The 57,671-nt window shown below is 61.8% G+C and carries 42 protein-coding genes and 1 tRNA gene (1 of these 43 running past the window's edge); 19 read left to right on the top strand and 24 right to left on the bottom strand.

The window, feature by feature from the left end:
- Nucleotides 1-190: 190 nt before the first annotated feature.
- From LJ738_RS15315 to LJ738_RS15325, 3 genes are all read right to left on the bottom strand, one after another.
- On the bottom strand, nt 191-994 hold the full coding sequence (locus LJ738_RS15315; protein WP_227787267.1) for an FkbM family methyltransferase: 804 nt from the start codon (nt 992-994) through the stop codon (nt 191-193).
- A gap of 183 nt (nt 995-1,177) precedes the next feature.
- Nucleotides 1,178-2,161, bottom strand: coding sequence for a 23S rRNA (adenine(1618)-N(6))-methyltransferase RlmF (gene rlmF, locus LJ738_RS15320; protein WP_227787268.1), 984 nt, complete (start codon nt 2,159-2,161; stop codon nt 1,178-1,180).
- A 65-nt stretch (nt 2,162-2,226) separates the two neighbouring features.
- Complete coding sequence (locus LJ738_RS15325; protein ID WP_227787269.1) at nt 2,227-3,057, bottom strand: hypothetical protein; 831 nt, start codon at nt 3,055-3,057, stop codon at nt 2,227-2,229.
- Nucleotides 3,058-3,166: 109 nt separating this feature from the next.
- On the opposite strand from LJ738_RS15325, the gene LJ738_RS15330 reads away from it, so the two are divergent.
- On the top strand, nt 3,167-4,447 hold the full coding sequence (locus tag LJ738_RS15330; RefSeq protein ID WP_227787270.1) for a S41 family peptidase: 1,281 nt from the start codon (nt 3,167-3,169) through the stop codon (nt 4,445-4,447).
- Between the two features lie 16 nt (nt 4,448-4,463).
- On the opposite strand, the gene rluF is transcribed toward LJ738_RS15330, so the two are convergent.
- Nucleotides 4,464-5,471: a 23S rRNA pseudouridine(2604) synthase RluF gene (gene rluF, locus LJ738_RS15335; RefSeq protein WP_227787271.1), complete on the bottom strand. Its 1,008-nt coding sequence runs from the start codon at nt 5,469-5,471 to the stop codon at nt 4,464-4,466.
- Nucleotides 5,472-5,625: 154 nt separating this feature from the next.
- Between rluF and LJ738_RS15340 the strand changes: the two genes are divergently transcribed.
- Nucleotides 5,626-6,489 carry an SDR family oxidoreductase gene (locus LJ738_RS15340; RefSeq protein WP_227787272.1) on the top strand — a complete coding sequence of 288 codons (864 nt, stop codon included), beginning with the start codon at nt 5,626-5,628 and terminating at the stop codon, nt 6,487-6,489.
- 106 nt (nt 6,490-6,595) lie between these two features.
- On the top strand, nt 6,596-7,258 hold the full coding sequence (locus LJ738_RS15345) for a hypothetical protein (protein ID WP_227787273.1): 663 nt from the start codon (nt 6,596-6,598) through the stop codon (nt 7,256-7,258).
- A 78-nt stretch (nt 7,259-7,336) separates the two neighbouring features.
- Here LJ738_RS15345 and LJ738_RS15350 read toward each other — a convergent pair whose 3' ends face one another.
- On the bottom strand, nt 7,337-9,808 hold the full coding sequence (locus tag LJ738_RS15350; RefSeq protein WP_227787274.1) for an MG2 domain-containing protein: 2,472 nt from the start codon (nt 9,806-9,808) through the stop codon (nt 7,337-7,339).
- Nucleotides 9,809-9,951: 143 nt separating this feature from the next.
- On the opposite strand from LJ738_RS15350, the gene LJ738_RS15355 reads away from it, so the two are divergent.
- A complete protein-coding gene (locus LJ738_RS15355) occupies nt 9,952-11,199 on the top strand; it encodes a carboxypeptidase-like regulatory domain-containing protein (RefSeq protein ID WP_227787275.1) in 1,248 nt (415 codons plus the stop codon).
- A gap of 27 nt (nt 11,200-11,226) precedes the next feature.
- On the opposite strand, the gene LJ738_RS15360 is transcribed toward LJ738_RS15355, so the two are convergent.
- Complete coding sequence (locus tag LJ738_RS15360; RefSeq protein ID WP_227787276.1) at nt 11,227-12,414, bottom strand: phosphatase PAP2 family protein; 1,188 nt, start codon at nt 12,412-12,414, stop codon at nt 11,227-11,229.
- A 273-nt stretch (nt 12,415-12,687) separates the two neighbouring features.
- On the opposite strand from LJ738_RS15360, the gene LJ738_RS15365 reads away from it, so the two are divergent.
- A complete protein-coding gene (locus LJ738_RS15365) occupies nt 12,688-14,154 on the top strand; it encodes an aldehyde dehydrogenase family protein (protein ID WP_227787277.1) in 1,467 nt (488 codons plus the stop codon).
- A gap of 20 nt (nt 14,155-14,174) precedes the next feature.
- On the opposite strand, the gene LJ738_RS15370 is transcribed toward LJ738_RS15365, so the two are convergent.
- The 3 genes from LJ738_RS15370 to LJ738_RS15380 form a co-directional block, all read right to left on the bottom strand.
- The gene (locus tag LJ738_RS15370) at nt 14,175-14,483 is read right to left on the bottom strand and encodes a hypothetical protein (RefSeq protein ID WP_227787278.1); all 309 of its coding nucleotides are present in this window, start codon (nt 14,481-14,483) and stop codon (nt 14,175-14,177) included.
- Nucleotides 14,484-14,873: 390 nt separating this feature from the next.
- Nucleotides 14,874-16,484 (bottom strand): hypothetical protein, encoded by a 1,611-nt coding sequence (locus LJ738_RS15375; protein WP_227787279.1) that lies wholly within the window; start codon nt 16,482-16,484, stop codon nt 14,874-14,876.
- Nucleotides 16,471-18,504, bottom strand: coding sequence for an FAD-dependent oxidoreductase (locus tag LJ738_RS15380; protein ID WP_227787280.1), 2,034 nt, complete (start codon nt 18,502-18,504; stop codon nt 16,471-16,473). Before LJ738_RS15380 ends, LJ738_RS15375 begins: the two co-directional genes overlap by 14 nt.
- 217 nt (nt 18,505-18,721) lie before the next feature.
- Here LJ738_RS15380 and LJ738_RS15385 point away from each other — a divergent pair, with 217 nt between their 5' ends.
- A complete protein-coding gene (locus tag LJ738_RS15385; RefSeq protein ID WP_227787281.1) occupies nt 18,722-19,324 on the top strand; it encodes an acyl-CoA thioesterase in 603 nt (200 codons plus the stop codon).
- An 8-nt stretch (nt 19,325-19,332) separates the two neighbouring features.
- Here LJ738_RS15385 and LJ738_RS15390 read toward each other — a convergent pair whose 3' ends face one another.
- The 3 genes from LJ738_RS15390 to LJ738_RS15400 form a co-directional block, all read right to left on the bottom strand.
- On the bottom strand, nt 19,333-20,706 hold the full coding sequence (locus LJ738_RS15390) for a hypothetical protein (protein ID WP_227787282.1): 1,374 nt from the start codon (nt 20,704-20,706) through the stop codon (nt 19,333-19,335).
- A 269-nt stretch (nt 20,707-20,975) separates the two neighbouring features.
- The gene (locus LJ738_RS15395) at nt 20,976-22,091 is read right to left on the bottom strand and encodes an inorganic phosphate transporter (RefSeq protein ID WP_227787283.1); all 1,116 of its coding nucleotides are present in this window, start codon (nt 22,089-22,091) and stop codon (nt 20,976-20,978) included.
- A 161-nt stretch (nt 22,092-22,252) separates the two neighbouring features.
- A complete protein-coding gene (locus LJ738_RS15400) occupies nt 22,253-24,115 on the bottom strand; it encodes a M1 family metallopeptidase (protein ID WP_227787284.1) in 1,863 nt (620 codons plus the stop codon).
- 301 nt (nt 24,116-24,416) lie between these two features.
- On the opposite strand from LJ738_RS15400, the gene LJ738_RS15405 reads away from it, so the two are divergent.
- On the top strand, nt 24,417-26,807 hold the full coding sequence (locus LJ738_RS15405) for a mechanosensitive ion channel domain-containing protein (protein WP_227787285.1): 2,391 nt from the start codon (nt 24,417-24,419) through the stop codon (nt 26,805-26,807).
- A 95-nt stretch (nt 26,808-26,902) separates the two neighbouring features.
- Here LJ738_RS15405 and LJ738_RS15410 read toward each other — a convergent pair whose 3' ends face one another.
- Nucleotides 26,903-28,828 carry a T9SS type B sorting domain-containing protein gene (locus LJ738_RS15410; RefSeq protein ID WP_227787286.1) on the bottom strand — a complete coding sequence of 642 codons (1,926 nt, stop codon included), beginning with the start codon at nt 28,826-28,828 and terminating at the stop codon, nt 26,903-26,905.
- Nucleotides 28,829-29,245: 417 nt separating this feature from the next.
- Here LJ738_RS15410 and LJ738_RS15415 point away from each other — a divergent pair, with 417 nt between their 5' ends.
- From LJ738_RS15415 to LJ738_RS15425, 3 genes are all read left to right on the top strand, one after another.
- The gene (locus tag LJ738_RS15415) at nt 29,246-29,701 is read left to right on the top strand and encodes a BLUF domain-containing protein (protein ID WP_227787287.1); all 456 of its coding nucleotides are present in this window, start codon (nt 29,246-29,248) and stop codon (nt 29,699-29,701) included.
- Between the two features lie 83 nt (nt 29,702-29,784).
- A complete protein-coding gene (locus LJ738_RS15420) occupies nt 29,785-31,650 on the top strand; it encodes a PAS domain-containing sensor histidine kinase (RefSeq protein WP_227787288.1) in 1,866 nt (621 codons plus the stop codon).
- A 323-nt stretch (nt 31,651-31,973) separates the two neighbouring features.
- The gene (locus LJ738_RS15425) at nt 31,974-32,564 is read left to right on the top strand and encodes a type 1 glutamine amidotransferase domain-containing protein (RefSeq protein WP_227787289.1); all 591 of its coding nucleotides are present in this window, start codon (nt 31,974-31,976) and stop codon (nt 32,562-32,564) included.
- Nucleotides 32,565-32,647: 83 nt separating this feature from the next.
- On the opposite strand, the gene LJ738_RS15430 is transcribed toward LJ738_RS15425, so the two are convergent.
- The 4 genes from LJ738_RS15430 to LJ738_RS15445 all read right to left on the bottom strand — a co-directional run bounded on the left by LJ738_RS15430 (nt 32,648) and on the right by LJ738_RS15445 (nt 36,404).
- Nucleotides 32,648-33,793: a ScyD/ScyE family protein gene (locus LJ738_RS15430; protein WP_227787290.1), complete on the bottom strand. Its 1,146-nt coding sequence runs from the start codon at nt 33,791-33,793 to the stop codon at nt 32,648-32,650.
- Between the two features lie 449 nt (nt 33,794-34,242).
- The gene (locus LJ738_RS15435; protein ID WP_227787291.1) at nt 34,243-34,752 is read right to left on the bottom strand and encodes a DUF6992 family protein; all 510 of its coding nucleotides are present in this window, start codon (nt 34,750-34,752) and stop codon (nt 34,243-34,245) included.
- Nucleotides 34,753-34,786: 34 nt separating this feature from the next.
- Nucleotides 34,787-35,500 carry an outer membrane beta-barrel protein gene (locus tag LJ738_RS15440; RefSeq protein WP_227787292.1) on the bottom strand — a complete coding sequence of 238 codons (714 nt, stop codon included), beginning with the start codon at nt 35,498-35,500 and terminating at the stop codon, nt 34,787-34,789.
- 223 nt (nt 35,501-35,723) lie between these two features.
- Nucleotides 35,724-36,404: a porin family protein gene (locus tag LJ738_RS15445; RefSeq protein ID WP_227787293.1), complete on the bottom strand. Its 681-nt coding sequence runs from the start codon at nt 36,402-36,404 to the stop codon at nt 35,724-35,726.
- Between the two features lie 193 nt (nt 36,405-36,597).
- On the opposite strand from LJ738_RS15445, the gene LJ738_RS15450 reads away from it, so the two are divergent.
- Both LJ738_RS15450 and LJ738_RS15455 read left to right on the top strand, forming a co-directional pair.
- Nucleotides 36,598-36,672 (top strand) — tRNA-Val (locus LJ738_RS15450).
- Between the two features lie 527 nt (nt 36,673-37,199).
- On the top strand, nt 37,200-37,592 hold the full coding sequence (locus LJ738_RS15455) for a hypothetical protein (protein WP_227787294.1): 393 nt from the start codon (nt 37,200-37,202) through the stop codon (nt 37,590-37,592).
- Nucleotides 37,593-38,097: 505 nt separating this feature from the next.
- On the opposite strand, the gene LJ738_RS15460 is transcribed toward LJ738_RS15455, so the two are convergent.
- Nucleotides 38,098-39,429 (bottom strand): S41 family peptidase, encoded by a 1,332-nt coding sequence (locus LJ738_RS15460; RefSeq protein ID WP_227787295.1) that lies wholly within the window; start codon nt 39,427-39,429, stop codon nt 38,098-38,100.
- 587 nt (nt 39,430-40,016) lie between these two features.
- On the opposite strand from LJ738_RS15460, the gene LJ738_RS15465 reads away from it, so the two are divergent.
- The 3 genes from LJ738_RS15465 (at nt 40,017) to LJ738_RS15475 (ending at nt 42,472) form a co-directional block, all read left to right on the top strand.
- Complete coding sequence (locus LJ738_RS15465; protein WP_227787296.1) at nt 40,017-40,484, top strand: hypothetical protein; 468 nt, start codon at nt 40,017-40,019, stop codon at nt 40,482-40,484.
- 81 nt (nt 40,485-40,565) lie between these two features.
- Nucleotides 40,566-41,450, top strand: a complete 885-nt coding sequence (locus LJ738_RS15470) for a TonB-dependent receptor (RefSeq protein WP_227787297.1) — start codon at nt 40,566-40,568, stop codon at nt 41,448-41,450.
- 116 nt (nt 41,451-41,566) lie between these two features.
- Entirely contained in the window at nt 41,567-42,472 is a 906-nt protein-coding gene (locus LJ738_RS15475; protein ID WP_227787298.1) for a histone deacetylase family protein, read from the top strand.
- A gap of 229 nt (nt 42,473-42,701) precedes the next feature.
- Here the strand turns inward: LJ738_RS15475 and LJ738_RS15480 are convergent, their stop codons facing one another.
- From LJ738_RS15480 to LJ738_RS15490, 3 genes are all read right to left on the bottom strand, one after another.
- Nucleotides 42,702-43,406 carry a methyltransferase domain-containing protein gene (locus LJ738_RS15480; protein WP_227787299.1) on the bottom strand — a complete coding sequence of 235 codons (705 nt, stop codon included), beginning with the start codon at nt 43,404-43,406 and terminating at the stop codon, nt 42,702-42,704.
- Nucleotides 43,407-43,418: 12 nt separating this feature from the next.
- A complete protein-coding gene (locus LJ738_RS15485; RefSeq protein WP_227787300.1) occupies nt 43,419-44,585 on the bottom strand; it encodes a type III polyketide synthase in 1,167 nt (388 codons plus the stop codon).
- 434 nt (nt 44,586-45,019) lie between these two features.
- Complete coding sequence (locus LJ738_RS15490; RefSeq protein WP_227787301.1) at nt 45,020-46,138, bottom strand: NAD(P)/FAD-dependent oxidoreductase; 1,119 nt, start codon at nt 46,136-46,138, stop codon at nt 45,020-45,022.
- A gap of 173 nt (nt 46,139-46,311) precedes the next feature.
- On the opposite strand from LJ738_RS15490, the gene LJ738_RS15495 reads away from it, so the two are divergent.
- Nucleotides 46,312-46,698 carry a T9SS type A sorting domain-containing protein gene (locus LJ738_RS15495; protein ID WP_227787302.1) on the top strand — a complete coding sequence of 129 codons (387 nt, stop codon included), beginning with the start codon at nt 46,312-46,314 and terminating at the stop codon, nt 46,696-46,698.
- Between the two features lie 277 nt (nt 46,699-46,975).
- Here LJ738_RS15495 and LJ738_RS15500 read toward each other — a convergent pair whose 3' ends face one another.
- The 3 genes from LJ738_RS15500 to LJ738_RS15510 form a co-directional block, all read right to left on the bottom strand.
- Entirely contained in the window at nt 46,976-48,082 is a 1,107-nt protein-coding gene (locus LJ738_RS15500) for a flavin-containing monooxygenase (protein WP_227787303.1), read from the bottom strand.
- A gap of 8 nt (nt 48,083-48,090) precedes the next feature.
- Nucleotides 48,091-50,967, bottom strand: coding sequence for a PAS domain S-box protein (locus tag LJ738_RS15505; RefSeq protein ID WP_227787304.1), 2,877 nt, complete (start codon nt 50,965-50,967; stop codon nt 48,091-48,093).
- A gap of 77 nt (nt 50,968-51,044) precedes the next feature.
- Nucleotides 51,045-52,403 carry a sigma-54-dependent transcriptional regulator gene (locus LJ738_RS15510; protein ID WP_227787305.1) on the bottom strand — a complete coding sequence of 453 codons (1,359 nt, stop codon included), beginning with the start codon at nt 52,401-52,403 and terminating at the stop codon, nt 51,045-51,047.
- 368 nt (nt 52,404-52,771) lie between these two features.
- On the opposite strand from LJ738_RS15510, the gene LJ738_RS15515 reads away from it, so the two are divergent.
- From LJ738_RS15515 to LJ738_RS15525, 3 genes are all read left to right on the top strand, one after another.
- The gene (locus tag LJ738_RS15515; RefSeq protein WP_227787306.1) at nt 52,772-55,009 is read left to right on the top strand and encodes a T9SS type A sorting domain-containing protein; all 2,238 of its coding nucleotides are present in this window, start codon (nt 52,772-52,774) and stop codon (nt 55,007-55,009) included.
- 315 nt (nt 55,010-55,324) lie between these two features.
- Nucleotides 55,325-56,209, top strand: coding sequence for a DNA/RNA non-specific endonuclease (locus LJ738_RS15520; RefSeq protein ID WP_227787307.1), 885 nt, complete (start codon nt 55,325-55,327; stop codon nt 56,207-56,209).
- A gap of 556 nt (nt 56,210-56,765) precedes the next feature.
- Nucleotides 56,766-57,671, top strand: partial view of an amino acid--tRNA ligase-related protein gene (locus tag LJ738_RS15525; RefSeq protein ID WP_227787308.1) — the 5' portion only. Its footprint extends 138 nt past the window's final position; 906 of the gene's 1,044 nt are visible here — the first part of the coding sequence; the start codon lies at nt 56,766-56,768; the stop codon falls past the right edge of the window.

Below are 57,671 nucleotides of genomic sequence, written 5' to 3' on the forward strand. Positions count from 1 at the left end.
CCTGGCCTTTGCTGGACTCATGCTCACCAAAGCGGCGACCCTTAATTTACTTGCAGGTGCATAACACCGTCTAGTGGTTGATGATGGAACCGCTAGAAAAAAAAGCGCGCTACTATGAAAATAGTTGCTTCTCACATCACGTGAGTATTCTAATGAACTCAATCATAAAAAGTCGGAGGATTTCCTGAAATCAAGGTGTTAGTTTCTTTCCATAAACCCAATCGTCAATGTGTGGTATTCCAATTTGCTGAGACCAAGTTTCATAGCCGTACTGGTTGAGGTAATCATTCACCAGTTGTTTGGTTCTGAAAAACTCATTTCCTTCCTCTGCATATCGAAAGTCATGACAGGCAATTGCCACGTTATGAATCGTTAATCTTGAATCTGCAAAGGCAGTTTTCAAAAAACGCTCGGCACCTTCAATATTCACCTTAAGCAGGTCTATTTCCTTGATTGCATGGGATGCGCAAAACTCCTTGAATGGGATGCCGTCTACTTCGTATACAGTGCCTTTGCTGATATTATTGAGTGAAGAAGATAAGTAGCTCGTCGGTGCATCGTCAATGCGTACTTTTTCTGTTATATTATTGATGGCCATATTATATGGCTCAACATTTGTGAATTTATTGAGTTTAACTACTTGATATAAAGTGTCATATACTTGCGGATTCGCCTCTATTGCATACACTTTTCCTAATTGACCAACTAGAGTTGTGTAAACGCAGGTCTCTTCGCCAAGTCCAGCTCCAATGTCAACTACGGTATCTCCCGGCTTGGGGGTGTAGTAGCGGCAACTAACTCGGCGTACTTCTTGTGCTAAAACAGCTTCGGTAAGGTACCAATTGAAAGCTTCGGAAGCAATATGCATTCCACCTACATTATAGATGTAAAAGCGGCCATCTTTTATGATTTTTAGTGATTTTAAATTCTGCCCGTTGCGTATGTACCTAATTTTGCATAGTAGGAAAAGGGCATACTTATTCTGGATTTTCATAGTCCTTAAGCGAGATAAAATTTTCAGCGCCCTAAAGCCTTACCTGAATATAGAGTAGAGCTTAATTAAGTAACAGGGCACTATTTCTGGTAAGTAAGCTTTTTATTCATGATAAAAGAAATTTTATCACTAAAAATTAATTCCTTTAAAAGTGTCCTTATAAAAGGCCATTTAATTATCTTCTTAACCTTCATTTGCATCCTTAGCCCACCGTTCCGCTTGCCACGCGGCTTGCTGCGCCGGTGTAAGGAAAGTCCAGGCCACGAGGCGGCTTTTTTTCTGGCCCTGGGCCATGTCGATGGTGCGTACGGCGGTGGCGCCGGCCGTTTTCAGGGCCCGGTACACCCCCGGTAGCGTTTCTTTTTTGGAGACCAACGACGTGTACCAGTAGCAGGAGCGGGGCCGCCGGCCGCTCTCCTGCACCATGCGCCGAATGAACGAAGCCTCGCCGCCCTCGCACCACAGCTCGTTGTTTTGCCCGCCAAAGTTCAGGGCCGGCCGGGGGCCGCGCGCGGTGCCGAGGTTGCTGGTTTTGCGCTGGCTGCCGGCCGTGGCCGCCGCGGCCGAGGCATGAAACGGCGGGTTGCACATGGTGAGGTCAAACACCTCGCCGGCTTGGATGAGGCCGTCGAAAATGCGGGTGCGGGCGGGTTGCAGCCGGCACTCGATGGCGCCAGCCAGGCCGGGGTTGGCCGCCTCAATCTGCTGGGCAGCGCGCACGGCCACACCGTCCACATCGGAACCCACGAAGTGCCAGCCGTATTCGCGCCGGCCGATGATGGGGTAGATGCAGTTGGCGCCCACGCCCACGTCGAGCACCGTGATGTCTTCGCCGGGCGGCAGGGTGCCGCCGTTGCTTTCGGCCAACAAATCGGCCAGGTAATGCACATAATCGGCCCGGCCGGGGATGGGGGGGCACAAATAGCCCTTGGGAATGTCCCAGTGCTCGATGCCGTAGAACTGCCGCAGCAGGGCCCGGTTCAGGGCTTTCACAGCGGCGGGGTTGGCAAAATCAATCGACAGGTTGCCGTATTGGTTGGGCTGCACGAAGGGAGCCAGCTCAGGGCTGCGCTGGCTCAGCTGCGGGAAATCGTAGGGACCGCGGTGCGGGTTGCGCGGGTGCAGCTGGTCTTTTTCAGGAGCAGGAGCGGGGAGCGGTGTCTTCATAGGGCGGGGCGTTGGGACCGCAAAGGTACCGGCCTGGGCCGCCGCATGGGCCGGAGCGGCGTTTCTCAAACAGTTTTATATAAATACCAGCCGGCGCCCAGCGGCTTGAGCACGATAAGGTGGTCGGGGCTCATGGCCGGGAGCAGGGTGGCTTGCGGCTGGTAGAGCAGGCCCACGGTGCTGCTCACTTTGCCGCCGATGACGAACTCCAGACAGCTCTCGCAGCCGGTTTGGCCGCGCGTTACCTGGGCCAGGTACAGCTTGCGGAGCAGGGCGTGCACGGCTGGGTCGGCGTTGACAGTTTGCTCGGTGGTAGCAGCCGGACCGCTGGGTGCGAAGTACTTGCCGGCCTGCACGAGGCGCAGAACTTTCTGGAAATCGGCCCGGTTGCGGGCAAAATGCGCGGCGATGTCGGCGTCGGCGCTGGTCCACAGCCGGAGGTTGCCCAGGGTGAAGGCGTGGCTAGCGTCGGGGTGCTTCTGGTCGTACTCGGCTACGGCGGCCGGGGGCATGGCCGCGAGTAGCTCCACCATGGGCGGCCCGAGGTGCGTCATGGCCAGGTTGCGAATGGCCAGCAGCTTCCAGGCGCCGGCTTCTTTGCCGAAATGCAGGTAAAAGTCTTTGCGGTCTAGTGAGTCACGTAGCTCCACGGCCACCACCGCGGTAGTGGAGCCCTGCTGCACCAGCTGGCACACGCGCTGCAGCCGCGCCGGAATTTGCTGGCCCAGGGTTTCGCGCTTGGCTTGGCCGGCGGCTTCGCAGCAGAGGTAGGCCTTCATGTCGGGCCAGCCGGCCGGGGCCACAAACTGCTCGGCAATCTGCAGGGGCTCGAGCGGCTGGAAGGCTAGCACCGTCCGGGGCAGCCACAAACACAGGACCAGGAAAAAGTGCTTCATAAGTAAACCTAACCCCAAAACGGGGAGGTTTGATTCCGGTTCAATATCAGTTCGGGTGGCAGGGCCGGGGTGGCTGCGTACTAAGGCAGGGCCTTGTTTCTTTGCCGCAATGAAACCACGTATCTTGCTTTTACTGCTCGTTGGGCTGAGCCTGTTATTAAGTCCGGGCCAACTGGCGGCGCAGAAGGCGGCCCTCACACGCCAGCAGTACCAGCAGGACTTCGACTTTTTATGGAACACTGTCCGCACCGATTACTGCTACTTCACTAAGAAGCAAACGGACTGGGCGCAAGTGCGTGCCCTTTACCGCCCGCAGCTGGACACGCTCAGCAGCCGGAATTCCTTTGTCCGGCTGCTCGAAAACGCCCTGGCCGAGCTTTACGACAACCACGCCGGCCTGGGCACCAACAGGCTCGACTCGCGCCGCCTTGTGCCTTCTGGCACCGACATCTGGGCGGAGTTTGTGAACGGCCAAGCCGTGGTGCAGGCCGTGCGCCCTGGGTTCGGGGCCGCGCGCAGCGGCGTGCGCCCGGGCATGGTGCTCACGGCCGTCAACGGTCAGGGCATCGATGCTGCCCTCCAGCCCTTCCTGCCCCGCACGCTGCGGCGACCCGATGCGGCGGCTCGCAACTTTGCCTTGCTCCAGCTGCTGGCCGGCGACCACCGCACCCCGCGCACCTGGAGCCTGCTGGCCAACGGCCGACCCTTTACCGCCCGTCCCGACAGTGCCGGAATGCTGCTAGAGCATATCGAATACCCCGCCCGGCTCGAAACCCGTCGCCTCGGTACCATCGGCTACATCAAAGTCAATAATTGCCTGTTTGATAATGGCCTCATTGCGCCCTTCGACAGCGCCCTGACGGCTCTCATGGGCACCCAGGGCTTGGTGCTCGACCTGCGCGAAACTCCCAGCGGGGGCAACTCTACGGTGGCACGAGCTATTATGGGGCGCTTCATTGCCAAGGAGGGTCCGTACCAGCGGCACGAGCTGACGGGGGAAGAGGTGCAAACCGGTATCCGTCGCAGCTGGCTGGAACTCGTGGCTCCGCGCGGGCCTCGCTACACCGCTCCGATGGTGGTGCTGGTAGGCCGCTGGACGGGTAGCATGGGCGAGGGGCTGGCCATCGGCTTCGATGGCTTGGGCCGGGCCACGGTCGTCGGCACCGAAATGGCCCAGCTCAACGGCGCCATCTACTCCTACAGCTTGCCCAATTCGGGTATAGGCTTTAACATTCCCGCTGAGCGGCTCTTTCATGTGAAGGGCCAGCCCCGCGAAGACTTCCGGCCGCCCGTCTACGTCTACTTGAAATCGGCCGCGAAAAGCCAGGCAGCAGCGCAGGACCCGGTATTGGAACGGGCACTTGAGATGCTAGCGAAGCGCAAGAAATAAGCAGGCCCAACAAGGCTTAGCGCCGGGGTGCGGGCCCTTTGCTGCGCCCGCCAGCGCCGGTTTTGCCTTTGGATGCGGGCCGGCTGCCGGTGGCGCTGGGGCCCTTGCTCTTGGGCCGCGCTGCTCCGCTGGGGCTGGCTTTGGCGGGGCGCTTGCCGGGGCCGGCGGCTTGGGCTTTGTCGGGGCGTGGGCCCCACCAGCCGTTGGCGGAGGGGTTCTTTTGCGTGGGCGGGCCAGACTTGGGGCGCCGGTCTACGGCCGGGGTCTTGGGGGCGCGCTTCACGCCCGAGGCGTCTTCGGTGCCGCTCGACTTTTCCACCATTTTCATGATGCCGGCCAGTTCGGGCGGGGTGAGCTCGCGCCAGTCGCCCACGGGCAGGCCTTTCAGGGTCACGTTCATGATGCGCACGCGCTCGAGCTTGGTTACTTCGTAGCCGAAGTGCTCCACCATGCGGCGAATCTGGCGATTCAGCCCTTGCACCAGCGTGATGCGGAAGATGTAGGGCGTCTCTTTCTGGATGAGGCAGGGCTTGGTGACGGTGCCCAGCATGGGAATGCCCTGGGCCATTTCCTCGAGCATGCGGTCGGAAAGGATGCGGTCCACCGTCACCACGTATTCCTTTTCGTGCTTGTTGCCAGCGCGTAGGATTTTGTTCACGATGTCGCCGTCGCTGGTCAGAAATATCAGCCCCGATGAGTCCTTGTCGAGCCGGCCGATGGGGAACACGCGGGCCGCGTGGTTCACGTAGTCCACGATGTTGCCGCGCACGCCGGGCTCCGAGGTGCTGGTGATGCCCACCGGCTTGTTGAAGGCCAGGTACACGGCGTCTTCGGCCTGCTTGGGCTCCAGCTTGTGGCCGTTCACGGTCACGCGGTCGCGGGCACGCACCTGGTCGCCCACTCCGGCGGGCTTGCCGTTGATGAGCACCAGGCCCTGCTCGATGAACCGGTCGGCTTCGCGGCGCGAGCACAAGCCGCTTTCGCTGATGAATTTATTGAGGCGGGTGGAGGAGGCAAGGGGCATCGGCGGACTGGGATAAGGCTAGCATAACGGGCTTTGGGCCGCAAGTTAGAAACTCCACCGCGGGCACTGCCCCGGCTAGGCTCGACGATAACCCCGCCCAACCCCGCCCGTTAGCCCAAGACATCCTTTTTCATCCTTATTGCTAACCCCCGCTATGGCTAACCAACCCACCACCTTGCCCCCGCAGCACCAAAACCAGCAACCCGGCGTCGAGGCCGAAATGACGCCCATGCCCATCTACATTCGCCCCAGCTACCGGGGCAGCGACAAGCTCTTGGGCAAAGTAGCCCTTATCACGGGCGGCGACTCCGGCATTGGCCGGGCCGTGGCCGTGCACTACGCCCGCGAGGGGGCCGACGTGGCCATCACCTACCTGCCCCAGGAGGAGCAGGACGCCTACGACACCCGCCAGCTGGTGGAAGCCGAAGGCCGCCGCTGCCTCACCCTGCCCGGCGACCTGCGCGACCCCAGCTACTGCCAGGACATCGTGGAGCGCACCGTGCAGGAATTGGGCCGGCTCAATATTGTGGTGAACAACGCCGCCGAGCAGTTCCCCAGCACCGACCTGGCGGAGATTACCGACCAGCAGTGGCGCGACACGTTCGACGTGAACTTCTTCTCGTTTGTGCGCGTGAGCCGGGCCGCGCTCAAGCACCTGAAAGCGGACGACTCCATCATCTGCACGTCCAGCATCAACGCCTACCGCGGCAACCAGCAGCTGCTCGACTACTCGGCTACCAAAGGCGCCATCACGGTGTTTGTGCGCTCGCTGGCCCAGCAGCTGGCCGAGAAGAAAATCCGGGTCAACTCCGTAGCGCCCGGCCCCATCTGGACGCCGCTCATCCCGGCCAGCTTCCCGCCCGAGAAAGTGGGTACCTTCGGCAAAGACACCACCATGAAGCGCCCCGGCCAGCCCAGCGAAGTGGCCCCGGCCTACGTGTTTCTGGCCAGCGAAGACGCCTCGTACTTCACGGGCCAAACCCTGCATCCCAACGGGGGCGAAACCGTGAACACCTAAAAATGTCCCACAGTGCCTTTATAACCTCGACTTAAACCCAGCCGTATCAGCGGGTAGACACTGCAACATAGCAGTGTCTACCCGCTTACTTTTTTTGCAATTCATCATGAATACCAAATTCCTCGGCCTGCTGCTCTTAGCTGCTACCCTCGGCACCGCCGCTTGCCGCCAAGAGAAAAAAGTGGAAACCACCACGACCGCACCCGTCACCGATGCCAATAGCGCAGGCATGACGGCCGACACCATGGCCGCGCACGACGATGCCCGCCGCATGGCCGCCCGGGTAGCCGAAGACCTCAAGCTCACCGATACCGTGGTAGTGACCCGCATTGAAAAGACCTACTATACCCGCGGCCGCCGCCTCGGCGAACTGCAAACCCGCTACGCCAACGACACCCTGGGCCGCTACACCGCCGTGCGCCAGGTAAATGACCAGGCCGACGAGGAGGTGCGCACCGCGCTGAACAATCCCGCGTACTACAACACCTACTCTTCCAACCGCGCCACCTATGGCGAAGGCCCGTATTCGTTGGTGCCAGCCCAAGTGGCTCCCATCCGCACGGGCGTGCGCACCGGCAATGTCGGGCAGGGCTCGGGCATTAAAAAACTGGAACGTGAAAACGACGGCGACCGCAAGACCAAGTACGGCAACGGCGCCAAAGTGAAAGTGGATGACGACGGCTCCCGCAAAATCAAAATGGCCGACGGTACGAAGGTGAAAGTGGACGAAAACGGCCACCGGACCGTGAAGAAGGGCCTGTTCAAGTAAGCCCGCTTTTAGCATTGAAAAAGCCCGCTCCTAGCTAGGAACGGGCTTTTTTTGTGGGTTTGCGGGGGCTTCGGTGGACTATTTCACGACAAGCGCTGCCGTCCCGCGCATGGGTGCGCCGTTGGCATTCAGCCCTTCGGCCGTGGCCTGGAAGGCTCCGGTGGCATCGGAGGTGAAGAAGTTGAGCTGAGCCTGGCCCGTGGCATCGGTGCGGACTTCGGGGGCCCAGTACAGGGTGGTGTAGCGCGGGTCGGGCGCGGTGGTGGCGGTAGCGGCCTCGTAGCGCGGGGCATAAAATTCGCGGGCCCGGTAATAGCCGGGCACCTGCACGGATAGCACCCCGGTGCGCGCGGCTGCAAACGTGGCCATGGGGTCGGCTCGATTTATTGAGCTGGCCTGGCGCGAGTGCAGCGCGATAACGCCCCCGTAGGCTTTGGTGCCAAACAAGCCAGCCGCACTTTGATTCAGCACGTCGATGGTTTGGATTTCCTGCACGGGGTAGGAGGCAAAAACATCGGCCGGTACGATGGCGCCGTCAATCAGGAACAGCGGCTCAACAAGCCGGTAGTTGTCGCCAATGGTCGCGGCTGCGCGAATGTTGACCGTATTGCCCGATACGGCAACGCCCGCCACCCGGCCCTGCAGGTATTGCAGCACGGTGCGGCTATCGCCCACTTTCAAATCGCCCACTTGCAGGACCACCGCATTGCGGGTAGTGTAAGTGCGCGTGGCGTCGTCGGCCGGCACGTTGGCCTTCTTGCCCCGCACGTTCACGTTGCCGAGTACAATGGACTTTCCGGGGTTGAGCTGGTAGCGTTGTTCCAGGGTGCGTTGCTGCTGGCTGCTGCGCACGTACTCGGCTAAGGCCGCCGGAGTGTGGTGCAAGGCATTAGGCAGCAGTACCTCAAACGGCGGCGGGGCCAATAAGCGGATGGTGAGCTCGTGCTCGCCCTTGGCGGGCAGCGCGCGCAGCATCACGTGCGTGGTATCGAGTCCGTCGAGGCCGTGAAACCGGAAGTGGCCGGTGGCATCGGTCAGCATCTGGGCTTCACGCGTGGGGCTGGCCTGCATATAGGCCACTTGGTGCGCGGCCGCGGGCTGATTGGGCCCCGTGAGCACCTGCCCGCTCACGCTCAGGCCTTGTTCCAGCGCAAACTCCCGCCCGGGAAGCTGGCCGGCCAGCAGCTCTTTCCACACAAAGCGCCGCCAGCCCTGCGTGAGCAGCAGGTCGTTGAGGGCCTGACGGTATTCCGACGTCTGGGAATCGCGGAAGTAGTAGCCGGGGTCTTCTACCACGCCGCCCAGGTCGGAGGTCAGCAGCAGGTGCGAGGCGATGGTGGGGCCCTGGCCAATGGTCGGGGTTTGGGTGGTCACGGCTACCGAAAACTGGCCCGCCACCGGCTGGCCGGCGGCGTCGGTGGCCGTTAGGCGCAGGCGCACGGCTTCGTGCGGGGCGTACGTGGGCTTGTCGGGCGCGAGCGTCAGGCGAACGCCGGGCGGGTTGGGCACAAACACCAGCCGCTCGCACTGGGCCGTTCCTTGCTCATCGAAGAGGGTAATGTGGGCCAGGCCGGGCAAAAACTTGCCTTTCGGCAACCGCGCCGTGATGGCCACCGCGCCGCTTAGGGGCATCTGGGCCGCGTACGCCACCTTGCCGCGCACCTGTGCCAGCAGCAGTGCGGGGCCGGCGGCAGTGGTGCCGGGCGCCAGCTTCCGCTGCATCACGACCACAAACTCTTCGGCCGTTTCGCTCACGCGCAGGCTGTAGCCCGAGGGCTGGCTGGCCGGCAGCGGGTATTCGGCTTTCGAGTCGGTGGACGATGACACGATGGCCCGGTACTGCTGCCCCGGCGCCGGTAGGAGTCGGAAAGAGCCCATGCCCAGGTGACGGGTGCTAAAAGTGGCCACGGGCCGGTTCTGGGCATCTACCACGGTGCCCTGCAAGGCTACGCCGTGGCCGCTCCCGTCCACGGCCTTAAATCCCACCTCGCTTTCGATTCCCTCCACCAGGTTGCCGCCCTCCGGGAAAAACTGCACATCGCGGGTAATTGCTTTGGCCGTAGCGGCAGCCGCTGCGGCGCGACTGCTGGCCCCGCCAAGGACCACCAGCGGACGGGTGAAGAAGAAGGCCGCTCCGGCGTTGCGCATCCAGCTGGTATAAGCGCGCAGCTGGTAAGTGCCCATGGGCAGGGAGTCGGGCAAGGCTAGGTCGCCGTGGGCCAGCCCTCCCTGCAGGCGCAAGGTGCGCTGGGCCACCAAGCCCTGCTGCTCCGATAGCAAGTCCACGTAAAGCACTTTGCTGAGCGTATCCGGGCGGTGGGTATCGGCTTCTACCACGTAGGCCTTAAACCAGACGGTTTCGCCCCGGGCGTAGAAAGGCCGGTCGAGGTGCAGGTAGGCTTTCTCCGGCAGCGAGGTGCCGTAGAAATTAACCAGGCTTTTGACAATGCGCTGAAAGGCGCCGTCCTCGGCCGGGAACTGGAACGCCGACCCGGCCAGGAGCAGCAGGCACGCGCAAAGCCCGCCCAGCCGACGGTGAGTACTTGACATAGGTAGAGACGAGAAGGATGAATAAAGGTAGAAGCCGCCAGAACCCTTCTTCCGGCTGCCAAGCTGGGAGCAATACCCGACGGCCGTCAAGTTAGGAAAAAGGTGTATACTAGCAGCTAAATACTCCTATTTCTACTAAACCCGTGCGCCTCTTTACAGCTCAACTTTTCCTGCTGCTGGCCGTGGTGCTGGGGCAGCTCCCGGCCCAGGCCCAGGTAAAGCTCGACGGGCAGGTGCGCGACGCCCGCACGCAGAAGCCGTTGGCGTACGCGAGCGTGTTTCTGGCCAATACCACCTACGGCACCACCACCGATTCGACGGGCCATTTCCAGCTGGCGGGCCTGCCGGGCGGGCGGTACGAGTTTATGGTGTCGTACGTGGGCTACCTGCTGTACACCAAAACGGTGGACCTGCAGCAGGCGGCCACGGTCGTGGCCAGCCTGGAGCCGGCCCCCGCGCAACTCGGCGAGGTGGTGGTGCGGCCCACCAAAAACCGGCCCGGCGATTTTCAGAAGTTCATGAGGCAGTTTTTGGGCAACAGCACCCTGTCCCGGCAATGCCGCATCGAAAACCCGCAGGACGTGGTGGTGGTCTTCGATGAGAAGCGCCAGGAGCTATTTGCCGTGGCGCCCCACAACCTGCAGGTGATAAACCAGGCGTTGGGCTACCGCATTACTTACCACAACTTTGACTTCAAAGTCTACTACCGGGCCAACCGGTGCGAGTTCGTCTCGGCGCCCCGGTTCGAGGAGCTGAAGAGCACCGATGCCAAGCAGCAAAGGCGCTGGGAAGAAAACCGCCGCTTGGCTTACGCCGGCTCGTTTCCGCACTTTCTGCGCAGCGTGCTCGACCAGCGCGTGGAGGAGGAAGGCTTCCTGGTGCGGGCCATGGTGAGCGAGCCCAACTCGGCCCAGGCGCAGGCGCGGGTGGCCGCAGCCGGCGACTCGCTGGCGCAAGTGCTCACGCCCGAGCCGGGGGTGCTCACCCGCATCTACAAGCAGCCGCTGAGCGCCGCGCAAATTCGCTCCGTGGATGCCAAATCCGGCCGCGTGAAGCTGAAATACCCGTACGATGGCCTGCAGGTCACGTATCAAAACGAGCGGCCCGATGCCGTGTATGCCGCGCACATGGCAATCTTGCGCCGCAACCAGATGATGGAGTCTGCCGAAAAACGCTGGGCCGCCAAGAGCCAAACCGCGCTGGGCCGGCAGGTGGCGTATGAGTCCACCCTGGAAGTATCGGCACTGCAGCTCCTGGGCCCGGAAGCGTGGATTTTGCCGACTGGTCACCTCACCAATCCGCTTAGCATCAAGGTGGACGGTTATTGGGGCTTTGAAAAAGAAGGCGAAGCCTTGCCGCTGGACTATACGCCGCCGCCCTTGCTCAAGTAGCCAGCGCCCCGCCTGCACTATTCCGAGCTACCAGCGCAGCGACCACGAGGCGCCCGTGAAGGGGCCGTAGTTGTAGGGCGAAAAGTTGCCCTGCCGGTACCAGGGCTTGCGCCGCGGCATGGTCTGGAAGCCAGTGCCGTGAGCAGCCGGGTCCTGCAGCGGCTCCACGCGGGTGCGACCGTTGCGCACGGCAATTTTGGCAAACGCGTAGCCCAGGGCAATACCGATGGGGTAGTCGCTGGCCCAATGCACGCCGTTGTTGAGCATGGAGTAGCCCAACAGGCCCATCAGTGAGTAGCCCAGGGGGCGAATGAAGTGGTACTCGGGGTAGTTGTCGGCGATGACCGTGACCGTGGCCATGGCCGTGGCCAGGTGGCCGGTGGGGAAGGCGTCGTAGTTGGGCACGAAGTGCTGGTAGCGGTCGTACGACGGAAACAGGTGCCACTCGCCGCGGTCTTTGGTGGCCACGTAGGGGCTCTGGCGGCCGGTGAGGCGCTTGAGCGTCTGGATGACCAGGCCGGTGCTGAATATGGCCTCGCCGAGCTCGCTGGACGTGCGCAGGGCGCGGTTGTCTTTCTTAATGCCGCCGTAAATCCAGAAGCTGCTGGCCACAGTGAGGTGCGTCCAGCCATCGCCGAGAAAGTAGAACGAGCTGTTCAGGTTATCGGGCACGTTGAACTCGAACGGCAGGTTGGCGGTGCCGATGTGGAAGGGGATGTACACCAGCGTCTTCTGGGTGCTGGCCTCCTTCAGCCCCACATAGCGGCCGAACTGCTGCGCGGCATCCGTGATGGCCTGGTCGGCCGTCCACAGCACCAGGGAGCTCACGGCCAGGCCCATGAACGTGCGGGTATTGTCTTTGCGGAAGGCATAGCCCGGAAACTGGCCCAGGTCACGCGGGATGTGCAGCAGCCAGCTAAAGGGGCGGGGCTTCTCGTAGTGCCACGTCACGCCGGGCGCCACGGTGTAGTCGGAGATGCGGCCCTGCGCGTTCCGGGCGTGCGGCCCCAGCGTATCGGCTGCGGCCAGCGGCACGGCGGTTGTGGCCGGCACGCCGGGGCGGTGGGCCTTGGCCAGGGTGGTATCCGCAGGAGCGGGGGCCGAGGTGGTGCTGGTGCAGGTGGTGTCCGGGCCGCCGATGGTCAGGCGGGTTGAGCTGGCAAAACTGGGGGAGATAGAAAGCAGACTGAAAAAAAGCGCAACAAACAGCCGCATGGCGCAGCGAGGATAATAACAGTTCACGGAAAAAGTAACGGTAAATACAGCAGGCTGCCCCGGGATAAAACGTGGGGCGAGGGGTAGCAAAAGGGTTAAGATGGCGAGCCGGTGCTCGCAGGGCAAGACACAAAGGTAACACCGGCACGGCGCTGGCCGAATGCCCCGCCACTGCCACGCGCGCAGACGGCCCACGACCCGGAATATTGCAAGCCCGGCGTATCTTTAAGCGAGCCAGTACCGCGGTGGTTGGCCAGCTGCTCTTTTCTGCCCATGCAACCTGCTGTTTCAGTGCCCCACTCCGTTCCCGCTGCGGCGGCTTCGCCGGAGCCGGCGAACGCGTTTCAAGCCCAGTTTGATGCCCTGCGGCAGCAGGCGCCCGCGCTGCGCCGCCAAGACGTGGCCGCCCGCCGGGCCCGCCTGCAGAAGCTCAGCAACTGGCTGCACGCCAACCGCACGGCCATTCAGGACGCCCTGTACGCTGATTTCCGCAAGCCGGCAGCCGAAACCGACATGACCGAAATCTGGACGTCGCTGGTAGAGCTGAAGCACACCGTGAAGCACCTGAAGCGGTGGATGGCGCCGCGCCGGGTGGGCGTATCACTAGCGCTGCTGGGCACCCGCTCGTGGGTGCAGGTGGAGCCCAAGGGCGTGGTGCTCATTATCTCGCCCTGGAACTACCCGTTTTACCTGGCCGTGGGGCCTTTGATATCCGCCATTGCGGCCGGCAACGCGGTAGTCATCAAACCCGCCGAGCAAACGCCCGCCACCTCGGCGCTGCTGCAGCGTCTGTGCGAAGACCTGTTTCAGCCCAACGAGGTGCTGCTGCTGCAGGGCGACAAGGAAGTGGCCACCGAACTGCTCAAACTGCCCTGGGACCACATTTTCTTCACCGGCAGCCCCGAGGTAGGCAAAATTGTGATGCGCGCCGCCGCCTGCCACCTCAGCGGCCTCACCCTGGAGCTAGGTGGCAAGAACCCCGCCGTGGTGGATGAGACAGCTAACCTGCGCGACGCGGCGGAGAAAATCGTGTGGGGCAAGTTCCTCAACAACGGCCAGACCTGCGTAGCGCCCGATTACCTGCTGGTGCAGGAAAGCGTGCAGCCGGCCCTGCTCACGGAGCTGGCCGCCGCCATTCAGCGCGCTTACAACCCGAACGGCGCCGGGATTCAGCAATCGGATTCGCTGGCCCGGGTCGTGAACCAGCACCATTTCGCCCGCCTGGCCGGCCTGCTCGAAGACGCCCAGACCCGCGGCGCCACGGTGGTGGCCGGCGGCACCGTCGATGCCTCGCAGAACTACATCGAGCCCACTATTCTGACCAACGTGCCGGCCGGCGCCCGCATTCTGGAAGAGGAGATTTTCGGCCCGCTCTTGCCCGTACTCACGTTTAAAAATCTGAGCGAAACCGCCAAGTACATCAACGCCCGGCTCAAGCCCCTGGCTCAATACGTTTTCTCAGGCAACGCCGAAAACCGCCGCTACTTGCTGGAAAACATCTCCGCCGGCGGCGCGGGCGTCAACGAAACCGTGCTCCACTTCGCGCACCCCGAGCTGCCCACCGGCGGCGTGGGCAACAGCGGCCTGGGCAAGGCCCACGGCCACTCGGGCTTCCTGGCATTCAGCAACGAAAAAGGGGTGATGCGCCAGCGCGTGGGCTTCACGGGCATCAAGGCCATGTACCCACCCTACACCCCGCGGGTTCGCCAGCTAATATCCTTGTTGGTGAAACATTTGTAACGCGGACTTGCGGCGTGGCGCTACTTCTGGCGCTGCTGCATCTCGGCCGCCATCTTGCGCTGATTGACTTGCAGCTGCTTAAATTTTGCGGGACCCAGCACCACGCGTAGCTCTTTCTGCGACTCGATGTTGATGCGTTTCAGCTCGGCCATGAGCTGGGGCGACTGAGCCGGGAACTTCTCCTTGGCCGCATTGGCCTGGGCCACGGTACCGTTGAGAATGGTGCGGACCCGCAGCGTCTGGTCGGGGGTGAGCTTGAGCTCGGTGGTCATCACGTCGGCCAGGTCGCGGGCGGCGGTAGGCGGTGTGGGCGAGTCGGGTGTGCGCACCGTTTCAACCACCGGGGCTTTCTCCCGGTGACGAAATATGGAGCAACTGCCCAATGCTAATCCGGAGGCTAGCAAAAGCGCAGAAAAAGAGGCAAAGCGCATAAGGTGTGGGAATAGCAATATTCCTACGAGTACGCAAAAACACGTAATTGGGTGCGCATAGGCGCAAAAACCACGGCTGTTAAGCGTGCTTCCGTCCTTGCGCACCGCTCGTAGGGAAGTTGGGCTGAGCAGCGCAGCAGCTGTGCTCCACCTCGTTGGGCCAGCTAAAGAACCTTCGGGCAGTAAAGGCAACCAGCGCCCGCGCTAGAACACCTCCAGCGCCTCTAGTGCTTCGAAGGCCGGCTCAACTTGTTTAACTCTGTAGAAACGTTTGGCCAACCTGTGCGCTCAGCGACGAAAAACCGTGAGGATGGGCAGGCCCGCTACGCGGATTTCGTGGATGGGCGTGCCATACGAGGCATCGTAAGCTTCCGGGTGCCAGCGGTACATGCCGAAGAAGTAATCTGCTCGGGCATTAGACACAAAACGGAGTCGGGCTTGGTCATTGCTAGGGAGCAGTAGTGCGTTGTTGCTGATAAAAAGTTTTGAATTAAGTGTATCGCTAATGGTAACGTTACTTCGATTATCATGAGCCAACACCCAAGCTAGCCCGTCGCGAGCCGATATACCCCAATAGTCCCGTTCAAATAAGCTTTCCACAACTGAACCAGGCAGGAAGCTGAAATAAGCACATTGATATGGGTGGTCGGCCACTTGGCGCGCAATTGTGTGGGCTGTGGCCGCCGCCAGCAAGGCAGCTGCGCCTATTCCCAATTGCCGCCGGGCCGAAGCAAGCGGCGCGGTCTGCCAGGCATGGACTCCGGCCGATAGGCCTCGGACGGCTAGTAGCACAAATGCGGGATAAATGAAGTAAACATGCCTCCAGCCGTCGTAAACTGCCGAATTATTGAGCGCAATAAAAGCAAGCGGACCCAAGCACCAAGCACCAAAAAGCAGGTCGCTTCTGCCCGCCACATCCTTTATAAACTCCTGTTGGCGTCGTAAGAACTCTCGGAGCGTACTAACTGCGCCCCCCAAGAATAATAGCGTATAGGAAACAGGTGTAGTTACTATCAACCATACAGAGAGATAATGCCAAGGCAGTCGTTGGCACGATACCATCTTTCCCAGATAAAAAACTTGCATCGTTTGGCGGTAGTGACTATAACTGTTGAAGCACTCCCAAAGTCGCTGTACAGGTGCATCCCACAAATAAGGCCAGAAAAGTACCACCAATGGGCCTGTTGCGGCCACATAAAGGGCAAGCGTACGGGCCATCGCCAGCCGCCGACTAGGCTGCGCCCACATTTCAAGTACGCCAAAACATATCGTAAGGACTGGAAGCATTAGGCCCATAATTCGCACGTCGGTAGCCAGGGCCGTAATCAACGCATGCGTAGCTGCCCGTCCCGCCGTAGGCCGACGCAACAGGCGCGTGAGCGTGAGACCACCTACTGCGAAAAGACTCATGAACACCAAATCCTTATAGTTGTAGAACGCCTCAGCGAAAATGCGGGGCGAAAGCACCATTACTACAGCGCTAAGCATTCCCCAGCGCCAGCTACCAAACCGGTCGGTTCCCAGACGATACACTGCCCAAACCCCAAGGACGAACGTGCCAAAGCACAACAGGTGACGCAGCCAGTAAGCCCCCTGCAGGTTATGGCGGAAAAAGGCTGTTTCTATCACAGCCATGGGCAATTGAAAAGCTACTCCGTGGTCGGCATCCCGGTAGGTACGTAATTCGGCTAGGCCTGTTAGATGGCGAGTTTCGAGTAGTTGCGGAGCTATACGTTGTGCCACGTATCGTAAGCTGAGGTAGCCGGCCTCTCTTTCAAGTGGCTCGTCGCAGCCCATGCCGTAGTCGCGGTGCAAAAGCAGCCCCAGCAGCAGCAAGCCGCCAAAAAACAGCGTGGTGCTTATCCGGCGCGGCGTTATCCAGTTCTTATGTAGTTGCATGTTGGCCCAATGTCGGGGCCAAAGGTAGGGTGCGGCCGGGGCGGGCATCGCTGGTTTTCATGCCTTGGGCCGTGAAGTGGGCCAGGGCCATGATGGTGAGCATGGGGTTGACGCCGCTGCACGCCGGAAAAGCCGAGCCATCGGCCACGAAGAGGTTTTGCACCTCCACGGTTTCGCCGTTGAGCTTGAGCGGGTGGGTGGCCGGGTCGCCGCCCATGCGGCAGGTGCTCATCTGGTGGGCGCTGTAGAGGCCAAACTGGTTGGGCTTCCAGCTCAGGTGCGGCAGCTTGTCGAGCACTTCGGGGTTTTGCAGGGTGCCGTTCTGGGCGTGCAGGGTGGGCAGGGTGCCGTGGGGCAGGTACACGGTGGTGGCCCCCGCCGCGATGTGGATTTGGGCGGCGGCGCGCACGCCCTCCAGCATGTTAGCGCGGTCAAAGTCCGACAGGGTGTAGTCAATCAGGGGGGCGCCGTGCTTGTCGATGCTCACGCGGCCGCCATCGCGGTCGCGGGTCAGCACAATGAACGAGCCCAGGTGGTTGGCGTCGCGCATCAGCTCGTGGTGCTGCCGCCCCGAGAGCCAGGGCAGCACCATGCTCAACAGGCCGGGGTGGGTGGGGGGCGTTTCGAGCTTGGCGCCGAAGTTGGTGCCGTGCAGCATGGTGTAGGTGTCGTTTACCACGCTCATGCTGGGGCCGTGCCAGGAGTTCATGGGGTGGGGGTAGCGGGCGCCCACCACCACAGTGGGGTGCAGGTGCAGGTGGCGGCCCAGGTGCGGGTGCTTCAGGCCGGAGCGCAGCAGCAGCGCGGGCGTCTGGATGGCGCCGCCGGCCACCACCACGCGCCGGGCCCGCACCGTGATGCGCACCGTGCGGCCATCGGCCGTGGTGTGCACGGCCTCGGCGCCGGTGGCGCGGCCGTGGGCGATGGTCACGCGCTCTACTTTGGTGTCGGCCAGGATGCGGGCGCCGTGCTCAAAAGCGGTGAGCAAATAGGTATTGAGGGTGCCTTGCTTGATGCCGTGGGCATCGCCGAGGGTGGTGTAGCCCAGGGCGCGGAAGTGCGTGTCGGAATCCGTAAGGCCTTTTTCGTTGCGCGGAATCAGCTTCACTTCCTGGCCCAATTTGGTGGAGCCATCCCAAAGGGCCTGGTTCTGGCCGTTGTGCCGGGTGTAGTTGGTGTTCACGCTGATGGCGCGGGCCACGGCGTTGAGGCTTTCCTTGAACTCCAGGGTCGTGAACTGGGGCGCGTCGTGCTCGCGGGCCCATTCCTGCAGCACGTAGTCGGGGGTACGGAACGAGCCTGCCCAGTTCACGGTGGTGCCGCCGCCCAGGCAGGAGCCTGCCAGGATGCCAATGCTGCCGTCTTGGGTCGAGAGCGTGCCTTTGGCGTCGTAGAGGGTGCCCAGCATGTCTACTTCGCGCTGGGTAAAGTCGCAGCCGTGGCAGTAGGGGCCTTTTTCGATAACCAGCACATCGTGCCCGGCCTCAGCCAGCTCACCGGCCACCACGCCGCCGCCCGCGCCGCTGCCAATCACCAGCACGTCGCAGTCGTATTCGGCGTCCTGGGTGGGGTGTAGGGTTTTAATGGGCTTGGGGGTGTCCACGGGCTTTTCGTCGGGCCCAGGGTAGCCCAGAAAGCCCCAGGCCGCCGGCACTTCGGCCATGCTGCCTCCGTAGTAGAGCAGCGTGCACAGCTTACGCACCGCCTGAAAGCCTTTGCGCAGCTGCGGCACGTTGGAGGCCGCCCAGCTTTGCAGCAGCTGCTCGCGCTGCGCGGGGTCCAGCTTGCGGAACGGCTTCAGCGGCCCAAACCAAGTGAGGCCAAGCAGGGGCTTGTCCATCAGGTCGAGCAGCTTGCCGAATTCGGCTTGCGCGCCCAGCGGCTGCTCCCGGATGGCCTCCTGTAGCTTCTCCAGATTTAAGCCGGTTGAGCCGGGCGGGCTGCCATCGGGCAGGGCTGGAATAATGGTGTCGGCCAGAGCTTTAAGAACGACAGAACGGTCGGGCGTGAGCGTAAACATGAGGTGGGAATTTTAGCCTCGAAAAGGTAGCAATTTTTCCGCAAAGTGTTAGGCGTGCCGACTAGTTTGGGCTTGTTTGGTAGTGGGAGGGGACGTGATGCCGAGGACCTCTTGTCATGCAGAGCGCTGCGAAGCATCTTCTCACCGCAGCACGAATCGTTGGGTCGTGAAAGGATGCTTCGCTGCGCTCTGTATGACAGTTAATTAAGGAAGTGAAATGCACTACATGCGTCACTACGTGCCGTATGCCGTACTACTAGCCGACCTTTGCGCTCTGCCACCCACCCTGCTTGCCATGCCCCACCTCATCAAAACACCCGAAACAACGCACCGCGTTTATTTCCAGGACTGCGACATGCTGGGCCACCTTAACAACGCCCGCTATCTCGATTACTTCCTGAATGCCCGCGAAGAGCACACCACCGCGCACTACTCCCTGAACATGGGCGAGCTGGCCCGTGAGCAAAACGCCGCCTGGGTTATCACCAAGCACCACATCAGCTACCTCAAGCCGGCCCAGCAGGGCGCGCAGGTGCGCATTTCCAGCCAGCTCATCCACTTCGACAACTCCAACCTGGTGCTGGAAATGCAGATGCGCGACGAGGCCGGCACGCGCCTGCTGGCCCTGCTGTGGTCGGAAATGACCTTCGTAGCCATGCCCGCCGGCACGCGCACCGACCATGCCAACGGCATGATGGACCTGCTCGACCAGCTCGATGTGGAGGAAGTGAGCTACGACCCCGACGGGTTTGATGACCGCGTGAAAGAGGTGCGCCAGCAGCTCAAGAAGCAGCGGCGCAGCGCGGGCTCGGTAGAGTAGCGCGGAACTTAAAACGCTACCTGGTACTGGAGCACGAACTCCCCGCGCCGGTCGGTGGCGGTGATGTCGCCGTTGGGCTGGGCATTGAACACGGGCCGGTTCTGGTAGTTCAGGGTGAGCTTGCTGGTGTTGCCGGCCAGCAGCCAGTTCACGCCCACGTTGGTCAGTACCATGGGGTCGTCCAGCCGTTCGTAGCGGGCGTATTCGGTGGAGGCGTAGGGCTGGATTGTGCCAAGGGTGCCCAACAGGTCGCGCTTGAACAGGTAGCCGGCTTGCGCATACAGCACGTTGCCGGTGCCGAGCATGGGGTAGTTGTTGCCGGGGCCGTTAAACGAGCCCAGTCCACTTTTGACGCCGTTGGCCGGGTTCATGGCCCCGGCGTTTTTTAGGTAGCCGGTCCCGAAGTTATAGTGCGAATAGCTGCCGTAGGCCGTGATGGCTGCGCCGCTGGCCGGGTCCACCGGCGCGTCGTAGAACACGTCGGCCGCCCACAGGCGCAGCGCCTGGGTCACGGTGTCGCCGGCGGCTGTGGTGTGCCACATGGCATCGCCCTGCTGCACAAAGCCCGCCCCGATGTTAAACACCCGCTTTTTGCCCAGGTACGAGCCCACTTGGCCGGCACCGGAATTGCCCTCCTGGTCCCAGAACTGGTACGAGAAGTACCCGTGCACTTCCCCGTTCGGGTTGCGCGTCGAAAACGTAGAGTTGCGCCCCAGCGGGTCGGGGGCCGAGGAGGCCGTCTGGGTTACAAACGGCTTGCCCACGGCCAGGCGGTAGTCCAGCTTGCCCAGCTTGCCCTTGGCGTACACGCCCAACTTGCGCAGGTTCTGGTCGTTCACGTCGTTGGTGGTCTCCTGAAACAAGGGCAGGTCGACCCCCAAAATGGTAGACGCCGCCGAGTTGGCGTACCGCGAGGGGCCGTTCCAGCCGTTGAGGCCCGCGCCCAGGCTCAGGTGCTTTTTCACCACGGCGTACTCGCCCGTCACGTCGTGAAAGAAGGACCCCTGCTTGCGGGGCGAGAGGTAGGAAAAGCTGTTTTGCCCAAACTGCACCAGCACAAACACCCGCGGTGTGAGCTGCCCACTCAGCACCAGCCGCACCCGCCGAATGCCCACGTCGGTAGTGTGAGGCGTCAGCTCGCCGTTCACGGTGGTGCCGGGGTTGTTTTCGTTGCGGCGCAGCCAGGTCTGGGCGAGGAAATTGACTTTTAAATACGTGGCGCTGTCCGCCGACAGGTAGGTTTTGAAGCCATCCTTGATTCCCGACGGAATCCCCGTTGGGTTATCTTGGGCAAACGCCGCCCCAGCGCTGCAAGCAAGCGTCGCCGCCAGGGCTGTTTTTTGGATGATGGCAAGAGGGCAACGCGGTAAAAAAGACAACATTAACGTAATATTGAAGTAGGTAAAAAGGTTGGTTGACAGTGCTAGTTTTGCAATGAGAAGAAGTCCGTTCGAGCCAACCTGAGAAGCTGGGCAAAAGGCACGCTGCGCCCTATCAATGGCCCCATTAATATAGGTAGTATGGGGCAGGGAATGGCCAGCGGGTGAGGCGCAAAACCACCGCAGGTTGTTGGTCCTGCTGCTTTTTGCTCAACAGCAGCCTTGCCCAAAAACGCCGGCCAACCCCGCGCTGGCCGGTGCAAAGAACACGCTTAATGGCTCAACGCGTGCAGGGTGAAGTAGAAACCGGCGCTGAGCAGCGCCGCCACGGGCAAGGTGAGCAGCCACGACAAGCCAATCTTCGCGATTTCCTTGGAGTTCGCCGTTTTGTTTACCAGCCCAATGCCGTAGATGCTGCCCACCGACACGTGGGTGGTGGACACCGGCAGGCCAAATTTGCTGGCCGCAATCACCAGCAGGCTCGTCACCATATTGGCCGTGAAGCCCTGGCCGTGGTTGAGCTTCGAGATTTTCTTGCTCATGGTGTCGGCCACGCGCCGGGCGTTGAGCCAACCCCCAACGGCCATGGCCGAGGCAAGAATCAGCACATTGACGGGCATCTGGAAAAACTTGCACACCAGCAGCAAACCCACCAGCTTGGGCGTGTCGTTGAGGCCGCGGGCAAAGCTCACGGCGGCCGCGCTGAAGTAGTGAAGGTTGTTGATGAGCGGCTGGAAATTCAGCCCAATAAACTTGCCCTGGTACAGGTTCTGGCACTCGGCCTGCGAGCCTACGCCGGCTTGCAAGGTGGGTAAGGCCGTGAAGGCGCTGGTGGGCGCCGAGGCCACGGGCACCCAGGTATCGCCCACGCACACGCAGGATTCTTCGGTGATGCCAGCCGCCTTTCGGCCCTGCCGGAACACCACGTACACGAGGCTGCCCAGCCCCACGGCCAGCACCGGCCCCAGCACCAGCGGCAGAAAGAAGGTGGTGCCCAGCTTGGAGAAATTCACGGCCGTGCCCACGGCCACCAGCCCGGCCCCCACCAGGGCGCCCACCAGCCCGTGGGTGGTGGAAATGGGGAAGCCCAACTTGGTGGCCAGCAGCACCGTGACGCCCGCCGCCAGGGCCACGGCCAGAATGAAATCGACGGACTGAATGATGTCGTCGGGCACCAGGCCTTTGCCCGAGAAATTCTTAATCAGCTCTTCCGCAAAAAAGTACGAGCAGATGGAGCCGGCAAACGTGGCTACGGTAGCCAGAATCAGGGCCGGCCGGTAGGCGAGCGTGCCACTGCCCCAGAGCGTGGCCACGCCCTTGAAGTTGTCGTTGGCGCCGTTGGAATACGTGAGCAGCAGAACTGCCAGAAAGAGAAGAATTAGAAGCATAGCAGGGCGGTTGAGTTGGTAAACAAAGCGCCACGCTTACCGGTAAGCGTGGCGCTTTGTTTACCAACCTACGGCATTGCTTCCGTGGTCGGTTTTAGCAACGGTTGGGCACCGCAACGGATTAGCTTAGCTCAACCCCCGATGGGGTGGCATGCCGGCCGTTAGCGCTGCGCCCAGGTGTTGTCCTTCTCGTTGGCATCCATGAAGATGCCGCCTTGCACGGTCACGGATTTTAGCGCTTTGGCAACGGTCAGCGTGGCTTGCTTGGGGTTGGCTTGCCACACGGCCGGCGACTGGTGCAGCGTCTCCTTGCTGCCGTCGGCATATTCCACGGCCACATCAAACGGCACGGCAAAGCCGCCGAGGTTCTGCACGGTGATGGTGGTGCCGCTGACCGGCGACACGGCCAGGTCGATGTAGTTGTTGGTGAAAAACCAGTTGTTGAAAAACCAGCTCAAGTCCTGGCCGGCGGCGCTGCTCATCGAGTTGAAATAGTCCCACGGAATGGGGTGCTTGCCGTGCCAGCGGTCCATGTAGGTGTGCAGGCACTTCTTGAAGAGGGCGTCGCCGAGCATGTCTTTCAGGGCGAAATAGCTGAGCGAGGGCTTGCCGTAAGCATTATTGCCGTAGCCGCTGCGCAGCTCGCTGCTGGGCGTGATGATGGGTAGGTCCTGGGCCGTGCTGCGGTCGTTTATCCAGCGGCTGATGCGGAACTGCTTGTAGAACTTGTCGGCCGTTTCGGCGCCATTTTCGGCCGTGTTGATGAGGCGCTCGAAGGTGGTGGCCCAGCCTTCGTCCATGTAGGCGTAGCGGCTTTCGTTGATGCCCATGTAGAAGGGGAAGTACGTGTGGGCGATTTCGTGGTCCTGCACGAATTGGGCAAACTTGGGGTCTTTCTGGGGGCTGTCGTTCACCATCATGGGGTATTCCATGTCGGCAAAGCCCTGGAAGGCCGTCATTTTGGGGAAGGGGTAGGCCACGCCGGGCCAGTTGGCGGGGTTCGAAAACCAGCCCAATGCGTACTGCCCGTTCTTCACCGACTCATGAAAATCGGCCGTGGAGTCGGCAAAAGCGGCCTGCATGCTGGCGCGGCGCTTGGTGCGGGCATCCACCACCACGCTGGCGGCGTCCCACACGTAGTGGTTGCTCAGGCCCACGGTCACGTCCGAAATGTCGCGGGCGGTCCAGACCCAGGTGTTGGTGGGCTTCTGGGCGGTGATGTTGTTTTTGGCCAGGTCGGCGGCGGTGGCCACGTGAATGACCTTGTCGCTGGTCATGGACTGCTGCAGGCGCTTGGCGAAAGTGGGCTGCAGTACTTGCTTGGGATTCTGGAGGGTGCCGGTGGCCCACACGATGTAGTTGGCCGGCACGCTCACGCGCAGGGTGTAGTCGTTGAAGTCGTTGTAGAACTCCTTGCTGTCGACGAACGGCAGCCGGTCCCAGCCGGCGTAGTCGTCGTACACGGCGATGCGCGGGTAGAAGTAGGCCAGGAAGAAGGTGGTGGGGTCGATGGTGCCCTCGCGGCCGCTTTCTACCGACACCGGAAAGTGCCAGGCAATGCTGAATTTGAGGGAATCGTGGGGCGCGAGCGGGCGCGGCAGGCGCACGCTGGGGGAGGTGCCGCCCTGGGCACCGGGAGCGGGCCGGTTTTGGCCAGCGACTTTAAACGTGTCGATGACAAGGCCGGAGGTGAGGTAGTCGGGAGCGGCGTCGGCGTCGCGGGCAGCGCCGGGCCGGTGGATATTCATGATAAGGCGCAGCACCACCTGCTTCAGCGTGTCGGGGCTGTTGTTGAAGTAGGTGATGGTTTCGCGGCCACGGATGTCGCGGGCCGGCGGCGCGGCTTGCACCGAAATGTCGTAGCGGGCGCGGTTCTGCCAGTAGTTGGGACCGGGGCGGCCGTCGGGCGCGCGGGTGCCTTTGGCAAAGGCCGCCTTGATGTCGCGCGGCATGTAGAGGGATTGCGCGGCCGCGGGCCGCAGGGTCCCGACAAGCAGGAGCAGGGCAAGGAAAAGTCTAATCATAAGAAGCTACAGACGCGAAGGCAGCAGACGGCGCTGCATTGCGGAGGTAAAAGTAGGCGTGGAAGCCCGACAGTGAAAAGCGGGTATCCCGGCATCTGTCATCATTTGTCATTCTGCTTCATCTGTCATGCAGAGCGCAGCGAAGCATCTTATCAGGTCAGCACGGCTCGTTCAGCGGGGAATAAGATGCTTCGCAGACTCAGCATGACAGACGCTATTGACGGATGACTGAGAATGAACCAAACGCAGTGAACGAATGCATGGTCGAGCTTTTTCGGGCGGGGAGCGGTAACTTGCCCTTATGCGTGTTTTGGCTTATCGGCCAGCTGTGGAGCAGCTGGAATCACTGTTGGGAGGAATTGGAAGGAAAGCGGGGCGGGCGAGCATCGGCGCGGTGGTGCTGTGGCTGCTCGGGGCAGTAGCGGCGGTGGCCCAGCCCACGGCGGCCGTGCCGAAGGCGGCCATTGTGGACACGGTTTCGCACGACGACTCCCACCGCCTTGAAATTGCCTACACCACCCTGAGCGGAATTTCGGGGCAGGTGCGCGACGTATTCGATACCCGCGAGGTGGCTGAGGAATTGCCTGGCCTCGATGAAAACCTGCACGCCATCCGGCACAGCGTGGAAGAAACCGGGCAGGTAGTCGACATTAAGCAGCTGCAGATGTGCCAGTTGATGCTGGCCAACATTCAGGAGCAGCTGGCCGAGTGGCGCACGGCGCTGGGCCAGGCCCACGAGCAGCTCGAAACCATGCAGGCCCGGCTGGCAAGCCTGGCCCCGCGCCCCGCCCGCGTGGCCCGCCCCGACGCGGCCGTGCTGGCGCTGGAGCGGGCCGACTCGGCGCTGCAAGGGCGGCGTAACCGCATCGGCGGGCTGCTCACGAAGCGCTACGAGCGGACCAAGCAGTTGCAAACCCAGGTGGCGGCCAGCTACATCCAAACCCTGGAATTGCAGGATGAGGTGGGCGACCAGATGCGCCACTTCGGGCGCACCACCATCAAGGCGGCCTACCCGCCGCTGTGGGCGGCGCGCCCGGCCCCAGCCTCCAATGCGGCCCCCGACGCGGCGCACGATGCCGCCGACCGCCGCGAAATCATCAACTTCTACTTCGCTAACAACTGGGACAACTGGGCCTACATGGTCCTGATTGGGCTGGTGTTCTACGGCTGGGTGGCCTTCAACTACCGCCGGGTGCGGGCGCGCACCCTCGACCTGGAAATGCCATTCCGCTACCTGCGGCCGGGGCCGGTGGCCGCTACTGCTGTGGTGGTGTTCAGCCTGGCTCCGGTCCTGGAGCTGCATCCGCCGCCCGTGTACCTGGCGCTGTTGCAGGCGCTGCTGCTGCTGGCCCTCACGGCGGTGTTTGCCCGGAGCTGGTCGCGCCAATTGTTTCGGTACTGGCTGGTGCTGGTGGTTTTCTTCGTGATTATGACCTTCACCAATGCCAACGCGGCCACCGGGCTGGGCGCACGCTGGGGCCTGCTGCTGCTCAATGTGCTGGCCGCGGGCTTGGGCGGGCTGCTGCTGTTGCGCCTGCGCGAAACCATGGCCCTGCTGCGGTTTCTGATACCCGTGACCTGGCTGTTTATCGGGCTGAATGCGCTGGCGGTGGTCTGCAACGTGTTTGGGCGGCTGAGCCTGGCCAAGATGTTCAGCACGGCGGCCATCTTCGGCCTCACGCAGGGCATTGGGCTGGCCGTGTTCGTCGAGCTGTTCACCGAAGCCTTTCACCTCCAGATTCTGGGCATTCGCTCGGCCAATGGCGGCGCGGCCACCTTCGATTTCGACAAGATTGAAACCCATTTGCTGCGCCTGCTCACGGGTGTAGCGGCCGTGGTGTGGCTGGTGGTCTTCACCTCCAATCTCAACCTGCACGCCACCCTCTACCGGGCACTCGAACAGGTGCTCACGGCCCCGCACACGCTGGGCAGCACCGAATTCACGCTCGGCAATATCTTGCTGTTCTTCTTCATTCTCTTCGTGTCGGCGCAGCTGCAGCAGTACCTGGGCTACTTTTTTGGCGATGTGGGCGAGGCCGACAGCGTGGGCTCGCGGCAGCGCGGGTCGTGGCTGGTGGCGCTGCGGCTGCTGCTGGTGCTGGTGGGTTTTGCGCTGGCCACGGCGGCCACGGGCTTGCCGCTGAGTAAAATCGCCATCGTGTTCGGGGCCCTGAGCGTAGGCATCGGCCTGGGCTTGCAGAGCATTGTCAACAACCTGGTGTCGGGCATTATCCTGATTTTTGAGCGGCCGTTTCATGTCGGCGACTTCATTGAGGTGGCCGGCAAATCGGGACGAGTGCAGGACATCGGCATCCGGTCGAGTAAGCTCACCTCGGTGACGGGCTCCGAAATTATCTTGCCCAACGGCGACCTGCTCTCGCAACACGTTATCAACTGGACGCGCACCAACGACCACATTCGCGTGGATTTGGTGCTGAAACTAGCCCCCGGCGTCGACCTGCAAACCGACCTGCAAACGGCCCGCGAGCTGATTCAGGAGGAAATCAAAAACAGCCCCTACACCATGCAGAGCCTGCCGCCGGAGATTCTGCTGAGCAGCATCAACGGCCAGGTGTACGAGCTGAAGGTGCTGTTCTGGATTACCAACATCCGCCAGGAGCAGCTCACGAAAAGCGAGATTCTGGCCGGGATTTACCGCCGATTTACCGCGCAGGGCTTGCAGCTCAATTAGGGATGTAGAGACGCCACACTTTGCGTCTCGTCTAACGTTGGAACACCAAACAATGAAAACGGCCCGTCTAGAATTCCAGGCGGGCCGTTTCTGTATCAGGGAATTACCTCTACCCAGCCTTTGTATTTGCGGCCATCGGTGTAGGTAACGAGGTAGTAGTAGGTGCCCGCCGCCCCCGCGCCGCCCCAGCGGAAGCCGCGGTCGGGCGACTGGTACACCAGCTGGCCCCAGCGCGAGAAGATTTTGATGCCTGCAAACCGGTGGTCGCAGAAATCGACCGGTAGGTCGGGCATGGTGAAAAAGTCGTTCTTGGCGTCGCCGTTGGGCGTGATGATGTTCGGGGGGTGGAACGCCAGGGAATCTCGCGGCGGTGCTATTTCAAACCGGATAACCCGCTCCTGGGGTAGGGGCGTGCACGGGCCCGTTTCCGTGAGCCGGAAGTGCACGGTGAGCCCACTGGTTGCGCCCACGCTCACCGCTTCGCAGGTGGGCTCCCAGGTAAAGGTGGCGTTGGCCTGGCCCGTACCGTTTTGCGCCGCAAAGGTCATTTTCACGGCTTCCAGGTCAAAGCCGTCGCCGGCGGCGCTCAGGGCCAGGGCGTTGCGGTCGACGTCGGTGCCGGTCAGGGTGGCGGTGTAGCGCTGGCCCAGCACCACGCGCACCACGGCGGGGTTGGCACTGGATAGGGGCAGCGGCGCCGGCGGGAAAGTGCTGGTGAGCACGGGCGCCGTGTTGGGTGCCTGCGTGGCCGTGAAAGCCACGCGCACGGTGTCGCGCTTGGGCAGCGAGCAGCCGTTGTCGGCCACAATGAGGTCGAGCAAGTACACCTTGCCCTTGGTGTCCGTGCAATCGGGGAAGCACAGCGTGGCCGTGAGCGTATCCGGCGCGCCGGCCGCCCGCACCGTGCCGCTGCGCACGGTGGTAAATAGCGGCGCGGGCTCCGTAAAATTGACTGGGCGGCTGCTCATGGTGAGCACCGAGTTGGGGTCGGGGTCGGTGTAGCGAATGGTCAGGCAGCGGTTGCCGCCGGGCACCAAGCGCAGCGTGTCGCGCCCGGGCCGGTACACCGCCTTGGCGCCCGTGGCCTGGACTTGCAGCTTCGGCGGCGTATTGGTGGGGCAGTTGAGCACGTAGAGCTGGAAGTCGCGCCGCGTCTCCCCGATTTTTACACCCTTGCGGTACTCCGTGCAGCGAACCCCAAACACAAACAAGCCCAGGCTGCTGGGCCGCACGGTGAGCCGGCCGGTGCGGGCATCGATGCCCAGGGACGGGCTGCCCGGAATCTGATTGTTGGTACCCAGGCCGGTGTTCCAGGTGATGAGGGCGTAGGGCGCCGGGGCGGCCTGCGGCACCAGTGGCTGCGCCGTGGTGGTGTGGCCGTTGAGGGGCGTCACCATGTCATAGGCCAGGGAATCGCCGTCGGGGTCCTGCCCCCCGAAATCGTAGTAAAACAGCTCGTTGCGGCAGGCGTAGTCGCCCAGCGGCGGGAAGATGCGCGGCGTCGAATCGATGAAAGCCGCGCCGTTGCGCACCACGGCCGGAAACTCCAGGTAAAAGGCCTGGGCCGCCGCACCGGGCGCCACAATGTTGCTGATGGTGACGTTGCGGCAGCAGCGCTCCACGGCCACGTAGTAGCCCGCGGGGTTGGTGTATACGGTCGAATTGAGGGTAATGTCGTTGGTGTACACCAGCTTGCGGGTGCTCAGCGAGCCCACGCTGCAGGCCGGGTTGGTGTAGCTCACGAAGGTGTTGCCGGTGAGGGTCAGCACCACGTTGGCCATGCGAAAATCGTTGCTTTTGGCGAAGATGCTGGCCGTAAGCTGCTGGTCGAGGGCGCCGGGGTCGCCGTTGATGGCGTCAAAATACAGGTTGAGCGTAAGGGTGTAGAGGCTGCCGGTCTTGTGCTGCAGGTCCAGTTCACCGCCCACAATGTGCGTGGCCGAAGCCGACAGCGGGGCCAGCAGCACCAGCGCCAGCAGCCAGGAGCGGGAAATAAGGAGAGCCAGCCAAATGCGCTTCATCACTAGTAAGATAGCCGAAAAAATAAAAATTTCCCCTCAAGGGCCCGGCCCATTTTTAATAAAAAAACGAACCGGGCCAAAAGTAATCAGGAGCCTAGAACGAGCCCGCCTGGCTTAGGTGGTGGGGACGGTTTTGGTGGTGTCCGTCGGGGTGGTTGTGCTGGGCTTCTTGCAGTCCCTGCCCGAGGTCGGGCTCACGTTGTCTTTCTCGCAGCCCGAGAAGCTGCTTATGGAGCACAGCCAGCCCGCACGCCGCCGAGCCGGGCGGGCAGGGTAGAAGAAGGCTGCGGCGGCAGCTTTCAGCCCAAGTCCCTCTGAGCCGAGGTCATTATATTTGCGAGGCTTGGGCCAACTATGGTTGTGCTTAGGCTACGTTCCATATCGCCTGGCGGCGTGTCCACAGTGCCGCTGTTCTCTATGATTCACATTGTGTACATGAGCCGGGCCGTGCGCCCGCTTTCTGACCAGGACCTGCAGCTCTTGCTGGACCAGTGCCGCCAGGACAATGCCCAGCGCAACGTCACGGGCGTGCTGTTCTACAGCCACGGCAACATTGCCCAGCTCATCGAAGGCGAGCCGGCCATTCTTGAGCCCCTGTTTGACAAAATATCCCGCGACGGCCGCCACTCCCACGTGGTGAAGCTGGTGGACAAGCCCATTGCCACCCGCAGCTTTTCGGATTGGTCCATGGCCTTTCACCCCCTGGAGCCCGCCGGCTTTGAGGCCCTGGAAGGTTTCTTGTTGCCCGGCAACCTGCCCGCTTCGCCCAGCACCCTTACCATCGCCGATGCCATGATGGTGGATTTGGTGCGCCTGGCCGTTTTCGGCCCCGATGCCGTGCCCACGGAGCCTGCCGAGCCGGTACATGCGTAAACATCAATATGTGAGCTGGGAGTGCGAGGCTGCCCGGCCTGCGAACAGCCCGGGACCGGCAGACCTCACCAAGTGCAGTAGCCATGCGTGAGCATCAACTTCAGGACATTCTTCAGCACATGCCGGCCGGCGTGGCCACCTTGCAGGGCCCCGAGCTGCGCTACGGCTTTGTGAACGACGCCATGCGCGCGGTGATAGGCGACGCCGCCCAGGAAGGCCGCTCTGTAGCCGAATCTCCCGGCCTCATCCCCGCCGATTTGCTGGAGGTAATGCAGCAGGTATATGAGTCGGGGCGGCCGTTTGTGGCCAAGGCCTACCGCATTCCGACGCCCGCGGCCACGGGCAGCGGGGCGGCCATTCGCTACTTCGACGTGGCCCTGGAGCCCGTGCGCGAAGGCGGCGGGCCGGTGAGCGGCCTGCTGCTGTTTGCCGTGGACGTAACCGAGCAGGAAGAAACGCGCCAGCGGGCGCACGAGCTCGCCATCGAAACCCGGCGCCTCGACACGCGCCTGCGGGTGCTCACCGAGACGGTGCCCCAAATCACGTTCACAATGGACGCGGCCGGCAAGCTGGAGTACGTGAGCCCGCAGTGGTACTACTTCACGGGCCAGCCGCCCACGGCCGACCTCAACGCCATCTGGCCCCTGCTCATTCACCCCGATGACCGGCTGCGGGTGCTGTACCAGTCCGATGCGGCCCGGGCCGCCGGCACGGGCTGGAGCTTCGAGTACCGCATGCGCCGGCACGACGGGCAGTACCGTTGGCTGCTGAGCCGCGCCCTGCCCGAGCTGCACGCCCCCGACCAGCCGGTGTTCTGGCACGGCGCCCTCACCGAGGTGCACGACCAGCGCGAGCTGGCCGAGGCCCTGCGCCGCGGCGAGGCCGAGCTGCGCTTTCTGGCCGACAGCATCCCCGAGCTCATCTGGACGGCCACGTCCGAGGGCTTTATCGACTACTACAACCAGTTCACGGGCGAGTACACCGGCCTTACGCGCGACGAGCTGGGCCCCACCGGCTGGATAAACCTGCTCGAGCCCACCGAGCAGGCCGGCGCCGCCCGCCGCTGGGTACAGAGCATCGCCTCCGGCGAGCCCTACGAAGGCCTGTTCCGCATGCGCCGACACGACGGGCGCTACCGCTGGCACATCATCCGGGCGCGGCAGCTTGCCGACACGCGCGGCCCCCGCTGGTTTGGCGCCTGCACCGACGTGGACGACCAGCACCGCCTGCGCGAGGTGCTGCAAACCCAGTACGACGAGCTGGCCCGCACCAACCGCGACCTCGACACCTTTGTGTACACGGCCTCGCACGACTTAAAGCAGCCCCTGCTCAACTTGCGCGGCTTGTTTGACGAGTTGCGGCGCACGGCCCGATTCGAGGACCCGCAGGAAGCCGAAATCCAGGACATGGTGGACGGCGCCCTGGCTCAGCTCGACACCACCTTGCAGGAACTGGCCGCCACCGTGCAGGAGCAGCGTGGCCTGTCGGCGCCTACCGAGCCGCTCGACCTGCGCAGCGTGGCCGAAGAAGTGCTGCTGGGCCTGCGCGCCCAAGTGCAGGAGGCCAACGCCACGGTTGAGCTAAACTTTGAGGCGGCCCCCACGCTCACCTATGGCCGGGCCAACCTGCGCTCCATCCTCCACAACCTGCTTAGCAACGCCCTCAAGTTTGCCGACCCCGAGCGCCCGGCGGCGGTGCAGGTGTACAGCCGCCTCGACGAGGGAGGGCGCCCCATCCTCAGCGTGGCAGACAACGGCCTGGGCATGGTGCTCCTCGAAAACCAGGCCACCGTCTTCCAGCCCTTTGCGCGCCAGCACCCGCACATTGGCGGCGCCGGCGTGGGCATGTACCTGGTGCAGCGCATCATTACCAGCCGCGGCGGGCGCCTGGAGGTAGCCAGCACCGTAGGCCAGGGCACCACTTTCACCATCCACTGGCTCGAGGAGTAAGGACGAATTGGGCTGAAAAGAGAACGTCATGCCGAGCGTAGCGAAGCATCTCGCTCGTGCCGTTTGTCATGCTCGCGCCGCTTGTCATGCAGAGCGGAGCGAAGCATCTTATCCCGTCGAACGAATCGTTGTGGCGTGAGAAGATACTTCCTGCGCCAGCATAACAGGAGGCGCATGATACTTGAGAAGCTTTGGTCAGCTCAACATCACTTATGCATATGCGGCTCCTCATAACTCAGTATTAAAAAACGAAAGAGGGCAGGGAGCGTAAAGGAATGGGACCGGGCATATCCCCGGTACTTCCTTTCCAAAACCGCACTACCATGAGCATCTTCAGCAGCGACAAACTCAAGGGCAGAAAAATTGCCATCATTGCCACCGACGGCTTCGAGCAGTCCGAGCTCGACGAGCCCAAGAAATACCTGGAAGGCGAGGGCGCCGAAACACACGTCATCTCCCTGAAAAGCGGCTCCATCAAAGGCTGGGACGGCCCGGCCAAAGACTGGGGCAGCAAAGTGGACGTCGACAAGGTGATTACCGACGTGAAGCCTTCCGACTACGACGCCCTGGTGCTGCCCGGCGGCCAAATGAACCCCGACGTGCTGCGCATGAACAAAGACGTGGTGGCCTTCGTGAAGGAGTTTGCCGGCACCGGCAAGGTAATCGCCGCAATCTGCCACGGCCCCTGGACGCTAGTAGAGGCCGATGTGGTGCGCGGCAAGCGCGTAACGAGCTGGCCCAGCTTGCAAACCGACCTGCGCAACGCCGGCGCCCAGTGGGAAGACTCCGAAGTGGTGTGCGACCACGGCCTCATCACCAGCCGCAAGCCCGCCGATATCCCCGCTTTCAACAAGAAGATTGTGGAAGAAATGCTCGAGCCCCAGCATGGCGGCCGCAAGCAGGCCGTAGCCTAACGCCCAACAAATCTGACAGCAAAAAGCCCCGTCCTGAGCCAGGACGGGGCTTTTTTGTGTGGCGGCAAAATTGAGCTGAAATCTTAATTCAACACCACTTTCAACACCTGGCCACCGCCGTTGGCCGCCGGCCCAAATCCGATGTTCGACACGTAGAGGTTGCCATCCGGGCCCATGGTCATGCCCGTGGGCACTGAAAGCCCGGTGGCAATGATGGTTTTTTGGCCCGATGGCTCAACCCGGACAATCCGGCCCAGCCCCGGGGTAGGGAAGGGGGCACCCACCGTGTTTTCCAGCACGTACATCCGGTTGCGGCTATCGAAAACAATGCCCAGGATGGTGGTAAAGCCGGTTTCCGAGACCTTGACCTGCCCACTGGGCGTGATTTTGTAGATGTTGGAGCTCCCCTCGACAATTGGAAACGTATTGAGGTTGCCCACATAGAAATTGCCGTGCTCGGCCAACGCTGTGGGCACGATATGGCCCTGCGTGGCCGAAATATCTGCCACCCGGGTAATGACGCCATCGGTGGTGATTTTTATGAGTTCGCCGTGGTTGGGCTCAACGACATACAAGTCGCCCCGCAGGCTGAGGAGGCTATACGGCGTGCCGTCCGGCTCAAAATCGTCTTCCTCTGGGTGCAGCACGGGGTGGGTCATCAGGTACTCGCTGATGTTGGCCACCATCGTAACGGAGCCGTCCGCGTTGATGCGTACCAGGGCATTGGGCATTGAGGGGACACCGTGGGAGCAGCCGCCACCCGCCAGCAACGCATACAGCGTACTGCCGACAAAAGCGATGTCGGCTACGCCTTCCACGTTCCCGCCTGTTAGTTCATTGCCCTTGCTCGTGGGCAGCTGGTCGGTGACGGTGGTGCGCACGCCGGCCGAATTGATTCTGGAAATGCGGCCTCCTGTGGGGCTGCCCATGTACGGGCCCACGGGGGGTGGCACCTGCAAGCAGTTGTCGAGCGTGGACAGGTGCGTGCCACCAGGCCCGCCTTCGGCCACATACAGGTTGCCGTCGGGGCCGAACTCCAACCCGCGGGGGTTTTGTAAGCCCGTAGCAAATACGCTAACCGTGGCGGTAGTGGGTGTATTGGGATTTTTGGCCGCGTCTTGCGTGATTGAGGATTGCGGGGTAACCTCTGGGGTGGAGTCTTTGGCACAGCCGGCCAGGAATAGGGCGAGGCCGAGCGCGCCGTACTGTAAGGAGGTAACTGCTTTCATAAGCTTCGGGAGGTTATAATTTTAAATTGAACTATATGAAGTGCTTGAATAAAATCGCCTGCCACGAGCAGAAGGGCAAGGCTTCGCCCATCACCAAGCCTTTGGAGCCAGCGGGCGCATCGGTTAAGTGTGGGGCAAAGTCCTGCTTCTCCTTAATTTTATTGAGGGAGCGTGGAGGTAAACGCCTCGCGAAAAGGTTTGCGAGGCAGCATAGCCTCGTAATATGAGGCATTGGCACAACCGCCCGGTAGCTGGGCGGTGCGTAGGGTCAGAAGCAGCGGCCCCGGTACCTAGGATGAGGCTGCAAACGCTTTTAGTCAATTAAGTTAAATAAAAAAGTCTATAAGTACAAAGAATGATAGGATAATAAAAAATATTTTCCAGCTATAAAATATAAATACTCGAGCTTTTGGCTACAGCAAAACGCGGCCGTGCAGGAGCCGCCAACTCTACCCCAGCAGCGGCACCCAGCTCTTGCCGTGCCCGTGCAGCAGGCTCCACATGGCCACATCGAACACCAGCAAAAAGCCGCCCTGCACCCACAGCGAACGGCCAAAGCCGAGCAGCCGCACGGGCTTGGGCTGGGCGGGTAGGCCCGCCAGCGCCCGCAGAAAGAAGCCGGTCATCACGTAGGCCACATCCAGGCCGGCGTTGAGCAAAAACACATTTTCGTTGGCCAGCTGCGCCTGCACCAGGTCGCCGAGCCGCAGGCCGGCCGGGGCGGTGAAATGCAGGTGCAGCACGCCCCAGCATGCCAGGCCCGCGTTTATCATGCCCCAGCCCACGTTCATGCCGTGGAACGGGTAGGACTCGTAGCGGCGGTCGGCGCGTGACACGAAGTACCCGCTCACGGTTAGGTTGAGCAAGGCCCAGGCTGCCAGCACCGCCAGGCCCCAGCCCACTAGCTGCTCGCTGGCCAGGTACAGGCGGTTTATTTCATCGGAAGCAAGTGGGGCCATGTCGGGAAGCTAGCAGCGCACAACGCACGCCCACCTACCGGCGGATGCCGATGCCGAGGTACACCTGGAAGGTCTGGTTGTGGATGTTGTTGTCGGTGATGCCGTTGGCGAAGAGGGCCGTGTTGTTGTACTTCACCACGGTGCCGTCTTTGTAAATCTTGCCCAGTCCCAGGTCGTAGCGCACGCCCAGGCGGGCGGGCCCCAGGCGGGCCTCCACCCCGCCGATGGCGCCGTAGTCGACGCTGTTGTAGCCATTGGCCTTGAGGGACAGGTCTTCGCTGCCGCTCTTCACCTTGGTGAGCAGCGACACCTGCGGGCCCAGGTGGAAGCTGATGGTTTCGGTGATGTTGCCAACGAAGAGGATGGGCAGCTCCAGGTAGTCGAGGCGGTTGTCGCGGGCGGCGACGGTAGTGGTGGTGCCGCCGGTGGTCACGGTGGCTTGGTCGGTATGGAAGCCCTTGCGGATGTAGAGCAGCTCCACCTGCAGCGAGGCAAAGTTGCTGAAGCCCATCTGGCCGTACACCCCAGCGTTGAAGGCGCTAAGCGAGTTGCTATTGGGGAAGATGCCCGAGCCGCTGCCGTTCAGGTCCGACACGTTGTAGCCGCCCTTGATGCCGAAGCCGGTATTGCGCGACTCGTAGCCGGTGCCGGCATCGCCGTAGTCTTTCGAAGAGAGGGCGCCGCCCTGGGCATATGCTGCCGGGGCCGAACCAGCGGTCAGCAGCAGGAGCAGTAAAGTTGTTTTCATGGCTGATTATCGGTGAGTTAATGGTAGTAGACCAATGCCCTTCGCCACATTTGTAATTGAGCTGGGACTTGGTTTTAATACCCACCCAAGCCGCAGAAGGTTTAGGCGCAGCTGTTCGCAATAAGCCGCGCCCCGCCCAGCCCAACCCTGCCGCGAAAGCAAAAAAGGAGACCCATTGGGTCTCCTTTTAGGGATGCGGAATTGTGGAGGAAGGGAAGGGTTATTATTGCGTGAAACCGATGCCGAGGTAAACCTGGAACAGGTTGTTGTAGATTTTGGCGTTACCGAAGCGGTTTGCAATCAGGCCGGTGGTGCTGGGGCCGTCTTCAAAGACTTTGCCCAGGCTCAGGTTGTAGCGAGCACCGAGGCGGGCCGGGCCGATGCGGGCTTCGAGACCGGCTACTCCACCGTAATCGAGGGAGTTGAAGCCGTTGGCGGAAATGTCGATGGGCGTATCGCCCTGCTTCAGGTTGGTGAGCAGCGACACCTGCGGGCCCACGTGGAAGCTGATGGTTTCGGTCACGTTGCCCACGTACATAATGGGCAGCGAGATGTAGTCCATGTTGAAGGTCTGCTGAGCGCCGCTGGCGCCGGTGTTGGCCGTGAAGCCCTGGCGCGAATACAGCAGCTCCGCCTGTACCGACGAAAACTCGTTGAAGCCGAACTGGCCGTATACGCCTGCGTGGAAATCGCTGTGCGAGTCGCGGCTGATGCCCTTAATGTCGTCGCCGCGCAGCTTGTTATAGTTGTAGCCCCCTTTAATACCGAAGCCCGTGTTGCGTGATTCGGTAACGCCGCCGCCGGTGTAGTCTTTAGAAGAAAGGCTGCCGCCCGGCCGAGCCTGGGCAAATGCCGCCGTAGAAGAGCCCACCGCGAGCAATAAAAACAGAAGAGTCTTTTTCATGGGTGAAAGAAGGTGAGGAAAATGAGGTCGCTAGTGAGGAAGATTACTATTCCCCTGTGCCCCTATACTTTTCCGGCAATAGAAAGTTGCCCGACACGGCAGTAAGGGTCAAAAAAAGTGGCAGCCGCCCGTGCACCGAACACGGCAGGGCATTACCTTTGGAGCGGCTCCGCAGGAAGGCGTGGCCACATACGGGGTGTTAGCTCAGTTGGTTTAGAGCGCCACCCTGACACGGTGGAGGTCGTTGGTTCGAGCCCAATACGCCTCACGAAAAAGCCCTCTCCTTGCTGCAAGGAGAGGGCTTTTTTATTGAGTTGCCCCGGTTTGGCTCCAGGTCTGCATTGGTGAGCATCGTTTAAGGTGGAATGTGTTGTCGATAAAAATCACCGATTCCGAGAACGATTTTACTCGTTAGGTCTCACGCCCAGCAATTGGTGCCGAAGCGTGTCCGCCGTGAAGTTCCGGCCCTGGCATCTACACTGAATCTGGTGACCGTGCCGCCCGGCTGGACCATGAGCTTGAGCTAACCCCATCGGCCGTACTCGCATGAGCACTCCCCCCGCGAAGAAGGAGCACGGCCCGTGGGCTGATTTCGAACAATGACCGGTACGGCTGCAAACAAAAGCCCCGCCCCCTCAAGCGGAATGCGGAGCTTTTGCCGTGGCAATACCAAATACGGGGTGCATAATTATGACATTTTGAATATTAAATATTGATTCATGCCTGACTTATTATTCATTTTTCGTAATATTATCCCGCTCTCATTTTTCACTCACCTCTAAAAAACAACGTCGTATGACCCCTTCCGTTACTCTCGAAAATAAAGTATGGAGCCCCTCAAAAAAACTAGTAGCGGTGAGCATCCTTGTTTTAATCGCCATCGGGGCTTTTATTCAACGAGCGGCGCCTAACTCACCTATTGGCGGTAGTCTTTCTTCGGGCCTATCCGCAGTAGTGCCTACTGCTAGCTCCAAGGCTGAAGCAGCTGCTTTTGCATCGCTGAAAACGGGCATGAGCTATCAGCAGGCCGTTGCCATTCTCGGAAGCAAGGGGCAAGAAATTGTCTCCGATGAAATATCAGGCGTAAAAACGGTGCTCTACGAATGGAAAGACGAAAAATCGTGGGCAAACAAAAACGCCGTGTTTCAAAATGACCGGCTCATAAGCAAGAAACAGTTTGACCTGTAGTGTCACGCCATAAGCGTGAGGATAAAGAAACGAAAGCCCCGCGCCCTCGACTGAGGAACGCGGGGCTTTTGCATCGTAGGGACGCTTCATGCTTTGACCTGGCCTCGTAAGGGAAGGAGGTGCCCATGGACTTCGCCAGCCCCTCAAGCGCACCCCACGCTTTCATAAATGCACTCCCGTTGATGCCTCAGTAGCTGCATGGCTACTGACCTGAACCACCCTTTTCTTGAATGAACAGTAGTCTCGCTTCTGAGACCTAAATGGTCATTGGGGCTCTCGTTACAACAGGGCAAAAAAATTACGCTATGCCTTCTTGGGCAACTTTTGCAGGCTCTGGTTTCGGTAGCACTGCTACCGGGCGCGAAAGGGATACTTGCTCAGACGGACGGAAAACGAGGGGCCGCCAATACGTAACAGACGCCGGCCATTCGTTCGCGAAGGGTGCATCCACTTGGCTGCTATCCAGCGGAATGGCCTGACCAGGAAGCTTATTAGCCTGGGGCAGTTAGTTTGGCCCTTTTCTCCGCTCTTCGAATATATTCCCATCACTCACGTAGAGCTTGATGAGTGAACAAGCCCCCTTGGTGTCTTTGACGAATTCGACGTGGGCATTATCGTCCAGCACAAATCGGTTGTGGGCAATGTGCTTTAACTCAGATACCAAATTGCCAGCCTCCGCATTCTTACAAAAAAGCTTCTTGTTGGCGAGGTAAATGGTCAGCGGGCCGTACGTGCCGGTATACGGCTGCAGGACGCTCACCGGCAGGACGGGGCCCGGTAGCAGCGGGAGCAACTCGTCCAGGAGATAGTTTAGTTGGCGCTTTTCCTGTTCGCTTGGCGCGGTTTGCCGTTGCGCTTCCAACGCGAGCTTCCGCGCTGTGTACAGCGCGTTGCTGGCCTTGGTTTTTACATCCGGCACCACGCCGGTTCCTTCCCAGTCCGTGTGCGTTACCGGGTTCAAAGACCGGGCAAACGGGATAGAAACAACGAACCCTTGCCCCACCGACACGGGCTTGGTCGGGTGGGCGCCTCCCCCGGTTATTTCGCCCACCACGAGGGCGCGGTTGGCCTTCTGCATCGCGTACGCAAAGTCTTCGGCCCCGGAAAAGGTGCCGTGGCTGGTCAAAATATAGACAGGCATCGACAGCGTGAGGTGGTGGGCCTTGGCCGGGTCGGCGTAAAACACCGTCGTGTCGTTGGTCGACCGGTTAACCAAGTCGTTCATGTGCGTTCTTTCCTTGAAAAAGTAGCTCTCGAGTAAACTCACCATTTCCGGGCTGCCGCCCATGTTGTCGCGCAAATCAATGATGAGGGCACTGGTGTGGGCTAAAAACTGCAGGGCCGCGCTGATGGTCGGCTGGGCACCGGTCAGGTCGGGCACAAAGCCCGTAAAGGGCAAGTAGCCGAGGTTGCCGGGCAACACCTCCACTTTCTTGAAGAGGTAGTTGTTCGCCTTCCAGTACTGTTGGGCTTGCGCGGTTTCTTCGGCGGTTGGCTGCGGACTCACCCGGCTGTTTTGGGCCAACGCCGGATTGTACTCGATGAACAGATGCGGGTCGCGGTGCACCGTTTGTAGGTCGGCTTGCACTTGCTTGGCGAGTAGCTTGGGGGTCGTGGCCAGGGCGACATAGGCCTGCTTCGTTGCCGGGGACTGAACATACGCCGCCATGCGTTGAGCATCCGCCGGAAAGACGTAGTGCTGGGTCAGGCGCAGGGCCACCGAATCGAGCAACTGGGGGATGTTAACCGGCGATGGGGTGGGGCTTTGCGCCCAACTAAAAGTGGGCACCGCGCAGGTCAACAGCAGAAGCAGGGCAAACAGATGGGGACGCAGCATGGCGGGATAGGCGAAAAAATGGGCCGCGTTCCGCGCAGCAACGGCTACGAAAAGTTTCGTAGGTGCAATCATACGAAATATTTCGTAGTAATGATATAGTTGAGCCGGCTGGCTGAAACCACAGCCGAACCGTTTACAGCTTTTGAATGAAGGCGTCCCCTGCAAAGGGGATAAAGGGCGAACTCTCTACCCCGCGGCATTCGCCGTTCAGCACGGCTGAGGAGGCGCGGAAGGCCGCATTGCTATAACAGTTGGGCTGCCCAAAAGCGGCTTTGAGTGAACCGTTGCCATTGGCGCTTATCAGCTTGGAAATGGTGCTCTACTGTCCAGGTTGGGTTTAAGAAACTCGTTTACCATTCAAAGTTCACGAAACCCGGATTGGGGTTGAGTTTCGTGAACTGTTTCCGAATACCTTTCTACGGTCCCTTTGCCATCTTAATGGAGCACACAGCCGCCGCAAAGCAGGTGCCCTCGGATAAGCAAAACGGGTGTTTCACCAGAAGCATGCCTTGCGCCCTGTCATCATGTTGGCATCATCTTCGCACTATAGCTTGCCGCCACAATAACCCCAAACTCATTTGCTTTCTATGAAAAACCTCGTGCTCGCGGCTACCGCTGCCCTTTTATCGTTTGCCGCCGCGGCCCAAACCGGCGCCCCCGCCGTGGCCGGCCAGACGCCTGCCGATGGCCGTACCTACGGCCAGGCCGTGGCCACCGCCGCCCGCGCCAAGAACGATAAGTACAGCAAAGCCCCCAAGCCGGCGAAGCTCGCCAAGCCCGAGAAAATGGCCAAGCCCCTCACTGAGGAGCAGAAAGCCGCTTACAAAACCCAGCAGGAAGCGCGCAAAGCCGCTTATAAGGCCCAGACCCAGCAGCAGAAAGACGCCTACAAGGCTCAGGAAACCGCTCGCAAGGAAACCTACAAAGCCCAGCACGAGGCTGCCAAAGACGCCGACAAAGTAGAGAAGCACGAGCGCAGCGCCCGGGGCGAACACGCCCACAGCGACCACGGCATGGGCCATGCCAAAGCGCCCAAAGAGCATAAAATGAAATAAGCTGCTCCTGCTTGCCATCTTTGCCAGCCGCTGCCTTTCCGGTAGCGGCTGGTTTGCTTTTCGCCATTCCCTATTACCATTATGCTCCTTTTTCTAGCGCGGCTAGCCTTGGCCAGTGCCTTTTGCCTCGCCGGCTCGGCTGCGTGGGCCCAGAGTAAGCCCCACGCACAGGCCAGCAGCACGCACCCCGCCACCGCCCCGCCGGTGCAAGACCAGGACCAAGCCACGGGCTCGCTAAGTGCCGCCCTCGGCTATGGCAACAACTCCGCCTTCTTCGGCCGCACCCAGGCCACTACCTACCCATACTTCACCCAGGAACTCACCTACACCAGCCCGTACAGCGTGTGGGGCTCGGTCTACAACTATGACCTGCTCAACACCGATTCCCACTTCGACGAAACCGACTTCTCGGTGGGCTACGACCGGGACCTGACCAAGAAGGTAGACCTGTCGTTGAGCTACTCGCATTTCCTGTTTGCCCCCAATAGCCCCCTGGTCAAGTCGGCCGTCAACAATTCCCTCGACGCGGCCCTGGGCTATGATTGGGGCTACGTCTACACCCGCCTCAACGGCTCCTACCTTTTCGGCCCCAACGACCACGATACCTTCCTGGTGCTCGACAATTCCCGCGCCTTCGACCTGGACGGCATATTTACTGCCAAGGATTACATCACCATCACGCCCAAGTTGAGCCTCACCGCGGGCACGCAGGCCTTCAGCGCGACCAGCGCCGAGCAGCAGATTCTGCGGGGCAACAAAAAGCCCAAAACAAAGACTGGCCCTGCCACTACCGATGCTTCCCGCTTCACCCTGCTCAGCTACGGCCTGCGCCTGCCCGTGGCTTACACCCTGGGCAAGGTCTCGGCCGAAGTGGCCTACCGCTACCTGCAGCCCGTGAACGTATTGCCCGAAGACGATTCTTCTGGACGGTCTTACTTCACCGCCACACTCACCGTCACCCTGTAGCCAGGGGGCGCCATTGGCCCGGGCGTGGTGGGCGAACAGTACCCGCGCGGCTTGTCTTGGTAGTGCCGAACCCCGGCCCGCAGCAGACCAGTAGGCGGCTCAACTGTTAGTAGAAAATGCTTCCCATTGCTTTTGCGCCCAACTACGCCCACCCGCTGCCCGCCGGCCACCGCTTTCCGATGCTGAAATACGAGCTGCTGCCCGAGCAATTGCTTCGGGAAGGCACCGCGTCGCCAGCCGACTTTTTTGTGGCCACCCCGCCCTCGACGGCGGATGTTTTACTGGTGCACGATGCCGACTACTATGAGCGGCTGCGCCTGGGCCAGCTCACGCGGCAGGAAGAGCGCGCCACGGGGTTTCCGTGGTCGGCGGCGCTGTTTGAGCGCGAAGTCACCATCCTGGGCGGCACCATTGAGGCGGCGCGGCTGGCGCTGAAACACGGTGTAGCGTTCAACATTGCGGGCGGCACCCACCACGCGTTTCGGGCGCGGGGCGAAGGCTTTTGCTTGCTCAACGACCAGGCCGCGGCGGCCGCCTGGTTGCTGGCGCACGAGCCAACCGTTAATAAGGTACTTATCGTGGACCTCGATGTGCACCAGGGCAATGGCACGGCTGCTATTTTCCAGCACGAGCCCCGGGTGTTTACCTTTTCCTTGCACGGTACCCGCAACTACCCGGCCCGCAAAGAAGCATCAGACCTGGACCTGCCGCTGCCCGATGGCACCGACGACGCGCAGTACCTGCAGCTGCTGGCCAGCACGCTGCCCCGCCTACTCGACGAAGTTCAGCCCAATTTCGTGTTTTACCTGGCCGGCGTCGACGTACTGGCTACCGACAAATTGGGCCACCTGGCGCTCACCCGCGAGGGCTGCCGGCGGCGCGACGAGCTGGTGCTCAGCCTCTGCCATCGCCATCAGCTGCCGGTAGTGGTGTGCATGGGCGGCGGCTATTCCGAGCGCATTGCCGACATCGTGGAAGCCCACGCCAACACTTTCCGAGCAGCCGCCGGGCTGTGGGGCTAAAACCAGACGATAGAATAAAACTCCCCTCCTTACCTAAGGAGGGGACGCTGGCGCTTCGCGCCAGCTGGGGTGGTTGTGGGCGTTGAACCGAAGGTCGGCGGAGCCAACGACTCGCGTTAGAATCGTTCGGGCATCGTTCAAAGGCTCAACCACCCCCGTCCGAGCCTGCGGCTCGAACATCCCCTCCTTTCTAAGGAGGGGAGTTGATTGGTCTGCCTGTGCTTTCAGCTCAACCCAAAATAATCACCTGCCAGCGGAAGGCCCAGCGCCAGCGCAGCTCATACCGCTCAATTCCAGCCCGTGCCAACAGCGCCACCCAGTCGTGCCGCCGAAAGGCACGGGCTACTGACAGCGGCGCGTCGTGCTGCACCAGGTACGAGCCGCCCAGCAGCATTGTGAGCCACTTAATGCTGTGGTAGGCCAGCCAATGCCGGTGCAGGTCATTGATGACGACGGCCACTTGCGCCTGCCGCTTCCATTGCCGCAGCAGCGTCACCAGCTCCTCATCGGTGAAATGGTGGCAAAACAAGCTGCAGGTGAGGATATCGTAAGGCTGCGCCTGAAACTCGGGCGAGAAAATGTCGCGCTGCTGGTAGTGGATTTCGGGGTAGTCCTGGCTTTTGGCCGCGGCGTACTCCAGCATGAACTGGTTGGCATCGATGCCGGTCAGCTCCACGGGAATGTGGTTTTTGCGCGCCCAGCGGGCCACTTGGCGCAGGGTGTCGCCGCCGCCGCTGCCCAAGTCGGCCAGGCGCAGGGCCCGGCCGCTGGCAAACCGGCTTTTTAGCCGCGTCAGGGCGTTGAGCACCGGCTCGTAGCCGCCCAGCCAGGTGTTGATGGTTTCCAGCTCGTCGAGGTTCTGGCGCAGGGCATCGGTGGCCAGCGTCAGGTCGTCCATCAGCTCGGGGCCGGAAGCGCGGGCGGTGAAGTCCAAGGCGAAAAAGGGCTAAGCCGTGACCGCCGATTCTTTGGTCTTGCCGGCCACGACGGTGGGCACGGACTGGTGCACCACTTCGAGCAGCATGGCCTCCATAGTGAGGCCGGGCCCAAAGGCAAAGCTGAGCACTGGCGCCCCGTGGTCGGCGGGGGAGGCGTGGGCCAGCACGTCGCGCAGTACAAACAGCACCGTGGCCGACGACATGTTGCCGTAGTCGCGCAGCACGCGGTAGGCGTGGCGGTTGTCGTCGCGCGTCAGGCCCAGCTCAACTTCGATGGTTTCGAGAATCTTGCGTCCGCCGGGGTGGATGGCGAAGTGCCGAATGTCGGCCAGCTGCACGGGCAGGCTCTCCAGCAGCCCATCAGTGAGGTGCCGGATGCCGCGCTGAATCAACTTGGGCACGTAGCTGGACAAGGTCATCTCAAACCCGAAGTCGTTGATGTGCCAGGCCATGTCGTCGTGGCCGTCGGGTTCCAGGCCGCAGTGGAAGGCCTGCAGCGCCAGGCTGGGGGCGCCGTTGGGCAAGGGCTCGGCCTGCACCAGGCACGCCGCCGCGCCATCGCCAAACAGCGCGTTGCTGATGAGGTGGTCTTCCTCGGGGCTTTTCTGGAAATGCAGGGTGCACAGCTCCACGCTCACTATGAGTACGCGGGCGCTGGCATCGGCCAGGCAAAAGGCATCGGCCAGCTTCACGGCGTTCACCGCGGCGTAGCACCCCATAAAATTCACGCAGGTGCGGCGCACATCGGGCCGCAAGCCCAGGGCCTGCACCAGCTCAATATCCAGCCCCGGCGCGTACATGCCCGTGCAGCTCACCGTGACGAGGTGGGTGATGCTACCCGGCGCGATGTCGGGCACCTGGCGCAGGCAGTCGCGCACGGCCTCCGTGGCCAGGGGCAGGGCCTCGCGGCTGTACACGGCCATGCGCTGGCCCACGCTCGGAAACGGCTCCAGCGTGGGCGTGTTGGGGAAGAAGGTGTAATCACCATTAGCCCGTCCGTAGTCGGGCAATACCGAGTAGCGGTGCTCGATGCCCGACACCCGATACAGCGCCCGCAGCTTGCGCGCGTCGTTTTCGCCAAACCCCAGCGCCTGCGCCATAAAATTGGCAATTTCGGGCTGGGCGATGCGGTGAATGGGGTTAGCAGTGCCGATGGCACCTAAATAACTCGGCATTCGGGAATGATTACGGATTTGAAACGAAGCTCGGGAAACAAGTATCTCAGCTAATGAATGTACGGATACCCACCCATTCACACCTTCACTTACGGTACAACAAACAGTTTTGCGCTTTGCTTGGATAAAATAATGGCAATAACATTCTGGCGTTGGGGCGGGGTAGGGGTTTATTTCGACTGGTTAAAAGGCCATCACGCTGAAAAAAACCGCCATGCCGAGCGCAGCAAACAGAAGGTTGGCGTAGCCAAGCATCTCGCGTGGGGCTGTAATCCATCCCGTTTTCCAATCTTCTGTCATGCAGAGCGCAGCGAAGCATCTTATCACCGCAGAACGACCCAGGCGTGAGAAGATGCTTCCTTCGTCAGCATGACAAAAGGCGCGGCCTCTATTCATAAAGAGCTGGATTCATTCAGCCCAATTCATTAGCTCAATTAAAACTCCTGGCCGTGCGTGCGGCGCATCAGCGCCTGCACCGCGCCGGGCCAGTGCCGCAGGCCCCCCACCACCAGCTCGCTCAGTACCGGCCCGCCAAATAGCCGCTGCACTGCCCGGCCCACCCGCAGGCGGGTCCCGAACTGAGCACGCCAAGCGCGGGAGTAAGCGGCTTCCATAGCTGCCCGGGTAGTGGTGGCGCTCAGAAAATCGTGCGCGGCCGCGGCCGCCAAGGCCGCGCCGTGCAGCGCCATAGCCATGCCATTGCCGCACAGCGGCGTGATGAGGCCGGCCGCATCGCCGCACATCAGCACGTGCTGCTCCACGGGCAGCTTGGGCGCAAAGGAAATTTCGTTGATGACCTCCGGCTGCGGGTACAGCACTTCGGCCGAAGCCAGAATCTCGCGCAGGTGCGGGTTTTGGGCCAGAACGGCTTGCTCCATGGCCGGAATGGTGCCGTGGCGCTTGAGGTTCTGGCGGGTGGTGAGGTAGCAGAAGCACAGCTTGTCGTCCTCAATGGCCGAGATGCCCGCGTAGCCATCGGCGAAGTTGTGCAGCGCAATCAGGTCGCGCGGAAAGCCGGGCAGGCGTAAGTGATATTTCACGCCGAGGTAGGGCGAGCGCTGCGTGAAAAACGCCCGCTGCAGCTGCCGGTCGAGGTTGGTGCGCTTGCCGTAGGTGCCCAGCACTACGCGGGCGGTTAGCTCGCGGCCATCGGCCAGGGTCACGCGGTGCTGGTCAGCGGCGGGGTCGTAGGCTACGTCTGTCACCGTGTTCTTCAGGTAAAAAGTGACGCCCTGGGCCACGGCCAGCTGGTACAGAAAGTCATCGAGCAGGTAGCGGCTCACACCAAAGCCGCCCAAGTCGAGCGGCGCCGTGAGGCAGCGCCCGCCCGGCGACGACAGCAGAAACGTATTGATGGCCGCCGGGGCCAGCGCGGCCGGGTCGGCGTGCAGCCGGCGCAGGTACGGCAGCACCTCGTTGCTCACGTATTCGCCGCACACTTTGTGAAAGGGATACTGCTTGCGCTCGACCACCGCCACGCGGTGCCCGCGGCCGGCCAAGTCCAAGGCTGCAGCCAAGCCAGCCAGCCCACCGCCAATCATCAAAATATCCACTTATTCGGCGTAAAAAATTAAAACAATTTCAAGCAAAATAGCGTAATTAATCGAGGTTTTTGTATATTGCACTAGGCGTGGTGGACAGACTGTTGTACCTTTGCCAACTAAAATTAACGCTTGACGTTAAGCCCTTACACCCTCTCTCTTTTCTACCGGCCTTAATTAGTACTATGATGCAACGCTTACTTTTACCACTGTTATTATTTATCTGTCTTAGCCTCAGTTTCGGGCCGCTGTTCAATACGCTTCCGGCGGCCGCCGCAACTCCTACCGAGCGCCCCGGCCAGCAGCCCAAGCCCGGCGACGACAAGACCCTGCTGGTGTATCCAAACCCCAGCACCGGCATCGTGCACTTAACCATCAATAACTTGCAGGGCAAGAAAGTGGAGCTGAGCATTCTGAACGTTATCGGGTCGGTAATGTACCGGGAAACGCTCACCGAAATGAACGACCGCTACACCAAGATGCTCGACCTGAGCAAGTTTGCCAACGGCCTCTACTACGTGCGGCTCGAAGCCGACAACACCAGCCAGATGTGCAAGCTGGTAATTCGGTAATCTCCCGATTTGCTTATCGCAATGACCCAACAAAAAAAGCAGCTTTCGGGCTGCTTTTTTTATGGACAAAACGGCGAAAACTACTTCACGCGAACGGGAACGGGCGCAAGCAGTTTTTTCAGATTCGAAGCCGTATTGAGCGCGAGGAAAGCGGTGGCCACTAAAAGGCCAATCATGAAGATAAACATAGTTCTAAAGAAATTTCGGGTGAATAACAAGCGGCTCCTGCCAAGGACCTGCTTCTGATGTATTCAACCTGCAAAAGCCAGGCCGGGTTTCAACAAGATTTGGGCATTCTGAGCAGCGCGGCCACCACGCGCCGGGCATCGGCCCCGGCGCCGTTGAGCAGGGCCGAGCGGCGGCTGTCGAGCCAGTTCAGCCCCAGAAAGGCCACTCCGGGCGCTTCCGTCAGGCCCCGGTGGTGCCGGGGGCTGCCGTCGGGCTCCAGCACGGGCAAATCCAGCCACGCATAGTCGGGCCGGTAGCCGGTGGCCCACACCACGGCGTCGAGCGGCGGCGTGACCGCCCGGCGCCCCTGAATGCCGCCCGACGGCAGCGCCGCCTCGGCCCGGCCAATGAAGTGGGCATTGGCAAACCCACGCAGCCTGGCCAGGTCGCCACTGACCACCGGCTCGGGGCTGCGGAACATCTTGCTGCCCAACGCTGTGTGGCGGGACACGCCCAGCAGCCGCGTCAGCATCAGGAAGGCCCACATAAAGTGGTTGTTGGGCATGGCGGGCGTTTGCTCGTCGAAAGCTACGAACACGGGCCGGCCGGTGGCGGCTACGCCGGCCGCGATTTGCAGGGCCGAGTTGCCGCTGCCCACCACGGCCACCGGGCCGGTGCCGGGCAGCTGGGCGGGGCGTTGGTAGTCGCGGCTGGGCAGTTGGGCCACGCTGGCCGGCAGTTGCGGGGCCCAGGCGGGAATGTTGGGCGTGGTGTAGGGGCCCGTGGCTATTATCACTCGCTGGGCCGCGTAGGTGCGGCCCGCTTCGGTGTGCACCAAGTAGCCCACGCCGTCCGGCGCGGCGGCCACGCGGGTAACGCGCCGGTTGGGCTCGAGCGGGAAGCGGAAGTGCGCGGCGTAGTCGCGCAGGTAGGCGGCGGTTTCGTCGCGGGTGGGGTAGTGCAGCGGACTGCCGGGCCAGGGCCGGCCCGGTAGCCCACTCACCCAGGCCGGCGAAAACAGCCGCAGCGAATCGTAGCGGGCACTCCAGGCGGCGCCGGCCTGCGGGGCCGCGTCCAGCACCCGGAAATCGACCTGGTGCTGCTGCAGGTAATACGCGGCCGCCAGCCCCACCTGGCCCGCCCCAATCACCACCGTGTTGGTGCGAATGAGCGCCGGCGTGGGCGGGGAAAGCGGGTCAGGCTGGTGCGGGGTCACGGCGGGGGCTACTCGGGGAATTCGTTGCGCAGGTCGGCCATCACCTGCTCGGTGGTGGCGCGCACCTGGGCCACTTGCCGGGCGGCGTGGTCGGGTTCCGGAGCGTCGTCGCCGTAGGCTTCGATTTCGCGGATGAGGTGGCGCAGGCTCTCGACCTGCAGGCCGTCGAGCGAGCTTTTGAGGTGATGGGCGGCGTCGCCCACGGCTTCCCAGTCGGCGCGCGTCAGGGCTTCGTCGAGGGCAGTGAGGATGGCGGGCGTGGTTTGAATAAAGGCCCAGGCGAGGCGCCGGACCACAGCTTCGTCTTCGCGCACCAGCTGGCGCACGTTGCTCAAGTCGTAAAGAGGATTTGCAGAAGGCATCAGGTCGGAAGTAGAGGCGGGGAGGGCGGGTTGGGTGCGGTGCTGATGCTGGGCCAGCACGGTTTGTATGGTGTCGAGGAGTTGTTCTTCGCGATAGGGTTTGGCAAGGTAGCCATTGAAACCAGCAGTTTGCAGGCGTTCGGCTTCGCCCGCTTGGGCCCGGGCAGTCAGGGCAATGATGGGCGTAGCGGCCCGGCTTGGGTTGGGGTGCTGGCGCAGGGCCCGGGCGGCGGTCTCGCCGTCCATGCCCGGCATTTGGATGTCCATGAGCACTAAGTCGAACGGGCGGTGCTCGAACAGCTGGATGGCGGCCGGGCCGCTGGCGGCCGTGGTCACTTGCCAGCCCCAGTTGCGCAGGACGGTTTCGGCCAGCAGGCTGTTCACCAAGTTGTCTTCGACCAGCAGAATGCGCCCGGTGACCGGCGGCGCGGCACTGCCGGCGGGGCTTTCGGGGGCGCGGGCCGGAGCCGGGGGCACGGGCGGGAAAGCCAGGCAGAAGGCAAACGTGCTGCCCTGTCCTACCTCGCTGCTCACACGCAGCTCGCCGCCCATCAGCCGCACGAGGCCTTCCGAAATGCTCAGGCCCAGCCCCGAGCCGCCGTATTCGCGGTCGGTGCTGGCAGCAGCCTGCGTGAAGGGCTCAAATATTTTGTCCAGGGTTTCGGGCGCAATGCCCACGCCGGTATCGCTCACCGTGAACTGCAGCCACACGGTGCCCTCAGGTTCGGTGTGCTGCCGCGGCGGGGGCAGGGGCCGGCAGCGCAGCCGGACCGAACCAGTCTCGGTGAACTTGATGGCATTGCTGACCAAATTGAGCAACACCTGCCGGAGCCGGTACGCGTCGCCGAGCACCAGGGGCAGGGCGGCGGGTTTTTCCACGCGCAGGCGCAGCCCTTTTTCGCGGGCCCGGGGCCGGAGCAGGGCGGCGCAGCCCGTGAGCAGCTCCTCGGGGCAGAAGGGGTTGGTTTCGGGGCGTAGCTTGCCGGCTCCCAGGCGGGCGGTGGTCAGCACGTCGTTGAGCACCGTGAGCAGGTGCTCGGCCGACTCGCCCAGCAGGCGCAGGTAGTCGTGCTGGCTGGGGCTGAGGTTGGTTTTGGCCAGCACCCCCGTCAGCCCCAGGATGCCGTGCAGGGGCGTGCGGATTTCGTGGCTCATGTTGGCCAGAAAGTCCTGCTTGGCTTGGGCGTCGACTTCGGCGGCAGCAATGGCTTCTTCCAAGGCCTGTTGGGTAAGCTTTAGCTCCGTGATGTTGCTGTCGATGCCTAGGACCTGCGCCGTGCCGTCGGAGCGGGTAAACAGCCGTTTGACGCTGCTGAACCACGCCATCTGGCCATCGGGGTAGGTGTAGGATTCCTGCAGGGTCAGGTCCTGGCCGGTGGCCAGCACTTCCTGGTCCTGGGTACGGTAGCGGTCGGTTTCGGCGGTGGCAATGGCGGGTGCGTTGTCTTCGCCGTAGTGCACCAGCTCATCGGGCGTCAGACCGAACAGAGCGGCCATGGCCACGTTGGCCAGCAGGTAGTTGCCTTGGCCGTCTTTCAGGTAAATGGGGTGGGGCAGGGCGTCGATAACCTGTCGGAACAGGCGGTGCTGCTCGGCGATGTGGGCCGTGGCCGCGCGGCTGCGCTGGTCCATGGCCCGGCGTTCGGTCACGTCTTCGGCCACGCCGATGAGGCTCGTGACCTGGCCGTCGGCATCGCGCGCAAAGGGCGTGTGGGCACTGCGCAGCCAGCGCATGGAGCCGGAGCGGTGCTGCACGCAAAATTCCAAAGTCAGGGTTTCCCCTTCGGGCAGGCGGGCCACGGCGGCGAAGTGGGCTTGCAGCTGCGCCCGCTCATCGTCCGGCATGAGGGTGGGCAGAAGGGAGCCATTGGGGAAGGCCAGGAGCTCCTCGCTGGTGTAGCCCAGCAGCTGCTCAATGCGGCGGTTGGCGTAGGTGTTGCACTGCTGTGCCAGGTCGTAGATGTAGATGAGGTTGGGCACCAGGTCCACTACTTGGCGCAGCAGGTGGCGGTTCTGGCGCAGCTCTTCCACGGCGGCGCGGTGGCGGGTCACGTCTTCGGCGCTGCCCATCAGCTCAAGCACTTTGCCAGCGGGCCCCACCACGCTGGCCCGCAGCCGGATGCGCAGCCACCGCCAGCTGCCGTCGCGGTGGTGCAGGCGGCAGTCCCAGCTCAGGGGCCGGTCTTCGGTGAGCAGGGCGTTGATGTCGCTGCGGTCAAATTGAGCCAGGGATTCGGCGTGCAGCATTTTGGTGCCCAAGGCCGTGCCCATCTCGAGCAGCTCCTGGCTGCTGTAGCCCAGCACCGTGTGGCAATGCCGGTTGCAGTGCATCAGCCGCTGGTGCTGCACGTCGTAGCTGAACAGGATGAGCGGCACCTTATCGGCCAGGCCCTGGCCAAAGAGCGGCACGCTGGCGCTGTCGGGCCGGGCGGGCGCGGGGGGACCTGTTGGTTGGGCTGTGCGCCGCACGGCGGGTACGGCCGTCCGGCGGGGTTGGCGGGATAAACGGGGGCGGCGCATCATGGCGGGAAGCAGAACGGTAGGGGGCAGACGAAAGGCAAGCTACTACCGTTGTGGTTTTGAGTTGCAGCCGCAACTGGTTACCCCAAGGTCAGCTCCCGCTGCTGAAGCATGCGGTAGATGGTAGACTTGCCGATGCGCAGCCGGGCGGCCACGGCCAGCACGTCGCCACCCATCTCATCGAGGCACGCTTGCACGATGGCCGTGGTTTGCTCGCGCAGCGAGAGTTGGCTGCCGGGGCCTACCGCGGCCGGCCCCGCGCGCAGGGGCAGGTCGGCGGCCTGAATCTGCTCGCCATCGGCCAGCACGGCGGCCAGCTCCACCACGGCCTTTAGCTCGCGCACATTGCCGGGGAAAGGATGCTCCAGTAGCCGGGTGCGGGCGCTGTCGGTGAGCTGCCGCGGCGGCAGGTTGTTGAGGGCGCAAAACTCGCCGATGAAGGCCTGGGCCAGCAGCAGAATGTCATGGCCGCGCTGGCGCAGGGGTGGCAGCACAATGGGCAGGCCCAGCAGGCGGTAGTACAGGTCTTCGCGGAAGCGGCCGGCTTGCACTTCGGCCAGCAGGTCGCAGTGGGTCGCCACTATTAGGCGCACGTCGAAGGCCACCGTTTGGCTGCCGCCCACGCGGGTGACTTCGCGCTCCTGCAGCACGCGCAGCAGCTTGGCCTGCAGGCTGGGCTCGAGGTCGGCTATTTCGTCCAGAAACAGGGTGCCGCCGTGGGCTTCTTCCAGCCGGCCCACGCGCCGCGCCACTGCTCCGGTAAAGGCACCTTTCTCGTGCCCAAACAGCTCGCTTTCCACCAGCTCGCGCGGGATGGCGGCCATGTTCACGGCCACAAACGGCTGCCCGGCCCGGCTGGATTGGTAATGAATGGCTTTGGCTACCAGCTCCTTGCCGGTGCCCGTCTCGCCGCTCACGCTTACCGTGATGGTGGTGCGGGCCGCTTTGGCGATGAGCGTTTGCACCAGCTGCACCGAGGCGTGCTCGCCCAGAATGGCTTGGCCGGGGCTGTAGCGGCTGCCGATTTGCTTGCGCAGCTGGGTGTTTTCGCGGCGCAGGCGCACCTGCTGCTCCACCTTGCTCACCAGGTTCCAGAGGCGGTCGAGCGTGTTTTCGTCCTTCACCAGGTAGTCGTAGGCGCCCTGGCGCAGCATGCTTACGGCAGTGGCCACGTTTTCCTGGCCCGAAATCACGATGACTTCCGTGTTGGGCAGCCGCTCTTTAATCTGCCGCAGCACCTGCTCGCCTTTGGCATCGGGCAAGGAATAATCGAGGGTGATAAAATCCGGCTGCTGGCCCAGCTGCTCCAGGCAAGCGCGGGCGGTGGTAAAGCGCTGCACGCTGTTGTTGGGGTTTTGGCCCAGGCGGTGCAGCAGCAGCTCCCCGTACCATTGGTTGTCTTCGACTACGAAAATTTTGAAGGGTAGAAAGGATGCCATAGCCGATATGCTCAAGTAAAGGCCCACCCGGACCAGGAATCATATTGCTACCAATAGTAAGCAGAACCTTGAGACAGTGTCCTTATCGGAAATATTATATCGTAAAAATAACAAGTAATATCTTTGTTGGGCGAAAAAACAGTTACAAAATGAGGTACATACGAAGTGTATACTCGAGCGGATTGAGCTGGATTAAATAGTTTATTCCCGGTTTAGGAACAAAGTCCCAAAGTGGGAATGCTCAGCAGTGGATTGCTAACCGTATCTGTTTGATTCTGAGTTGTCGGAACAAGGTGGCTTGGCATGGCCGCGGAATTGCAGGAAATGGCGCGGCACCGTGCCAACTCCTGAAATATTTTTTATCCGCCATGCAAGTCTTTACGCTACCTCCACTCGCACGCACCCAGTTCCGGGCCTGGCTGATTACGGCCCTTATCGTCTTGACCGGCACCAGCGCCGCCCGCGCCGGGGCCATTTATTCGAACGACGGGCAGGCCAGTACTTCCAATACTTATAGTGTCGTGAAGGTGGGACCGGTAGTAGTTTCCGAAAACGGCATCGAACACCCCGAGCGCGCTGCCGATGCCAACCTCACCAACTTTGCCACAATAAACACCGGCCTCGGCATACTCGCTTTCACGAAGCTGCAGCTTGGGCTGAATGCCGGCAGCCCGGGCGGCAGGGCCGGCGACCGCGCGGGCGTGCTGGTGGGCAACGTGGCCACCAACGACAACTTGGTCAATTTCAATGGGCTCGGCGTTATCCGGCTGCGCACCTACAAGGCCGGGGCCTTGCAGGAAACCCAGGTAGTGTCGGCCGCCGTGGCCCGCGACATCCTGCTGAGCGGCGACCGGCCCACCCAACTCGAATTCATCGCCGCCAAGGCCTTTGACCGCATCGACCTGGAAGTAGGCGGCGTGGTGGGGGTGTCCTACAAGCTGAAGGTGTACTATGCCTACGCCGTGCCTTCGCTGATGCAGCAACAGGCGCGCGGGTTGATTTCGCGGTTCTCGGGGGCCGGCAGCGCCCTGGCTCCCTACTACGGCACGGGCACGGGTGGAGTCGGCGTGCTGAGTGCCTGCGTAGGGGCGGGCATTTACAACCCTGAAAATGCGGTGGATAATGACCTGAGCAATTATGCGACCTTCAACAGCCTGGCTACGGTTTCCTGTCCTTCGGCCCTGACCGTGAAACTGGAAGGTGCCCGGCCGGCGCCGGCCGGCTACTACGCCGGGTTTGTGATTGGCAGCGATGGCGTGCTCGATGCCAGCGTGTTGTCGGGCCTGCGCGTGACGACTTATCTCAACGGGGTGGCGCAGGAGTCGTACACCGGCGCGGGCGTGCTGGAACTCCGCGTGCTGCCCGATGGCAAAACGCAGGTGAGCTTCCCCACGGACTTCCCGTTTGATGCTGTAAAGATTGAGCGGGTGGGGCTGCTGACGGTGCTCGACAACCTGGAAATCTACTACGGCTTTGGCGTGGAGCCCAAGGCGTTTGAGGGCACAACGGAAGTTCTCTCCGACTTCACCCCCAACCAAACGGCGGGGCATTACGAAGTGAAAAGCAATTCGGTCGTGTGCCTTACCAGCTGCGGCGTCTTGAATCCCGCCGGCGCGGCCGACAATGACCCCAACACCCAAGCCGTTATCACCGTCCCAACCTCGGTGCTATCCAATGTGGAGCTGAAGCTGGACCTCAACGGTACCGGTACCAACGTGGGGCAGGCCGGCAACCGCGCCGGCATGGTGATTGGCGACGGCATTAATCTGCTCGATGTGACGCTGCTGGACCGCATTACCCTCACTACCTACGACGCCGCCGGCAAGGTGCTGGAAAGCGCCTCGGGCCGGTCCCTGCTCTCGCTGAACCTGCTGCCCGATGGCCGCCAGGAGCTGTCGTTTCTCACCACCCAGAACTTTGCTTCGGTGCAGCTCAGCGTGGCCGGGGGCGTGTCGGCCCTGGTTAATATCCCCATCAGCTATGCCTTTGCCGACGACCGCAGCGGTGGCTTGCCCTCGCTCATCGTCCCGCTGCCCGTTGAGCTAACTGCCTTCAGCGGCCGGTGGGCCAACGGGGCCGCTGAGCTAAATTGGGCTACTGCGTCGGAAAAGAACAGCAGCCATTTTGTGGTGGAGCGCTCCACCGGCCGCGAGGCAGCTTTCCAGGCCGTGGGCCAGGTAAAATCGGCAGGCAACAGCACCAGCCTCAAGCGCTACCAGCTGCGCGATGCCGAAGCCGCCGCCCAGGGCGTGGCCATTCTGTACTACCGCCTGCGGCAGGTGGATTTGGATGGCCAGCAGGTGTATTCGCCGGTCGTGTCGGTGGTGGTAGGTGCGCGCACGGCAGCAGCCCCCGGGCTAGAGGTATACCCCAACCCCGCCGCCGATGCCAACGCGGTGACGGTGCAATGCCCCAATTTGCCGGCGACTGGCGGCCTGGTGCAAGTCTACTCGCAGCTGGGCCAAGTCGTGAGCCAGCAGCAAGTCACGGAAGGGGCGGCTAGCCTCGCACTGCCGGGGCTGGCGCCCGGCCTCTACCACGTGGTGCTGCGCAGCGCGGCCGGCCAAACGCTGGCCACGCAGCGGCTGGTGGTAGTGGGCCAGTAGGTGGGCATTGCCGGCTAAGGCCGGTCTTGCCAGAATTTATAGAGAAGGGCCCCGCTGGCATTGCCGGCGGGGCCCTTCTGCTGTGGGACTATGGCCAGTGGGATGCGCAGGTCCGGACAAGCATACCCCTTAAAACAGCCAGTAAGTAGGTAGCGGCGAAGGCTAAAATTGGAAGAGTAAAAAACACATAATGTTATTAGAATATTAATTGGCGGCTGGGAAGTATAAACGTAACATTGCTCTAACAGTGAAGCAATTCCAGCGGAGGACTTTTGCGCTTACTGTCCACCTTCACCATTTTCTCTTTCTCATTACATGAAGCTAACTTTTACTCGCCTCGGTAGCCTCGCGCTGCTCGCGGCCCTAGCCACTTCTTGCTCCAAAGAAGAGCTGACTACTCCCGCTAACCCCACCGCCGCGGTGGTAAGCCAAGACGCTACTCGCGACAACAACCTGGCCATGGGCAACCCCAGCGGGGCCGTGACGGATGCCACCAACTACCCGAACAACTACCTGATGACCAAAACCCAGTACACCATGTCGTACAGCCGCGACAAGGGTAAGCCCAACTGGGTGAGCTGGCACCTGAGCAGCGCCTGGCTGGGCAGCACCCCGCGCCAGGACAACTTCGCCGCCGACAATACCCTGCCCAGCACCTGGTACCACGTGGGCAGCACCAGCTACAGCGGCTCGGGCTTTGACCGCGGCCACATCTGCCCCTCGGCCGACCGCACCGGCTCCGTGGCCGACAACTCGGCCACCTTCCTCATGACCAACATGATGCCGCAGGCCCCCACCAACAACCAGCAAACCTGGGCGGGCCTCGAAAACTACGCGCGCACCCTGGTGGGCCAGGGCTATGAGTGCTACATCATTGCCGGCAGCTACGGCACCGGTGGCACCGGCTCGGCGGGCTACGCCACCACCATCAACAGCGGCCACATCACCGTGCCCAGCAACTGCTGGAAAGTGCTGGTGGTGCTGCCCGAAGGCAGCTCCGACGCCAGCCGCGTGACCACGAGCACCCGCGTCATCGCCGTGAACATGCCCAACACCAACTCCATTGGCACGGCCTGGGGCGCATACCGCACTACGGTGGACGCCATTGAGTCGGCCACCGGCTACGACATCCTGTCGGCCGTGTCGAGCACGGTGCAGGCCACCATCGAGTCGAAAGTAGACACCGGCCCCACGAGCTGATTAGTGCCGCGTTAGCGGCGGACTGCTCCGCTGGATAAAAAAGCCCGTGACCCCCGGCTGGGAGTCACGGGCTTTTAATTGCCTGATAATTGGCGCCCTACTAAAAAGGGCAGATTGTAGCGGAATAAAGAGCCAAAGTTACAGCGTAAAGCAGATGCATCGCAATCGGTGGCCGGAGCTTAAAAAAAGATTTTCAACCATTTGGCTCAAGTAATCTCGGCTATCTCTTTGCAATCGCAGAAAAAGCAGGCCATAATCTTTTGCCAAGAAACAGCCCAATAAAAACTTAACATTACCGATGAATTACAGCTCGACATGATTCCGTAATTTTGCATCGTGCTTCAACCCAAACACCCGTTGATGAAGCGCGGGACCCTGCTCAACAGTGGCCCGCGAGAGGACCAAAAGGTCTTCGCCGCCGTTGGTTTTGCCGATTTGTCTTCCGTTTTTTCTGGTTGTTGCCCCGCCGCCGTTTCGTGATTCGAAACGGTTTTTTTATGTCCAGTCGGGTCGGTTTACCCTGCCAACTCTTTTAACGCCCACACAAAAGAAAATTATGGACACCAACACGCTCACTCCCACCGTAGCCGCAGCCACCCTGTCTTCGTCGTCGGCCCACGCTGGCAACCGCAACCTGAGCACCGACCCCAAGCGGATGGCGGTAATCAAGGTATGGGACGCCATGATGCGCGGTGCCCGCAAGTACTGCGAGCAGGAAGGCTTCGTGACCGTCCACAACATGCCCCACATCGTGGGCGTGACCGGCGCGTGCGAGAACACGGACACGCTGTTCACCCTGGACTGGTACGACGGCAAGAAGATGTTCCTGCCCCAGTCGAACCAGCTCTACATCGAGATGCTGACCCAGGCCGTGGAAGGCGGCCGCGTATGCGGCGAAATCCAGAGCTTCCGCAAGGAGCTGAACGCTGATAACCGCCGCCTGGCGCAGTTCACCCTGTTCGAAATTGAGCACCTCGGCGACCTCGACGAGCTGCTGGGCCACCTGAGCGGCATCGTGCGCACGGCAGCCAACGAAGTAGCCACCAAGTGCGCGAAGGAGCTGGCCCTGTTCGGCCGCAACGCCGAAGACCTGGTTGACCTCACCTTCAAGCGCATGACCTACGCCGAAGCCATCGAGCTGCTGAAGCCCAACGGCTTCCCCGACCTGCAGTGGGGCGACGACCTGGGCGCTGAAGAAGAAGGCCGCCTCACTGAGCTGGAAGGCCCCATCTTCATCACGCACTACCCGGCCGACATCAAGTTCTTCAACATGCGCAACAACGACGACGACCCCCGCGTGGTGAACTCCTCCGACTTGCTGCTGCCGCTGTCGGGCGAATCGGCTGGTTCGGCCGAGCGCGAGTTCGACGGGGCCAAGCTACGCCACAAGCTGGAAACCAGCTCAATGCTGGCCGGTCTCATCCGCCAGGGCATGAAGCTGGAGGACTTCGAGTGGTACCTG

This window comes from Hymenobacter plasmatis (assembly GCF_020711255.1).
GTDB lineage: Bacteria > Bacteroidota > Bacteroidia > Cytophagales > Hymenobacteraceae > Hymenobacter.

Excerpts from the sequence above, each read along its gene's own strand:
- LJ738_RS15350 (WP_227787274.1), bottom strand. The coding sequence starts at position 9,808 with ATGTCAAGTACTCACCGTCGGCTGGGCGGGCTTTGCGCGTGCCTGCTG.
- LJ738_RS15460 (WP_227787295.1), bottom strand. The coding sequence starts at position 39,429 with ATGCTGCGTCCCCATCTGTTTGCCCTGCTTCTGCTGTTGACCTGCGCG.
- LJ738_RS15390 (WP_227787282.1), bottom strand. The coding sequence starts at position 20,706 with ATGTTGTCTTTTTTACCGCGTTGCCCTCTTGCCATCATCCAAAAAACA.
- LJ738_RS15410 (WP_227787286.1), bottom strand. The coding sequence starts at position 28,828 with ATGAAGCGCATTTGGCTGGCTCTCCTTATTTCCCGCTCCTGGCTGCTG.
- LJ738_RS15495 (WP_227787302.1), top strand. The coding sequence starts at position 46,312 with ATGATGCAACGCTTACTTTTACCACTGTTATTATTTATCTGTCTTAGC.
- LJ738_RS15445 (WP_227787293.1), bottom strand. The coding sequence starts at position 36,404 with ATGAAAAAGACTCTTCTGTTTTTATTGCTCGCGGTGGGCTCTTCTACG.
- LJ738_RS15505 (WP_227787304.1), bottom strand. The coding sequence starts at position 50,967 with ATGATGCGCCGCCCCCGTTTATCCCGCCAACCCCGCCGGACGGCCGTA.
- rluF (WP_227787271.1), bottom strand. The coding sequence starts at position 5,471 with ATGCCCCTTGCCTCCTCCACCCGCCTCAATAAATTCATCAGCGAAAGC.
- LJ738_RS15510 (WP_227787305.1), bottom strand. The coding sequence starts at position 52,403 with ATGGCATCCTTTCTACCCTTCAAAATTTTCGTAGTCGAAGACAACCAA.
- LJ738_RS15375 (WP_227787279.1), bottom strand. The coding sequence starts at position 16,484 with ATGCAACTACATAAGAACTGGATAACGCCGCGCCGGATAAGCACCACG.
- LJ738_RS15470 (WP_227787297.1), top strand. The coding sequence starts at position 40,566 with ATGCTCCTTTTTCTAGCGCGGCTAGCCTTGGCCAGTGCCTTTTGCCTC.
- LJ738_RS15425 (WP_227787289.1), top strand. The coding sequence starts at position 31,974 with ATGAGCATCTTCAGCAGCGACAAACTCAAGGGCAGAAAAATTGCCATC.
- LJ738_RS15345 (WP_227787273.1), top strand. The coding sequence starts at position 6,596 with ATGAATACCAAATTCCTCGGCCTGCTGCTCTTAGCTGCTACCCTCGGC.
- LJ738_RS15385 (WP_227787281.1), top strand. The coding sequence starts at position 18,722 with ATGCACTACATGCGTCACTACGTGCCGTATGCCGTACTACTAGCCGAC.
- LJ738_RS15440 (WP_227787292.1), bottom strand. The coding sequence starts at position 35,500 with ATGAAAACAACTTTACTGCTCCTGCTGCTGACCGCTGGTTCGGCCCCG.
- LJ738_RS15340 (WP_227787272.1), top strand. The coding sequence starts at position 5,626 with ATGGCTAACCAACCCACCACCTTGCCCCCGCAGCACCAAAACCAGCAA.
- LJ738_RS15400 (WP_227787284.1), bottom strand. The coding sequence starts at position 24,115 with ATGATTAGACTTTTCCTTGCCCTGCTCCTGCTTGTCGGGACCCTGCGG.
- LJ738_RS15435 (WP_227787291.1), bottom strand. The coding sequence starts at position 34,752 with ATGGCCCCACTTGCTTCCGATGAAATAAACCGCCTGTACCTGGCCAGC.
- LJ738_RS15365 (WP_227787277.1), top strand. The coding sequence starts at position 12,688 with ATGCAACCTGCTGTTTCAGTGCCCCACTCCGTTCCCGCTGCGGCGGCT.
- LJ738_RS15420 (WP_227787288.1), top strand. The coding sequence starts at position 29,785 with ATGCGTGAGCATCAACTTCAGGACATTCTTCAGCACATGCCGGCCGGC.
- LJ738_RS15475 (WP_227787298.1), top strand. The coding sequence starts at position 41,567 with ATGCTTCCCATTGCTTTTGCGCCCAACTACGCCCACCCGCTGCCCGCC.
- LJ738_RS15455 (WP_227787294.1), top strand. The coding sequence starts at position 37,200 with ATGACCCCTTCCGTTACTCTCGAAAATAAAGTATGGAGCCCCTCAAAA.
- LJ738_RS15360 (WP_227787276.1), bottom strand. The coding sequence starts at position 12,414 with ATGCGGCTGTTTGTTGCGCTTTTTTTCAGTCTGCTTTCTATCTCCCCC.
- LJ738_RS15330 (WP_227787270.1), top strand. The coding sequence starts at position 3,167 with ATGAAACCACGTATCTTGCTTTTACTGCTCGTTGGGCTGAGCCTGTTA.
- LJ738_RS15415 (WP_227787287.1), top strand. The coding sequence starts at position 29,246 with ATGATTCACATTGTGTACATGAGCCGGGCCGTGCGCCCGCTTTCTGAC.
- LJ738_RS15485 (WP_227787300.1), bottom strand. The coding sequence starts at position 44,585 with ATGCCGAGTTATTTAGGTGCCATCGGCACTGCTAACCCCATTCACCGC.
- LJ738_RS15395 (WP_227787283.1), bottom strand. The coding sequence starts at position 22,091 with ATGCTTCTAATTCTTCTCTTTCTGGCAGTTCTGCTGCTCACGTATTCC.
- LJ738_RS15325 (WP_227787269.1), bottom strand. The coding sequence starts at position 3,057 with ATGAAGCACTTTTTCCTGGTCCTGTGTTTGTGGCTGCCCCGGACGGTG.
- LJ738_RS15520 (WP_227787307.1), top strand. The coding sequence starts at position 55,325 with ATGAAGCTAACTTTTACTCGCCTCGGTAGCCTCGCGCTGCTCGCGGCC.
- LJ738_RS15405 (WP_227787285.1), top strand. The coding sequence starts at position 24,417 with ATGCGTGTTTTGGCTTATCGGCCAGCTGTGGAGCAGCTGGAATCACTG.
- LJ738_RS15465 (WP_227787296.1), top strand. The coding sequence starts at position 40,017 with ATGAAAAACCTCGTGCTCGCGGCTACCGCTGCCCTTTTATCGTTTGCC.
- LJ738_RS15380 (WP_227787280.1), bottom strand. The coding sequence starts at position 18,504 with ATGTTTACGCTCACGCCCGACCGTTCTGTCGTTCTTAAAGCTCTGGCC.
- LJ738_RS15315 (WP_227787267.1), bottom strand. The coding sequence starts at position 994 with ATGAAAATCCAGAATAAGTATGCCCTTTTCCTACTATGCAAAATTAGG.
- LJ738_RS15515 (WP_227787306.1), top strand. The coding sequence starts at position 52,772 with ATGCAAGTCTTTACGCTACCTCCACTCGCACGCACCCAGTTCCGGGCC.
- LJ738_RS15430 (WP_227787290.1), bottom strand. The coding sequence starts at position 33,793 with ATGAAAGCAGTTACCTCCTTACAGTACGGCGCGCTCGGCCTCGCCCTA.
- rlmF (WP_227787268.1), bottom strand. The coding sequence starts at position 2,161 with ATGAAGACACCGCTCCCCGCTCCTGCTCCTGAAAAAGACCAGCTGCAC.